This window comes from Paenibacillus sp. sgz302190 (genome assembly GCF_059820445.1).
The window spans coordinates 67,647-125,317 of sequence record NZ_JBZYAO010000010.1; the positions used below are offsets into that span (position 1 = coordinate 67,647).

Here is a 57,671-nt window from a genome sequence, read left to right on the forward strand (position 1 = left end):
CGGTTCAAGACGGCAAAGGCAAACTGCCGCAGGACGCTTCCATCGTCATCTGGACGACGACGCCATGGACGCTTCCGGCCAATCTGGGCATCAGCTTGCACCCTGAATTTGATTACACGGTCGTGCAGGCGGCCGGCAAAAAGTATGTGCTGGCGCAAGGGCTGCTGGAAACGGCCGCCAAGGAGATTGGCTGGACGGACTACGAAGTGCTGTCTACCGTCAAGGGCAGCGAACTGGAGTATGTAACGTGCAAGCATCCTTTTTATGACAGGGAATCTCTCGTCATGGTCGGCGAGCACGTCACGCTTGAAGCCGGTACCGGCTGCGTGCATACCGCTCCGGGACATGGCGAGGACGACTTCGTCATCGGCCAGCGCTACCGGATCGGCGTGCTTTGCCCGGTGGACGATCAGGGCCATTTTACGGCGGAAGCACCCGGTTTTGAAGGGCTTTTTTATGAAAAAGGCAGCAAGGTCATCGTCGAGATGCTGCAGGAGTCGGGTCTGCTGCTGAAAGCGGGCGAAATCAAGCACCAATACGCGCACGACTGGCGGACGAAGAAACCGGTCATCTACCGTGCGACGGAGCAGTGGTTCGCTTCGATCGATAAATTCCGGCAGGAGATGCTGGATGAGATCAAAAAGGTCAAATGGACGCCCAACTGGGGTGAAGTCAGGCTGCACAACATGATCGCCGAGCGCGGCGATTGGTGTATTTCGCGGCAGCGCACATGGGGTGTGCCGATTCCGATTTTTTACTGCCGCAGCTGCAACGAGCCGCTGGTCAACGAGCAGACCATTGAGCATGTGGCCGGGCTGTTCGCCAAGGAAGGCTCGAATTCGTGGTTTATCAAGGACGAGCATGAGCTGCTGCCGGAAGGAACGGTATGCGCCAAATGCGGCCATGACCGCTTCCGCAAGGAAACGGACATTATGGACGTATGGTTTGATTCCGGGTCCAGCCATGCCGGCGTTCTGGAGACCCGTCCGGAGCTGCAATGGCCGGCCGACCTGTATTTGGAAGGCTCCGACCAATACCGCGGCTGGTTCAACTCGTCGCTGATCACCGGCGTTGCCGTGCGCGGACAGGCTCCGTACAAAGGCATTTTGAGCCACGGCTTTACGCTTGACGGTGAAGGCCGCAAAATGTCCAAATCGATCGGCAACACGATTGATCCGAGCCAGGTGTGCAACAAGCTCGGAGCGGATATTCTCCGGCTGTGGGTGTCTTCCGTCGATTACCAATCCGATCACCGGATTTCGGATAACATTTTGAACCAGACGACGGAAGTATACCGCAAAATCCGCAACACTTTGCGCTTCTTGCTCGGGAACTTGAGCCATTTTAACCCGGCTGCCGACCGTGTGGCTCCGGAGCAAATGTCCGAGCTGGACCGGTTTGCTCTGATTCGTTTAAACCGTATGATCGACAAAGTGGTAAAAGCCTATGAGGCTTACGAATTCCACGTTGTCTATCAGGTGATTCATCATTTCTGCGCCGTCGAGATGAGCTCGTTCTATCTGGACGTCATCAAGGATCGCATGTACGCAGGCGCGCCGAACGATGCCGCGCGTAAAGCTTCCCAAACGGTGCTGTATGACGCGCTTACGGCAATTACAACATTAATTTCGCCGATTTTGCCGCATACCGCGGATGAGGTCTGGAAGTACATTCCTGAAGCGGGATTGAGCAGCGTGCAGATCGCCGAGCTGCCTGAAGTGCAGGCGGATTTGTATGATGCGGAGCTGGAAGAGAAGTGGAACAGCTTCCTCGATGTGCGCGACGAAGTGCTGAAAGCTTTGGAAGAAGCGCGCAAAGAGAAAGTGATCGGCAATTCATTGGGGGCGGCCGTTCATCTGTATCCGAACGAGGCCGTTCACAGCCTGCTGAGCAGGCTGGAGCAGCTCGATCAATTGTTTATCGTTTCCGCCGTGACTGTCCACGAGCCGTCGGCTCCGAAGCCGCAGGACGGGTATGCGGCGAAGGATGTCACGATTCAGGTAACTGTGGCGGAAGGCGAGAAGTGCGAGCGCTGCTGGATAGTTACTCCTGAAGTTGGGCAAAATAAAGAGCATCCGACTCTTTGCGTCCGATGCAGTGAGGTTGTTGCCGCTCATTATCACGAGTAGCGGGACAAAGAAGCAAACGAGCTGACGCCGGCGGCGAAGCTCGTTTGTCCTGTTCAATTTTGGTCATCCACGTTCTCTGCATCAGGTCCGAGTTCGAGCAGAGGATCGCCTTCGCCGCTGCTCATGTAGTCCCGGTACGCTTTGCTTCTGACGATCGTCACATGTTCGCCGTATAAGTCGGTCGCTACGAAGCTTTCAAACGATTCGACAAAACCTTCGTGTTCGTCGGCTTCGATGTACATGTCCTTATAGTCGTCGACATTCGGGTCTTCGGCAAAAGCGGGAGTGTTGGAAGTTCCCCAACTTTCCACGATTTGCCACGCGTCCTCGCCGTCGAACTGGTTTTGCCCGTCAAGTTCGTCCAGACTCGTTCTGCCGAACGGTGGGGAAAGCAGCTTTTCCTCGACAGGTCTGCGTTCGGACTCGTGAGGATCCGGCACATGCCGGATGCAGTATACGGTAGTCGGAATGGCTTGAAGCCGTTCGAATGGAATAGGAGCTTGGCAAAAAACGCATAGGCCGTAATCGCCTTTGTCCATATGCTCCAGCGCTTCGTCAACTTGCATAAGCTGAAATCCGGCATGTTCGTTCAGTGAAATGTCTTTCCCGCGCTCGTAAATTTCCGAAGCGATGTCGCCGGGATGGTTGTCGTACATGGACAGTTCGCCGGTATTTTCGATAAAAGAGCTGGACAAACCGAAATTGCCGTTCCGGTCGAAATGCCGTTCGAGATCAAGTTTTTCCTCCAACAGCTGCAGATGCAATTCGCGAATTTGCTGCTCGGTTAAATGGTTCATAAGTACAGCTCCTTTCCTACAGGTGTTCCATAACGTTATAGTTCCGAACGGAAGCTTTTTTTAGTGAGGTAATTCCTTGTATATCAGGGACCTAGGAGGAAATAAAGTGAAATATTATATTTACGCGCTTATCGTTTTTTTGCTCGATCAGGCTACCAAATGGGTTATCGTACAAAAGATTCCGCTCGGCGAAGAACGCTCGGTGATCGGAGAATTTTTCGTCATCACTTCTCATCGCAACCGCGGAGCGGCCTTCGGCATTTTGCAAAATCAAAGATGGTTTTTCATTATCGTGACACTAGTTGTCGTCATAGGGATTCTATGGTATATCAGACGCACGATTCGCGAGGGCAAGGGCCTGCTTTCATTTGCGCTAAGCCTGCTGCTGGGCGGGGCGTTAGGCAATTTTCTCGACCGCGCGCTGTTCGGGGAAGTCGTCGATTTTCTGCAATTTACGTTTGACTTTTCGTTGTTCGGCAAGGCGATCTATTATATTTATCCGATCTTCAACCTTGCGGATTCGGCCATCGTGATCGGGGTCATCCTGATATTCCTGGATTCCATACTGACGGCAAGAAGAGAGAAAAAAGGAGCCGGACATGAGCACAAACCAGACCTCACCTGATCCGGCGGAGTGGAGCGTCTCGGCCGAGTACACGGGTGAACGCATCGATAAATTCATTACCGAATCGTTGGAAGAAGAAGTTTCGCGGACGCAAGTACAGCAATGGCTGAAGGACGGGCACGCGGCGGTCAACGGCCGGCCGGTCAAGCCGAACTACAAGCTGTCGGAGAACGATCATATCGTGCTCACGATTCCGGAGCCGACGGATGCGGAATTGACCGGCGAACCGATCCCGCTGGAAGTCGTCTATGAGGATTCCGATGTGATCGTCATCAACAAGCCGCGGGGCCTTGTCGTTCATCCTGCGCCGGGACATTATTCCGGCACGCTGGTCAACGCCTTGCTGTATCACTGCAAGGATTTGTCGGGCATCAACGGCGAGCTGCGCCCGGGCATCGTACACCGCATCGACAAAGATACGTCGGGCCTCATCATGGCCGCCAAAAACGACAAAGCCCATGCAAGCCTCGCCGAGCAGTTGAAAGCTCACACCGTCAACCGCAAATATATCGCCTTGGTTCACGGCACCATTCAGCATGAGCACGGCACGATCGACGCTCCAATCGGGCGCGATTCCCACGACCGCAAGATGTACACCGTGACGGACAAAAACAGCAAGCACGCGGTCACGCATTTTCTCGTTCTGGAGCGTTTTGGGGACTTCACGCTCGTCGAGCTGAAGCTGGAGACAGGGAGAACGCACCAGATTCGCGTTCATATGAAATTCATCGGCCACCCGCTCGTCGGAGATCCGATGTACGGCAAAAGCAAGGGAATGCTGATGGAAGGCCAAGCGCTGCATGCCGCGGTACTCGGTTTCGTGCATCCGCGAACAGGGGTAACGATGCAGTTCGAAGCGCCGCTTCCTGCGGATATGGAGCATCTGATCCATACCTTAAAGTAAGGAAGCCGCAGCGTTTCCATAGGCAGAGGGGAGAAACGGATGGAACATTTAATCAATCCGCAAGTGAAGGAAATTCAAATATCGGGCATCCGCAAAATTTCCAATCTTGTAAGCACGATTCCCGGCGCGCTGACGCTGACGATCGGCCAGCCGGATTTTCCGACTCCGCGGCATATTATCGAAGCAGGACAGCAAGCATTGGAGCAAAACAAGACGGTCTATACGCCCAATCCCGGCTTGCCGGAACTGCGCGAAGCGGCGTCCCGCTTCGTCCGGAATAAATACGGCCTGGACTACCGGGCGGCCGATGAAGTTATAGTGACCGTCGGGGCGAGCCAAGCCGTCGATATCGCCCTGCGCACCATTCTTACGCCAGGTGCGGAAGTCATTATCCCGGCGCCGATCTACCCGGGCTACGAGCCGTTAATCCGGCTGGCAGGGGGCGTTCCGGTCTATGTGGATACGCGCGCGAACGGTTTGAAATGTACAGCGGATTTGCTGGAGCCGCATCTTACAGAGCGCACGCGCTGCGTGATCCTCTGTTATCCGTCCAATCCGACGGGACATGTGCTTTCGGAACAGGAACTCACGGAGCTGGCTCATTTGCTGGAAGATAAGGACTTATTTATTTTATCTGATGAAATTTATAGCGAGCTGATTTACGGGGACAGCCACCGGTCCATCGCTGCGATGGGCAAGCTGCGCGAGAAGACGATTGTCATTAACGGTCTTTCCAAGTCTCATGCGATGACAGGCTGGCGGATCGGGTTTGTTTTTGCTCCGGCATATTTGACCGGGCATATGGTCAAGGTTCATCAGTATAACGTGACATGCGCCAGTTCGGTAAGCCAATATGCGGCGCTCGAAGCATTGACGAACGGTGTGGACGACGCGCTGCCGATGCGGCAAGCTTACGAAGCCCGCAGAGACTATGTGTACGATCGGCTGATCGCGATGGGCTTCGAGCTGGAAAAGCCGAAGGGGGCTTTTTACCTGTTCCCCTCCATCGCCAGATTCGGGCTGAAATCGGAAGAGTTTGCGCTGCGGCTGCTTCAGGAAGAGAAAGTCGCCGTCGTGCCGGGCGATGCGTTCACCTCATACGGGGAAAGCTACATGCGCATTTCCTACGCGTATTCGCAGGAAGTGCTGGAGCAATCGCTGGACCGTCTGGAGCGTTTTGTCGGCAAGCTGAAATGAGATAAACCTCTATCGAGGTCGTTCGAAGATGAGCGACCGCGTTTAGAGGTAGGTTTATTCGCCAATAAGAATGCCGTTCTACACGCTTTAGCGCTGTAAGAACTTAAACATTCTTATGTGGTAAGAAAAAAAGCCTTCGCACCGACACGGGTTCTACACCGGTGGTTGCGGAGGCTTTTTTCGCTTTATGACTGGCTCGATTTGTACAGCAAATACGAAGTGATCGTCTCGATGGCGATGCCGATAGCACGTTCGTCGGGCTCTATTTTGGCGTGGTGCAGTCCATGCGGCGTTTCGACGCCAAGCCAGAACATGAAGCCCGGGATTTGCTCCAAAAAGTAGCCGAAATCTTCGCCGGTCATCGCTTCCGTGCATTCCACGAGATTGGCTTTGCCGCTGCCGCGCAGCCACTCCATAAATTCCAGCGTCAACGGCGGATCGTTGTACACCTGGCGGTAGTTGGAGCCGTAGTTGATGGACACCCGGCAGTCGAACGAGCCTTCGATCCCGGCCGCTACGGCTTCGATCCGTTTTTTGACGTTGGCCATGGAGGCGGCGGACAGGGTGCGGATCGTCCCTTCCAGGCGGGCTTTCTCGGCGATGATGTTTTGCTTCGTGCCGGCTTCCATTTTGCCGATCGTAATGACGGCCGAATCGAGCGGATTCACGTTGCGGGACACGATCGTTTGCAATTGGCCGACCATTTGCGAAGCCGCTACGATCATATCGTTCGCCTGATGCGGGTAAGCGGCGTGACCGCCTTTGCCGAGCAGGTCGATGAAAAGTTCAGACGTATTGGCGAACAAAATTTCCGGCTTCGTGGCAATCGTGCCTACGGGATACTCCGGCGCTATATGCAGCGCTACGATCTGATCGGGCTTCCAGTCCTGCAGCTCCTCGGCGGCAAGCATCGGCAAAGCGCCTCCGGGACCTTCTTCGGCAGGCTGGAAGAGCACGACAAGGTTGTCTTTCATCGGATGATGCGCAAAATGAGAAACGACGCCCATACCGATGGACATGTGCAGGTCGTGGCCGCAAGCGTGCATATAACCCGGATGCCGGGAAGGGAACGGAAGAGAAGTCTCTTCCGTTATAGGCAGCCCGTCCATATCCGCGCGATACCCGAACCGCTTCGAAGGAGCAGTCCCCGCGATATGAACCAGAATGCCGGTACGCCAAGTGCGGATCGTCATTCTGTCCTGAGGCAGGCCGGCCAAATAGTCCAAAAGCAGCCGCTGCGTTTCAAATTCCTGAAAGCCGGGCTCCGGAATTTGATGGAGCTGCCTGCGCAGTTCGATAAATGGGCTATGCATGGCGAATCCCCCCAGAGTGCTTTACAGCGTGCGAAGATCTTGCAAAATTTCCGTTTTGGACTTCGTTTTGTCGTCCACTTTTTTGATCACTCTGGCTGGCGCGCCCGCTACGACGGTATATTCCTCGACATCCTGCGTGACGACGGCTCCGGCGGCAACGACAGAGCCTTTGCCGATGCGGACGCCTTCCAGAATGACCGCGTTGGCTCCGACGAGCACATCGTCTTCAATGACGCACGGCTGTGCGGAAGGCGGCTCGATTACGCCTGCTACGACTGCGCCTGCACCGATGTGACACATTTTGCCGATCTGCGCTCTTCCGCCAAGCACTGCGTTCATGTCGATCATCGTGCCGTCGCCAACGGAAGCGCCGATGTTAATGAGGGCGCCCATCATGATGACCGCATTGTCGCCGATGTGCACTTTGTCGCGGATAACCGCGCCTGGCTCGATGCGGGCATTGATCGGTTTCAGGTCAAGCATCGGAATCGCGGAGTTGCGGCGGTCGGCCTCAACGACATAATCTTCGATCAGCGCTTTGTTTTGCTCCAAAACGGGCTGAATGACGCTCCACTCACCGAAAACGACGCCGCTTCCGCCTGATACGAAGGACTGGGAGCCTTCACCGAAGTCGATGGAATCCAGGTTTCCTTTTACATATACTTTAACAGGAGTCTTTTTTTTGCTTTCTTTAATAAATTGAATAATTTCCAGGGTGTTCATTTCACTCATGTTTGACATCTCCTTATTGATTTGGGTTGACTCTCCTATATTATCAGAAAGGGAGCGTTTCAGCCAATGCGTTTGTATGGACAAGCCAAAAAAATGCGGCTCCCGGGATCGGGAACCGCCGGCGGCCGTCAGGCTGCGCTTTGTTTTTTATTTTGTCCGGCAGTGCCGATCTTGTCGTTTGTAAGGAAGAACATGAACACGATCACAAATACGGCCGGGACGATCGCCCAGGTGAAAGCGTGCGTAATGGAAGAAGAGAGTATGCCGGTAATTTTATCGAGAACCGGTGTCGGGATTTGCGCTCTCGTCTGCGGATCGAGCAGGGCGCGCGGATCGCTCGCGGCCCCGGCCGGCATTGGCCCGGTCCCGCCCAGCGCGTCGGCCATTTTGTGCGTGAAGTTATTGCGCTGGATGATGCCGTATACGGTAATGCCGAGCGCCATGCCAAGCTCCCTAACAAAGGAGAGCGTAGAGTTGGCCGAGCCTCTTTGCAGCGGGCTCATGTTATGGATGGCGGCCATGCCCAGCACGGAGAAGGAGGCGCCTGTGCCGAAGCCGGCGATCACCATGTAGACGGTAATGAGCCATCGCGGAGTGGATGCCGTCAACGTCGTCAACAAGATGATGGCGATCAGGAAAATAGCGCCGAAGACGAGCATAACGTTGCGGTAGCCGAATTTACCGGCCAGGACGGCGCCGATCTGGCTTGAGGCCACGACGCCGAGCATCATGGGCAGCAGGATCAGGCCCGAGTTCGTCGCGCTTCCGCCCGCTACGCCCTGTATATAGATCGGGATGTAAACCGTCGATACGATAAAAGCGATGCCGTAGCAAAGCCCGACCAGCGTGCTGCCGCCGAACAGGCGGTCGCGGAACATGGAGAAGGAGAGAATAGGCTCCTGGGCTTTCGTCTCCGCCCACAGAAATGTGACCAGCAGAACGGCGAAGCCGGCAAATAAACCGAGAATGGGCGGCGAGTCCCAAGCGTATTTGTTGCCTCCTAGCTCAAGACCGAACATGAGGCAGACGACCGCCCCGACGAGTGTTGCTGCGCCAAGCCAATCGATTCGCTGTTTCGAGTGGATCGGCGATTCTTTGTAATGGACGGCAATGAAGATGAAGGACAGTATGCCGAGCGGCAGGTTGATGTAGAACACCCAGCGCCAGTCGATGTAATCGGTGATGTAGGAGCCGAGCAGCGGCCCGAATATGCTGGACAGCCCGAAAGTTGCGCCGAACAGACCGGTAATTTTGCCCCGCTGCTCCGGCGGAATCACGTCAAAAATAATCGTGAACGCAATCGGAATCAGCGCGCCGCCGCCAATACCTTGAATGGCGCGGTAAATGCTGAGCTGAACGATGCTTTGAGCGGTCCCGCACAGGATGGAACCGAGCAGAAATACGATCATGCCGAATATGAAAAACCGCTTCCTGCCATACATATCGGACAGCTTGCCGAAAATCGGCATACCGGCCATCTCGGCTACCATGTAAGCCGACGTTACCCAAATAAACTTGTCGAAGCCCCCGAGCTTGGCGACGATCGTTCCCATAGCCGTTGCGACGATCGTATTGTCCATCGAAGACATCAGAATCGAAAGCAGCAGGCCCGCGATGATGAAACCTACTTTGTTTTGCGTTGCTGTCATTGAACTTGTCACTCCTTTGATATGCGTTGCGTGCGCGTTACTTTCATTTCTCCACGTCCCTCATTGTACATGCGAAGACCAGTCCGGCTCCTCGGTCTCGAGACGTAACTTGCGAAGGACCGCCGGATGAATTGCTCACGTTCTATTATAAAAGAGCAACCCTGACAACAGAGCGTCAGGGTTGAGATTGTCCTTACGGTGCGTATACCAACGCAGCCGATGTTGCTTGCGGCCAGTGCAGTCAAGTGCAGCTAATGCGGGGCGGTGCAAGACAAAGACGGCAATACCGCCAATGCGGCCAGTGCCGGCAATATCGCCAATGCTGCGAATGCCGCTAACGCCACCAGTGCGCCAATGCTGCCAACACTATCAACGCTGCAAGTGTTGCCATTGCAACCTGTACAGCCAATGCGATCAGTGCAGCTAGAGCTGTCAACGCCGCCAATGCTGTAAATGCGCAGAAAACCCGCGAAAAGTCGTCAGTCTGCCCGGAAACCCACACGCCAAAGCCGGTCGCACAAATCTGCCTAGTTGAGCAAAGAAAACCTGCAAAAATACAGTTTTTGCCCGGTTGATACGCCGGCAACGAAAAATTCCTGCAAATGTGCAGGCTTTTCGTCACGAACTGGGGTTCTGGACCGTTTTCATCGAAAATTCCTGCACAATCGCAGGCTTTCCGCCAAGACGAACCGTTTTTAAGGAAAAAACCTGCACTTTTGCAGGCATTTCCCTGCCAAGCCGCCTAGTGCCTCTGCTTCATCGCCGCAGCCCGTGCAGGAGAGGAGTAGGGTGGGGGCGAGGGCTGACCCTGGGCTGACCCGCCCCGTGCACGCGCAACGCACTGGGAGAATCGCACGTGTTGCCGCGCGAACATGCCAGCCCGCAATCCGCCACCCGGACTATCCGGCGTTCGGATTGGCTGCAGCGTGGACGAATTGGCTGTTGTGCAGTTCGGCGTAGAAGCCGTTTTGCGCCAGGAGCTGTTCGTGCGTGCCCTGTTCGATGACGGACCCCTGATTCATGACGAGTATCAGGTCGGCGTCGCGTATCGTGGACAGGCGGTGGGCGATCACAAAGCTGGTGCGTCCCTGCATCAAGTTGTTCATCGCCCGCTGGATCGAAACCTCGGTCCGCGTATCGACGCTGCTCGTCGCTTCGTCCAAAATGAGAATCGGCGGGTCGGCCAGTATGGCACGCGCGATCGTCAGCAACTGCTTCTGGCCGTGCGATATGTTCGAAGCCTCTTCGTTCAAAACCGTATCATATCCTTCTGGCAGCGTGCGGATAAAGTGATCGGCGTAAGCCGCCCTGGCTGCGCTCACGATCTGCTCTTCGGTCGCTCCTTCGCGGCCGTAGGCGATGTTGTCGCGGATCGTCCCGTTGAACAGCCATGTGTCCTGCAGCACCATGCCGAACAGCCCGCGCAGGTGACTGCGCGTCATTTGCCGTGAATCGACGCCGTCTATGGCGATGCGACCGCCCTGCAGCTCGTAAAAGCGCATGAGCAGGTTGACGATCGTCGTTTTGCCTGCGCCCGTCGGTCCGACGATGGCAACCGTCTGCCCGGGCTGCACGTCGATGTTCATGTCGGTAATCAGCGGCGCATCTTCCTTATAGGCAAACTTGACGTTTTCGAATTGCACCCGTCCTGAGACATGTGCAACGGTTTTGGCGTCGGCGGCATCCTGCTGTTCCTCAGGTTCATCCAACAGTTCGAATACGCGCTCCGCCGCCGCGATGGTGGACTGGATGACGTTAGCGATGTTGGCTACCTGGGTAATCGGCATGCCGAACTGCCCGGAATATTGGATAAAAGCCTGGATATCGCCGATTTTGATCGAACCGTGGGTCACCATAATTCCGCCGATCACACTGACCAGCACAAAACCGATATTGCCGATAAAGCTCATCAGCGGAAAGATCAGACCGGATATAAATTGCGCTTTCCAGCCGGACTGATACAGCTTTTCGTTAATTTCGTTGAATCGCTCGATCGATTTGCTTTCGTGGCCGAAAGCTTTGACGATCGTATGTCCGGTGAACATTTCCTCGACATGGCCGTTCAGTGCGCCAAGGTTTTTTTGCTGGCCGGCAAAATGCTTTTGCGACCTGGAGGCGATGAATTTCGTACAATAAATGCTGAGCGGAAGCGTGGCGATCGTTGCGAGCGCCAGAAGCGGACTTATCGTCAGCATCATGACGATAATGCCCAGCAGCGTTACAATCGACGTAATCAACTGCGTCAAGCTTTGCTGGAGCGTGGAGCTGATCGTGTCGACATCGTTCGTGGCGCGGCTCATCACATCGCCGTGGCTCTTTGAATCGAAGAAGGAGAGCGGCACGCGGGCGAGCTTGTCGTTAACTTGTTCGCGCAAATCGTAGACGATTTTTTGCGTGACGGTAACCATAACACGCTGCTGAAAATAGCCGAACAGAGCGCTGAGCACATACAGAACGGCAAGCAGGATCACGATTTGGGCGATGGCGTTAAAATCGATGCCGGTGCCTGCGATGCCTTTCAGCTTTTCCATGGAACCTTCGAAAAGCTTGGTCGTTGCGTTGCCCATCAGCTTCGGGCTGATAATGCTGAACAGGGTGCTGAGAACCGCCATCAGAAGCACAAGTGCCAGCTGCAGGCGGTAAGGCTTCATGTAGCCGAGCAGCCGCTGCAGCGTAGCTTTGAAGTTTTTGGCCTTTTGTACGGGTCTGCCCATACCGCCCATGCCGCCGCGCCCGAAATGCGCCGGCCCGACTCCTGCGGACGATTCGTTGGCTTTGCGTTTTTCACTCATGCGATATCCTCCTCCGAAAGCTGAGAGGCGACGATTTCCTGGTATACCTTGCAGGTGCGCAGCAGCTCGTCATGGCTTCCGATGCCCACCATTTGTCCGTCCTCAAGCACAATGATCCGGTCTGCGTCCATAATCGTGCTTACCCGTTGGGCGACAATCAGCATCGTGGCGTGCGTGATTTCTTCTTTTAGCGCCCTGCGCAGATTGGCATCGGTTTTGTAATCGAGCGCGGAGAAGCTGTCGTCGAACACGTAGATGCCCGGTTTTCTGGCCAACGCGCGGGCGATCGACAGGCGCTGTTTTTGGCCGCCGGACAGGTTCGTTCCCCCTTGGGAAATGAGCGATTGATAGCCGTCCTGCATCTGCTCAATAAACTCGTCGGCCTGCGCAGTCCGGGCGGCTTGCTTCACTTCCTCGTCCGATGCGGTCTCACAGCCGAAACGGATATTATCGGCAACGGTGCCGGAAAAAAGGACGGCTTTTTGCGGCACGTAGCCGATGCTTTCGCGCAAGCTTTCGAGCTGCAAAGATTGAATAGGGACCCCGTCAATCGCAATACGGCCGCTCTCGGCATCGTAGAACCGCAGCAGTAAATGCAGGAGGGTCGACTTGCCGGAGCCCGTTCCGCCGATAATCGCGGTCACTTGCCCCGGCTCGGCGCGGAAGCTCAAACCCCGGATAGCCGGCTGCTCGGCGCCGGGATAGCTGAAGGTCACATCCTGAAACTCGATGAGCCCCCGATTGCGGTTTTGCGCGAACGGAAGGGCGTCCGCTGCGCTGCTGATGGCCGATTCGGTCCGGAGCACTTCGTTAATGCGGATGGCCGACGCCGATGCCCGGGGAATCATGACGAAAATCATCGTCATCATAAACATCGAGAACATAATCTGCATGGCGTATTGGATGAACGCGATCAAATCGCCGATCTGCATGTCGTTCTGGTCGATCCGGATGCCCCCGAACCAGAGGATGACGACGACGGCCAAATTAAATACGAGCATCATCAGCGGCATCATCGTAGACATGAGAATGTTCACTTTGACGGCGGTTTGCGTAAAATCGAGATTCGCTTTTTCAAATTTCTTTTTTTCGTTGTCCGTCCGGTTGAACGCGCGAATGACGCGGATGCCTGTCAAATGCTCGCGGAGCACGAGATTGATCTGGTCGATTTTGACTTGCATCGCTTTGAAAAGCGGTATGCCTTTACGCATAATGGCGATGATTGCGAACGTTAGAATCGGAATGACGGCGATAATGACCAGAGCGAGCTTGGCGTCTTTGTATATCGACATGATCACGCCGCCTACGAGCATCGCAGGAGCTCCGATAAACATGCGCAGCATCACGATGACCTGCTGGACCTGCGCGATATCGTTGGTCGTGCGAGTAATCAAAGAGGAAGTGCCGAGCTTGTCGAACTCGCCAAGCGAAAAGCTTTCGACATGGGCGAACACGCTGCGCCGCAAATCCCGGCCGAAGCCTGTCGCGGTTCTGGCGAGCATGTAACTGGCGATAAAAACGCATATCGTGGCTCCCAGAGCGACGAACAGCATGTAGGCCCCGAATTTCAGGATGAACGGAATATCCCCCTTCACGACGCCGGTGTCGACGATGTCGGCGAGCAGGGTGGGCAAATACAGCTGGGCAAGCGACTGAAGCAGCATGAAAGCGATGACGCCGGCAACTTGAAACTTATACGGCTTCAAATAGCGAAACAGTTGGAACATAATGTGCTCATCGTTCCCTTCATAAATAATGAATAAAATTCGAAAAGAATATAACGTGTGCGATATGTCGTATACGAAATATATGGTATGTGCTATAATCATTTTTGTCAATAAGAGGTTTCTTTACTCGGAAGGGGATCGATTTTGCATGTATAGAATAGAAGAAGACGCTACATATATCCGTACGACAGTGGCCAGACTGTTCAAATATATAAAATGTGTGGAACGTTCCGTCGACCAGGACGGAGAGCAGGAAAGCATAACGCTGGTGCAGGGTGCCGTTCTTAATCATGTAAACCACCATCCGGGCCTGTCGCTGAAGCAGTTGAGCCAGAAGCTCGGGCTTGCGCACAGCACGATCTCGGGCATTGTGGACAGGCTGGAGAAAAAGAACATGGTCGAAAGGCGCACGGACGAAAACGACAAACGGTTTATACGGATATATATGACTAAAAATGTCGAATCGTATTTGTTGCACAAGCGCCCCATGCTGCTGGATGCCGCTTTGGCCGCACGCATGGAACAGGTCGGCGAAGAAGACCGCGAGCAAATCCGCGCCGGATTGAAAGCGCTGGAGAAACTGCTTTTGCAAGATCATAAAGGCTGCTAAGCAAATACAGGATATGCCGGACGGAGTCCGCCTGGCCCTTTAGGTATTTAATGGTTGACTTCTCATGTCGAAAATGGCATAATTCTATCAAATGAATAAGTACCTTTAAAAACAGTCCAGAGAGGCTGGCAAGGTAATCGTAACGAGAAGACGGCACGCGGGCGAACAGGTGGTTCGTCCATGTGATAAGCTTGAGGGATGCATATGCCCTCATGCCCCGGTCTGTCTCTGCGTGCGCACAAGTAACTCCTTGCCGAACGATGGCGAGGAGTTTTTTAGTTTCTCTGCAAGCTGAAGCTTACGAAGCGAGTTTTGCCGGTGCAAAACTTTTTGGGAGGCGGATTGGATGGACGAGACAGCTGAACACAGCATTATGGACGAAATGGGAATTCGCAGAGCGTTGACGCGGATTGCGCACGAAATACTGGAAAAGAATAAAGGCGTAGAGACGTGCACGCTGATCGGAATTCGGACCAGAGGGATTTATTTGGCCAAACGCGTGGCGGAGCGGATTTTGGACATCGAGGGCGTGCCGGTTCCCGTCGGGGAAATCGACATCACTTCGTACCGCGACGACCGGATTAAGGTGAAGTCGGTGGACAACGTCCAGGAAGGCGGCAAGCTGCACATCCAGGATAAAAGAGTGATTCTGTTCGACGACGTGCTGTTCACGGGCCGCACCGTGAGGGCGGCGATGGATGCGCTGATCGACCTCGGCCGGCCGCAGATGATACAACTGGCCGTACTGATCGACAGAGGGCACCGCGAACTGCCGATCCGGCCCGATTATGTAGGCAAAAACGTTCCCACTTCGAAAAGCGAAAAGATTGAAGTGCAGTTGACGGAAATTGACAATAAGGATCAAGTGATCATTTTACAGCATAGGGGGAAACAGGAATGAGCATCGCGGGCGTACAAACGACGAAACATTTCTTGGGTCTGAAAGGGCTTGACGCACAGGAGATCACCGGCATTTTGGATCGCGCCGCCTACTGGGAGCAGCATCCGTCGAAGGTGACGAAAGAGCTGCAGGGCCGATTCGTGGCGAACCTCTTTTTTGAAAACAGCACGCGAACCCGTTTCTCTTTCGAACTGGCGCAAAAAAGGCTTGGCGCGGAGGTGCTGAATTTCTCGGCTGCGGAATCCAGCGTGCAAAAAGGCGAGTCCATTTACGATACCGTCCGGACTTTGGAGTCGATGGGCATCGACGCAGGAGTCATCCGCCTGAAGCCGACCGGCATTCTGCAGGAGTTGGCGGAAAAAATCAAAGTGCCGCTCATCAACGCGGGGGACGGCAATAACGAGCATCCAACGCAGGCGCTGCTTGATTTGTACACGATGCGCAAACATTTCGGCGACATCAAGGGGCTGACGGTTGCGATCGTCGGCGATATTTTGCACAGCAGGGTCGCCCGTTCGAACCTGTGGGGACTGCGGGCGCTCGGCGCGAACGTGAAGTTCTGCGCGCCGGACAATATGCAGGCGCGGGAGCTTGGCGAGTACGCGCCGTACGTATCCTTCGAAGAAGCGCTTAAGGCCGACGTCGTGATGATGCTCCGCGTGCAGCTGGAGCGCCACGACAAAGGCATAATCCGCTCGGCGGAGGAGTACCGCGAGCAGTACGGATTGACTGCGGAGCGGGCCGGCCGCATGCAGCCGCATGCGATCATTATGCATCCGGCTCCGGTGAACCGGAACGTAGAGATCGACGACGAACTGGTCGAACATGAGAAATCGAAAATTTTTACGCAAATCGCAAACGGCGTGCCGATCCGCATGGCGGTCATCGAGCGGGCTTTATCATAGAACAGGGGGAAGGCTTACCAATGGGAATTTGGATACTGAACGGATGGACGGTAAACGCCGATAACGAACGGGTCAAACAGCACATATTCATCGAGAACGATACGATCGTCCAGGTTCTGGACGCCCAAAGCGCAGCGGCTCCGGTCACGGAAGGACATACGGTCATCGACGCGGCGGGCAAGCTGGTCGCCCCGGGATTCATCGATATGCACGTCCATCTGCGCGAGCCGGGTTTTGAGCATAAAGAAACGATTGCGACAGGAACGCGCTCGGCAGCCAGAGGCGGCTTCACGACGATTGCCTGCATGCCGAACACGCGGCCGGTCATCGATACGCCGGATACGGTGAATTACATACTGGACAAGGCGCAAACCGAAGGCGTCGTCCGCGTTCTGCCGTACGGCTGCATTACGAAAAACGAGCTCGGCCGCGAGCTCACGGACTTCGCCGCTTTGAAGGAAGCCGGCGTCATCGGCTACACGGATGACGGCGTCGGCGTGCAAAGCGCGCAGATGATGAAAGATGCGATGGCGCTGGCCGCATCGCTCGTCATGCCGATCATCGCGCACTGCGAGGATAACACGCTCGTCGAGGGCGCGCCGGTAACGGAAGGCGCGTTCGCCCGGAAGCACGGACTCAAGGGGATTCCGAACGAATCCGAGGCGATTCATGTAGGGCGCGACGTGCTGCTGGCCGAAGCGACCGGGGTTCACTACCACGTATGCCATGTCAGCACCGAGCAGTCGGTTCGTCTGATCCGCCACGCGAAGCAGTTCGGAATCAAAGTGACTGCCGAGGTATGCCCGCATCACCTCGTGCTTTCCGATGAAGATATTCCAGGGCTTGACGCCAACTGGAAAATGAACCCGCCGTTGCGTACGCCGCGCGATGTACAGGCTGTGATCGAAGGGCTGGAAGACGGCACGATCGACATCATCGTAACCGATCATGCTCCGCACAGCGAGGAAGAGAAAGAGAAGGGCATGCAGCTTGCGCCGTTCGGCATTCTCGGCTTCGAGACCGCGTTCCCGCTGCTGTACACCAAGTTCGTCCTGACCGGCCGCTGGACGCTCGGCTTCCTGATCGACCGGATGACGGCGAGACCTGCCGATGTGTTCGGCCTTCCGTACGGCAAGCTCCAACCGGGCGCCGCGGCGGATATTACGATCGTCGATCTCGAAGAGGGACGCGAAGTACGCAAAGAAGAGATCGTATCGAAAAGCAAAAATACACCGTTTATCGGCTGGAAACTGCAAGGCTGGCCGGTTGTTACGATTGCGGCGGGAAAAGTTGTTTGGTCCTAAGCACTGTACGGCGAGTGGAAACTCGTGTATATTTATACAGAAGAATCTTTATTTATGCAGATCATTGACGGTTCGCATGGATCGTTCGAACATAACGAAGGAGTTGAAGAAACATGCAGGCAAGATTGTTGCTGGAAGACGGCACCCTTTTTACAGGCAGATCGTTCGGCAGCGAGGGTGACTCGGTCGGAGAAGTTGTATTCAATACAGGGATTACCGGTTATCAGGAGGTGCTTTCCGATCCGTCGTACTGCGGCCAGATCGTGACGATGACGTATCCGCTTATCGGAAACTACGGCGTTATCCGGGACGATTTCGAGTCCGTGCGCCCGTTCATTCACGGGTTTGTGGTTCGCGAGCATGAAGAAATCCCGAGCAACTGGAGAGCGCAATACACGCTCGGCAGCCTGCTCAAAGAATACGGCATCATCGGAATCAGCGGCATCGACACCCGCATGCTGACCCGCAAAATCCGCCATCATGGCGTTATGAAAGCTTTGCTCACCACATCCGATAAATCGGTTGCCGAGCTGTCGGAAATGCTCAAAGCGACGCCTCTGATGACAGACCAGGTATCACGCGTGTCCACCAAAAGCGTTTACGGCGCACCAGGCCACAAAGAGCGCGTCGTGCTCGTCGATTTCGGCGCCAAAAGCGGCATTATCCGCGATTTGAGCAAACGCGACTGCGACGTCGTCGTCGTGCCTCAAGACGCTACGGCCGAGCAAATTCGCCGGCTGGCGCCGGACGGCATTTTGCTGTCCAACGGCCCTGGGGACCCGAAAGACGTGCCTCACGCGGTGCAAATGATTAAAGAACTGCTCGGCGAATTCCCGATCTTCGGCATTTGCCTCGGCCACCAGCTGTTCGCGCTCGCTTGCGGAGCCGATACGGAGAAGCTGAAATTCGGCCACCGCGGCGGCAACCATCCGGTTAAAGATCTGATTTCCGGACGCTGCTACATCACATCGCAAAACCATGGCTACACGGTCAAGGAAGATTCCGTCGCCGGAACGGAACTTGACGTGACGCACATTAACAATAACGACCGTACGATCGAAGGTTTGAGACATAAAAAGCATGCGGCTTTCTCGGTTCAGTATCATCCGGAAGCGGCGCCGGGTCCTTTTGACTCGAGCTATTTGTTCGACGATTTTATCGCGATGATCCGGGAGCACAAGCTGGCTAACCCGCAGCTGCCGCGCCAGGCGCAAATGCTCGCGGAATGGAAGGCGCAAGCAGCAAAGACAGCGGACAAGGGGGAACTGCAGTATGCCAAAAAATAATACGCTCAAAAAAATTCTCGTGATCGGCTCCGGTCCGATTGTTATCGGCCAAGCCGCCGAGTTCGACTATGCGGGAACGCAGGCGTGCCAGGCTTTGAAAGAAGAGGGCATGGAAGTTATTTTGATCAACAGCAACCCGGCCACGATCATGACCGACACGAATATGGCCGACAAAGTATATATTGAGCCGATTACGCTTGATTTCGTAACGCAAATCATCCGTCAGGAGCGTCCGGACGGGCTGCTTCCGACGCTGGGCGGCCAGACGGGGCTGAACATGGCTGTGGAGCTGGCCCGCGCAGGCGTTCTGGAAAGCGAGAATGTGAAGCTGCTCGGCACTCAGCTGACCGCGATTGAAAAAGCGGAAGACCGCGACCTTTTCCGCGATTTGATGAGAGAGCTGGAGCAGCCGGTGCCTGACAGCGTCATCGTGACGACTGTAGCCCAAGCGCTTGATTTTGCCGGTGAAATCGGCTTTCCGATTATCGTACGTCCTGCTTACACACTGGGGGGAACAGGCGGCGGCATCTGCAACAGCATTGAAGAATTGAGCGAAACGGTCGCATCCGGGCTTCGCTACAGTCCGATCGGCCAATGTCTCGTAGAAAAAAGCATCGCCGGCATGAAAGAAGTCGAGTACGAAGTGATGCGCGACGCGAACGACAACTGCATCGTCGTGTGCAACATGGAAAACTTCGATCCGGTTGGCGTCCATACGGGCGACAGTATCGTCGTGGCTCCGAGCCAGACGCTGTCCGACCGCGAATACCAGATGCTGCGTTCCGCATCGCTGAAAATTATCCGCGCGCTGAACATCGAAGGCGGCTGCAACGTGCAGTTTGCACTCGATCCGCACAGCTTCCAATATTATGTCATCGAAGTGAATCCGCGGGTAAGCCGCTCCTCGGCACTCGCTTCCAAAGCGACGGGCTATCCGATCGCCAAAATGGCGGCCAAAATCGCCATCGGCTACACGCTGGACGAAATTGTCAACCCGGTAACCGGGCAAACGTACGCTTGCTTCGAGCCGACACTGGATTACATCGTATCGAAAATTCCGCGCTGGCCGTTCGATAAATTTACGGCGGCAAACCGCAAGCTCGGCACGCAGATGAAAGCGACAGGGGAAGTAATGGCCATCGGCCGTACTTTCGAAGAGTCGATTCATAAAGCGATCCGCTCGCTGGAAATCGGCGTGCACCGTTTGTTCCTGAAAGAAACGGATTTGCTGGATAAGGAAACGCTGGAGCTTCGCCTGCAAAAGCCGGACGATGAGCGCCTGTTCCTTTTGGCCGAGGCTTACCGCAGAGGCTACACAGTCGAGCAGCTGCAAGACTTGACGAAAATCGACTGGTGGTTCCTGAACAAACTGGCCGGCATGATCAAATATGAGGCGGAAATCGCCAAATCCGATCTTTCCGCGGCATTGTTGCTGGAGGCGAAGCGCAAAGGGTTTACGGACCGGGCTATCGCCGAAATTCGCACGCTTGCCGGCTGCACATCGTTTACGAAAGAAGCGGAAGTGCGCGCTCACCGCTTGCAGCAAAACATCAAGCCTGTATACAAAATGGTAGACACTTGCGCGGCCGAGTTCGAAGCTTCGACGCCTTATTACTACTCGACCTATGAGCAAGAGGACGAAGTAACGGAAACGAGCAAGGAGAAAGTCGTCGTGCTCGGCTCCGGTCCGATCCGTATCGGCCAAGGCATCGAGTTCGACTACTCCACCGTGCATGCGGTGTGGGCGATCCAAGCCGCCGGCTATGAAGCGGTCATTATCAACAACAACCCGGAAACCGTGTCCACGGACTTTAATACGTCAGACCGCTTGTACTTCGAGCCGCTGTTCTTCGAAGACGTGATGAACGTCATCGAGCGTGAAAATCCGATCGGCGTCATCGTGCAATTCGGCGGCCAAACCGCGATCAATCTGGCGGCCCCGCTGGACAAAGCCGGCGTGCGCATTCTCGGTTCCGACCTCGAAAGCATCGATACGGCTGAAGACCGCAAAAAATTCGAAGCGCTGCTGGGAAAACTGCAAATCGCGCAGCCGCAGGGCGGTACGGTAACGTCCGTCGATCAGGCGGTAGGCGTTGCCGCAGGGCTTGGCTATCCGGTGCTCGTTCGCCCTTCTTACGTCCTCGGCGGACGCGCGATGGAAATCGTCTATTCCGACGAAGAATTGCTCAGCTACATGGAGTATGCGGTGAAAATCAATCCGGAGCATCCGGTTCTGATCGACCGTTACATGCTCGGCAAAGAAGTCGAAGTCGATGCGATTTGTGACAAGGAAACGGTTCTGATCCCGGGCATTATGGAGCATATCGAACGTGCAGGGGTACACTCCGGCGACTCGATCGCCGTCTACCCGCCGCAGACGGTTTCCGCTGAAATTAAACAGAAGATCATCGATATTACGACAAAAATTGCGCTCGAACTGAAAGTTGTAGGACTGGTCAACATCCAGTTCGTCATCTTCAACGATGAAGTGTATGTGATCGAGGTGAATCCGCGCTCGTCCAGAACGGTTCCGTTCCTGAGCAAAGTGACGAACATTCCGATGGCGAATGTGGCAACCCGGGTCATCATGGGGCAAAAGCTTGCCGATATGGGCTACGAAAGCGGCTTATGGCCGGAAGACCACTACGTATCCGTGAAAGTGCCGGTGTTCTCCTTCGCGAAGCTGCGCCGCGTGGACACGACGCTCGGACCGGAGATGAAATCGACCGGCGAAGTGATGGGCCGCGATACGAACTTTGCAAAGGCGCTGTACAAAGGCTTGATCGGCGCAGGCATGAAAATTCCTGCTGCAGGTTCGGTCGTCGTAACGGTGTCGGACAAAGATAAAGACGAGGCGATTGAAATCATGAAAGGTTTCTACCGTCTCGGCTACAAAATTATCGCCACAGGCGGAACGGCCAAAGCGCTGGAAGAAGCCGGCCTCCCGGTAACGACAGTGAACAAGCTGAGCGAAGGCTCGCCGAACATTCTCGACCTGATCCGCGGCGGCGAGGCGCAGTTCGTTGTGAACACGCTGACGAAGGGCAAAACGCCTGAGCGTGACGGCTTCCGCATTCGCCGCGAAGCGGTGGAGAACGGCGTTGTCTGCATGACGTCGCTTGACACGGTCCGCGCGCTCTGCAACATGCTTGAAGCGGTCAACTTCTCCTCCCGTGCCATGCCTGTGCATGCTTAAGGGGCGGTGAGTGCGAATGAGTACCTACACTCGTGCGGACGTTGCCGGAAAGATTATGGTCGCTCTGGATTACCCGACAGCCGAAGGGGCCAAGGAGCTGCTGCGGCAGCTCGAAGGCATCCCTTGCTATATGAAAGTGGGCATGCAGCTGTTTTTCGCTGCGGGCCCAGGCTTTGTAGCCGGTCTGAAGGATAAAGGCTATAAAGTGTTTTTGGATTTGAAAATGCACGACATCCCGAACACGGTGAAGGGCGGGGCGGAGAGCATTACGCGCCTCGGCGCGGATGTGTTCAACGTCCATGCCGCCGGCGGCAAGCGGATGATGGAAGCGGCTCTCGAGGGCGTGGACAAAGCCCTCGCTCCGGGAGCGGGACGCCCGATTGTCATCGGCGTCACCCAGCTGACCAGCACCGGCCAGCAGGTGCTGAACGAAGAAATCGGCCTGACAGGCACTGTCGAGCAGGCCGTGCTTCGCTATGCCCGCCTGGCGCAGTCGGCGGGGCTGCAGGGCGTCGTTGCGTCACCGCTTGAAGTGACGCAAATCAAAGCGGCGTGCGGTGACGCATTCGTCACCGTAACGCCGGGCATTCGCCCTGCGGGCGCCGATATCGGCGACCAGACGCGCGTCATGACGCCGGCTGAGGCGTTCGCGCAGGGCACCGATTTTGTCGTGATCGGCCGTCCGATTACGGCGGCGGCCGATCCCAGAGCGGCGATGGAGTCGATCATCGCCTCCGTCGCGCTTTGACGGGCCTGCCCCTACATTCGAAAGGAACGGTGAGAGAACATGAGTCAGCTTGAAACGATAGCGAAGCGAGTTGCTTCCTCATTATTGGAGATAGGAGCGGTAACGCTTCGCCCGCAGCAGCCTTTTACGTGGACATCGGGCCTCAAGTCGCCGATTTATTGCGATAACCGGCTGACCATGTCTCATCCGGCTATACGCGAGCTGATTGCAGACAGTTTTGTGCTGCTGATCAAGGAAAAGTTTCCGCAAGCCGAAGTGGTCGCCGGCACGGCGACTGCCGGCATTCCTCACGCGGCATGGGTCGCACAGAAGCTGGGCCTGCCCATGATATACGTCCGTGACAAAGCCAAAGGCCACGGCAAGGAGAACCTGATCGAGGGGACTGTTAAGCCCGGTCAGCAAGTCATCGTGATCGAAGACCTGATCTCAACCGGCGGAAGCTCGCTGAAAGCGGCTTTGGCCGTTAACGATGCGGGGGCGAAAGCATTGGGCGTTCTCGCGATCTTTTCCTATCAATTGGATAAGGCGGCGGACGCTTTCCGGGAAGCCGGAATGCCGCTTCATACGCTTTCCAATTATACGAAGCTGCTTGAAGTAGCTTTGGAGCAAGGAGCAATCAAAGAAGAAGACATGGAACTCCTCCGCTCCTGGCGGGCAAATCCGGCTCAATTCGGACTGTAATCTTGCGCAGAAATTGACGATTTAGGATAAATGGCCTATACTGAAGGGGCGCAAAGTTCTGCCTGACATCTGCGAAACGGCAAACGGCGCGAAAGCGTCTGACGCAAAGCTACAGGGGCTAATCGGCTTGCAGCCGTACGCCAGCCAGCTACCGAACGGTGAGAGGAGGAAGATTATGAGCGTAAATGCCCCGCTATCCGCGGTCGGAAGCGGCAATGCTTTGCAGCAAGCAGTCGGACTGCAGCTGCTGAAAAAAATCAATAATACGCAAACGGCGCAAGCAAGCGTGATGCTGGAAGATTTCGCGAAATCCCAGCAGCAAGTTGCGGCGGCCGCCGCTTCAGTCACCCCCCACTTGGGGCGCAGCATCGACATTCGTGTATAATTGCACAAAGCCGGGAAGCTCTACCTTTTCGAAAAGGAGAGCTTCTTTTTTTGTGGCTTGGCGCGCACCGGATTAATACTTGCTCGTTAAGGCCTAATTGGTCTGGCAACGTAGAATGAGCCTCGCATTTACGAGTTTGTCGCGCAATATTCTTGCAAAAACCCCCATGACGTCGTGGACATCACCCCACAGAATGAAAATAATTCAGGTCTATTGTGTCTATTTTCGTATAAAGTGGAGCATTTTGCGCTTTGACGAGCTTGCCGTGGTAAATTCCTGCAGAACGCGGAGCATTTTGCGCATTGACGATCTTGTCGTGGTATTATCCTGTAGAAAGTAGTGCTTTTAGCACTTTGACGAGCTTGCCGCGAAAAATTCCTGCAAAAGTGCAGTTTTTTTCGTATTAACGAGCTTGCCGTGGTAAATTCCTGCAAAAGTACAGTTTTTTTCGCCCATATACGGGGTTAGCGCCAGTTTGGTCGGAAATTCCTGCACAATCGCAGGCTTTTCCTCCAAACGAGCCGTATCCATCGAAAAAGCCTGTACTTTTGCAGGTTTTGCTGGAGCTATGCCTCTTTTCAAACGGCTGGGCCGTTCTAATTGGGTGGGGATAGAGTGCCTTCCCGCAGTTAAAGCCGACAATGTACATCTTACCAACAAGCGAGGGCGGGGGATGCGATTACGATGCGGCTCCAGTCAGGCGAGGCCGTTTCTCAACGCCCGCAAATCTCAGGCGCGCGTTGTGTCGCCGACGCATGTCGAAGCTCAAAAAAGCATAAAGAAAAAAGAAACTTATGGCAACCTGGTTGTTGATAAGTTTCTTTTTTTGGGGTATGATGCGAGTATTGAAATGATAACAATTCTCAACTCGGGCGGAGAACGCGGGAAGCGTCCTTACAGGCTGTTTGTGCCGGCCCGAGCGATGACGCGGATCGATCGCACTGCGTGCGGTGTTGCGCGGCATGACGCCGGTCGACCACGACCACCCAGCGACAACCCGCAGCAGAAAAGGCTGCTGGTGGCTGGCAGCCGTCGAGCGTTTCAGCGGCGGAGCTTAGGTTGGTTGAGGCGCCGACAACATGCCGATGAAAGCTTGCAACGCTTGGGACATCCATTTTTTGGGGTGGATGAGCAGTTGCAGGTCCACGCTTAAATTCGGATGAGCGATCGGGATGACGGCAAGCTGCTTGCGTGCCAGTTCGGATTCCACGGCGATCCGGGGCAGCAGGGCGATGCCTAGCCCGTTCATGGCGCACTGCTTGATCGCTTCCAGGTTGCCCAGCTCAAATCCGATGCGAAAAGGGATGCTCTGGTCTTTCAGCAGCTTTTCGAACAAGTTGCGGTATATGCAGCTTTCTTCCGTGACGATAAATTCGTTATGCCCAAGATCGGCCAGCGAAACCTGCTCCGCCAGCGCCAGCGAGTGGCCGGGAGGGGCGACCAGCACGAGCGGTTCTTCCCGAACTTTGATGCAGCGAAGCTGGGTGTCGGCGGGATATTGGTCGAGGATGAGCCCGACATCGTAATCGCCCTCTTTTACTTTCGCAATCAGCGACGTTTCATCGTCCGGCAAAAGTTGGATGCTTAAACCGGGGAATTGCTGTTTGAATTTGTGCAAATAAGGCGGCAAATAATAGGCGGCCAAGGAATCGATCGTGCCGATCGTCAGCGCGCCGTTAACTTGCCTGGCAATCATTTCCTTAGACTGGTCGTAGAGATCGAGCATTTGCACGGCGAGCTTCAGCAAGCTTTCACCCGGAGGCGTAAGCCTCAGCTGCCGTCCGTATCTTTCAAAAAGCGGCACTCCGTAATCCCGCTCCAGCTTTTGAATCTGCATCGTCACGCTGGATTGCGCGTAGCCGAGTTCTTCGGCTGCCCGGGTGAAGCTTTTTTTCCTTGCCACTTCGCGGAACGTCCGAAAATAAGTTAAGTCCATGCCAGCCACCTCATATTATCAATATTTTTGATGAGCGTTATCATTTATTATAGCTAACAGTGATGAACGGTTCCATGCTAAAGTGAAGTAACGATAAAATTAACTATTCGGAGGTTGTTCGCCATGCTGACTGAACGAGAGCTTCAAGGCATATATGTACCTGTTGTTACGCCTTTTGACGATGAGCGGGAGGTGGATGTGGCTTCTTTTTACAATTTGGTATACCAGTTGTTCGAGGATGACATCGACGGATTGATCGTTAACGGAACGACGGGAGAGTCGCCGGGGATATCGGAGGAAGAGCTCGCACTCCTGTTTGCTGCGGCGCAAACCGCACGGCAAGCATCGGGTACGAACGCGCCGCTTGTCGTCGGGACAGGCACCAACGATACGGCTTCGACCGTGAAAAAGACGGAAAAAGCCGGCCAACTGGGTGCAGACGCAGCCCTTGTCGTCGTTCCGTACTATAACCGGCCGAGCCAGCAGGGCATCGTTGAGCATTTTCGCCGCGTCGCGGAGGTTGGCGTGCCTGTCATCGTATACGAGATTCCGTATCGCACCGGAGTTGCGCTGGAGCTCGATACGGTACGGACCATTTTTGAGATCGACGGCGTTATCGGCATGAAAGACAGCACCCCCGGGATTCATCTTGTGTCCGAGCTTTCGCGGCTTGGTTCCAAACCGGTGCTGTGCGGAGATGATATGAATCTGTTTGCCGCTCTGTGCTGCGGGGCCAAGGGGGCTATGAGTGCTTCGGCGAACGTGGAAACGGACCGTTTTGTCGACATGTACAACCATTTCAGGGAAGGCCGGCTTGCCGATAGCAAACGGCTGTTTGAGGAACTGCTTCCGCTTATCCGGCTGTTGTTTGCCGAGCCGAATCCTGCGCCGCTGAAATGGCTGCTGGCCCAGAAGGAGCTTATCGCATCGGACGCAGTGCGGCTGCCTATGGTTCCGATTAGCGGCGCGCTGCAGCAGAAACTGGCCTCATACGTATAAGGATGGAGGGAGGAGGAGCCGGCGTGATGCGCAAGCAAGTATTTTCGGGCTCGCCTTGGGAACCGCGGGTCGGCTACTGCCGGGCAATCCGCGTAGGCGGCAGGATTGAGGTGGCGGGAACGACGGCGATGAGAGATGGCGAAGTCGTTGGAGTCGGCAGCGCCTATGAGCAGACGAAGTGCATTTTGCAAATTATTGAGCGTTCCCTTCAGGAGCTTGGCGCTCAAATGTCCGATGTCGTACGTACAAGAATGTTTGTGACGGATATTTCTTTGTGGGAGGAAATCGGCAGGGCGCACGGCGAAAGTTTCCGCGATATTCAACCGGCGGCAACGATGGTGGAGGTCAAGGCGCTCATTGACCCTCGTCTCCTGGTCGAAATTGAAGCGGAGGCTGTTGTAAGCGAATAATTAAAAAAACGCGTATGATCATCGTCAAAGTTTAGAGAGGTTGACGGATCATACGCGTTTTGTTTTTGTCAGCCGACTCGTTTGCCGAGGATGATGAGATCCCGTTCCACGCCGTCCAGTTCGGCAACGCCCGGCAAATGGGCCCAAGTCTCGAAGCCGCAGCTGCGGAACAGCTTCAGGCTCGGTTCGTTATGTCCGAAGATGAAGCCGAGCAATGTTTTGAGCTGCAGTCCCGGACAAGCGTCTATCGCACGCTGGAGCAAGCTGCGCCCGATGCCGCGGCCGCGGCAAGCTTCGTCGATATAAATGCTGATTTCGGCAGTAGCGTTGTAGGCAGGGCGGCCGTAAAAGGATTGAAAGCTGAGCCAACCGCAAAGGCTCTCGCCGTTTTCCAACACCCACAGCGGCCGGAAGCCGGGGGCATGCTCGTGAAACCACGGCTCGCGGCTTTGCACGGACACCGGCGACGTATCGGCGGTTACCATCCGCCCGGCTACCGTAGAATTGTAAATGCGAACGATTTCCGGAAGGTCCTTCAGAGATGCATCGCGGATCGTATAGTCTTGTATGCTCACGGGAATCTCCTTTTGCCGGGATGCGGTTTATTTGCCGGACTCGGCAAGTTTCAGCCAGAAGCGCGAAATCGTTTCCAGCCCTTTATCCCAATTCGCGAGATGGAAATGCTCGTCAGGGGCATGCAGATTTTCCCCAGGCAACCCGAAGCCGAGCATGACGACCGGCGCATCCAAAAGCCGGCCGAACACTTCAACGATCGGGATCGACCCGCCGCTGCGCGTATATACGGGCCATGCTCCGTACGCTGCTTCGTAAGCTTCGGCGGCGGCGACCATGGTCGGATGGTCAATCGGCGTTATAAACGGATTGCCGCGCAATTGACGGCTCATGACGACCTTGACGCCGGGAGGCGTATGCCCTGCGATGTGTGTTTCCATCGCATCCATAATTTCGTCCGGCGTCTGTGCGGCGACGAGACGGCAGGCGATTTTGGCCGACGCCCGGTTCGGGATGATGGGCTTGATGCCCTCGCCTTGAAAACCGCCGCTCACCGACGTGATTTCAAGGGTCGGTCTGGACGTGGTCTGCTCGTAAAACGAGTAGCCTTGTTCCCCGAATAACGTGTCCACGTTCAATTCGCTGCGAATTTTGCCGGCATCGGGCTCGACTTTTTTGAACGACTCCCGTTCCTGCTCGGATAGTTCGATGACTTTGTCGTAGAAGCCTTCCACGGCTACTTTGCCGTCGGCGTCATGGAACGAGCCGAGCAGCTTCGAGAGCGCGTGTATCGGATTTTGCACGGCGCCGCCGTAAAGTCCGGAGTGAAGGTCGCTGCTAGCGCCTTCCACCGTAATTTCCACGCCGGCCAGTCCGCGGAGGCCGTACATAAGCGCCGGTTGGCCGGGGGCGTGCATCTGCGTATCCGACAAAGTGATAACGTCGGCGGACAGCTTGTCTTTGTACTTCTCGACAAATGCCGGCAAATGCTTGCTGGCAATTTCCTCCTCGCCCTCGATGCAAAACTTCACATTCACCGGAAGCTTTCCCTCTGTGCGCAAAAAGCCTTCGATGGCTTTTACATGAAGTATCAACTGGCCTTTGTCGTCAGTGCTGCCGCGGGCATACAGTTTGCCGTCCTTGATGACGGGTTCGAACGGGGACGAAGTCCACAGCTCCAACGGTTCGGGAGGCTGGACATCGTAGTGTCCGTAAATGAGCACGGTAGGCGCTCCCGGCGCATGAAGCCAGTCGGCATATACGGCAGGGTGGCCGCCGGTCGGCATGATCTCGACGTTGTCCAGGCCCGCTTGCCGCAGCGCCTCCGCAGTCCACTCGGCGCAGCGCAGCATATCGGGCTGGCGCTCCGCAACCGCGCTAATGCTCGGAATGCGCAGGAATTGCATTAACTCCTCTATATGCCGATCCCTCTGCTGTTCAAAATAAGTGATTAAAGATTCGATCATGAGGCAGCGCTCCTTAAAGTTTTTCGCCAGAAAAACTGGCATCGGAAGCATAAGCTTAAAGTTTTTCGCCAGAAAAACTGGCATCGGAAGCATTCCGTTCCCGCTATTAAACTTCCCCGCGGCAAGGCGGTTTTCCTGCCGGCATGAGGGGGCGTTTTTGGAGAAGCTTTAGACTGTCATCGGCAGCATTTCCATTTTTGGACTAAGGGATACCTCTTATGAAATAATCCTTGCCAATAATATATATATGCGATATATTGCATATAACTAAACAAATAACGAAGGAGGATGACAATGCCAATACCTAAAAATTTTGTCTCGCCGATGCGAATGTCTGCGAAGGAAAGAGTTTTGTCCCAAATCCAAAGGTGGATTATCGATGGAACGCTGCAGCCGGGCGAAAAGCTCCTCGATGCCGAATTGGCGGAGTCGCTTGGCGTGAGCCGCACACCGATTCGGGAGGCTTTTCAATTATTGGAGGTACAGGGGCTCGTCTCGACCCATCCCGGCAAAGAAACAAAAGTGACGGTCATCGAGAAGGATGACATTTTCAAGATGTATTCGACGATGGCCGCGCTTCAAGCTTTGGCGTCGGAAGTGACCGCGAAAATTATCGTACCGGAGCAGATCGAGCAGCTGCGCGCGATTAATCTGGATTTTGCCAGCGCCATCAAAAGCGGTCAGGCTTACCAAGCGATGGAGGCAGATGAGCAGTTTCATAACCTTATCGTAGAGCTTTCGGATAATCCTTATGTTGCTTCTTACAGTGCCTCGCTCCAAATTCATATCCGGCGCTTCAAATACGTGTTTTTAAAGCAGCCGATCACCGCGACACAGGCTTCAGTCGATGAGCATGATTCGATTATTGATGCTTTCGAGAAGAAGGATAGTGATCGGGCGCATGCGATGATGAAGCAGAATTTTATCCGTCCGATGCAGGAACTGCACGGAATACTCTAAGCAGAGGGGCGAAGGGATCATGGCAGAAAGCAAAGATTTGCGTATTCGCAGCAAGGTTATAAGCGAGGGTGTCAATCGGGTGCCGAACAGGGCGATGCTGCGGGCTGTCGGTTTTACCGATGAGGATTTCAAGAAGCCGATGATCGGTATAGCCAGCACGTGGAGTGAGGTGACCCCGTGCAATATGCACATCAACGAGTTGGCTGTGCATGCCAAGCAAGGGGTACGGGAGAATGGCGGGGCACCGCTTATTTTTAATACGATTACGGTATCGGACGGCATTTCAATGGGTCACGAAGGCATGCTGTTCTCATTGCCAAGTCGTGAAGCCATAGCGGATTCGATAGAGATCGTTACGGGGGCGGAGCGCTTCGATGGCCTGGTTGCGGTAGGCGGCTGCGACAAGAACACCCCTGCCTGCCTCATGGCGATCGGCCGGATGAACATTCCTTCCGTCTACGTGTACGGCGGCACGATTCAACCAGGCGAGCTCGATGGCAAGAAAGTCGATATCGTCACTGCTTTCGAGGCCGTCGGCAAATATCATGATGGAAAAATGACAGATGAAGAGCTTCACAAGGTTGAATGCAGCGCCTGTCCGGGTCCGGGCTCTTGCGGCGGAATGTACACGGCTAATACAATGGCCGCCGCTGCAGAAGCTATGGGGATGAGCCTGCCGGGATCTTCCTCGACGCCGGCGATTTCACCAAACAAAGCAGCGGAATGCGCTGAGGCGGGAAGACAGGTCATATCGCTGCTTGAGCAGGATATTTATCCAAAAGACATCATGACGAAGAAAGCGTTCGAGAATGCAATTACGGTTGTCATGGCCTTGGGCGGCTCAACGAATGCGTTTCTGCATCTTCTTGCGATTGCACATTCGGTTGGTGTCGATTTAACATTGGATGATTTTGAGCGGATACGCCTGCGTGTTCCCCATCTGGCCGACCTGAAGCCGAGCGGCAAACATGCCATGCAGGATTTGAACGATATCGGAGGCATTCCAGGTGTAATGAAGCTTCTGCTCGCAGAGGGACTGCTTCATGGAGACTGTCTGACGGTAACCGGAAAATCGTTGGCTGAGAATTTAGCGGAGGCGGATTCTTTGCGGGAAGGTCAAGAGATCATTCGCCCGTTGGATAAACCGCTGAAGCCGAACGGACCACTGGTTGTGCTCAGAGGCAACCTCGCACCCGAAGGAGCTGTGGCCAAAATGTCGGGTATGAAAAAGTTGCGTTTTGTCGGACCGGCGAAAGTATATGACAGCGAGGAGGCCGCAACCGAAGCCATTCTGAAAAATGAGATTCAAAAAGGGGATGTGTTGGTCATCCGCTATTGCGGTCCGAAGGGTGGACCGGGTATGCCGGAGATGCTGTCTGTTACGGCACTAATTGTTGGCAAAGGGCTCGGAGGAGAGGTCGCGCTTATGACGGACGGCAGATTCTCGGGCGGCTCGCACGGGTTCGTGGTCGGCCACGTATCTCCTGAAGCACAAGTAGGCGGACCCATCGCGCTGCTGAAGAACGGGGATATCGTAACCATCGATAGTGAAATGCAACAGATTACGTTTGAGGTGACAGAGGAAGAGCTGGCTGCGCGGGCGCAAGCATGGGTACAGCCTCCACTCAAAGTATCATCGGGCGTGCTCGCCAAATATGCCCGATTAGTTGCATCAGCCTCCAAAGGCGCGGTTACAGACATTTTTGAATAAATGAGAGTTTAGAGAGAGCTCCGGGGTAAACTGCCCCACTTTGCCTCGAAATTTCACCTAAAGAAAGGACCTCATTCTCCACTTGGCAGTGGAATTTGAGGTCCTTTTGCTCGATTTTTGGGCTGTTCCCATATTTTGCGAACGTTTTTGGGGCAGCCTCCAGGCTGCCCGAGAAACCCACCTGCCAGAACCGCTCACACTACTGACTGGTTTTGAACGATGAAAGCCTGCAAAAATACAGTTTTTTTGCTTGTCGAGAGTCGGGGATGAAATATTCCTGCAATTGTGCAGGCTTTTCGCCGGCGTAGGGGCTCAAAGCTCATTTTCGTCGAAAATTCCTGCACTTTCGCAGGTTTTTCGCCAAAAAGGCCATTTTCATGGAAAAAGCCTGCACTTTTGCAGGTTTTCCCCTAGCCTGGGGCTGCAAGCCGCCTCATATCCCATATAAGCCATATATTGTGGAGGTTTTTTTATATTGTAGAGGTTTTTTATCACGTATCTCTCAATAGTAAAGAGGTGCATGAGATACCATATTATGGTATAATCCGTTTGTTGAGCGTATGCGCGCAAAAAGGGGGGAACAACCATAGAGAAAAAACTGCTCAAAACAGCTTTGTACAGCTTTTTATTGGGCTTGTCGCTGGCCATCGCTTATTTTTCGAATACGGAGTCGGTTACGTACATGAGCGGCTACACGGTAGCGACTCTATCATTTGGCGAATACGCGCTGAAAGTGTTGAGATTCGCTACAAGAGTCATGCTGGCGTCATTAATCGTCGTCGGGGTCAAAGAGCTGAGCCGCGGCGCCGCTTCAAACGGCCTTTCGTTTTTGAAAGGAGTAGTCGTTTCCTTTTTGTTCACTTTTATTTCTATTATTATTTTAATTTTTTTTCTGGGGACTATTTTTCGAGATTAGCAGATAAGAGAGCTGCGCTCCCGCAAAATACGGCCTTTCCAAAGCATTCTGTATTCTTTCAGTAAATTTTCAGTTTCAGTGAAACTTTTTAAAACGATGCGCCGTCTATTTTATCATACAGTCTGTAAATGAAAGGGAGGTTTGAGCATTGGCAAGCTGGTTTCGCAGCAAATCCGCACATAGTCCGCTTCCAGAACAATCGCCTTCCAATCCCGAAAGATCGGGGGAACCGCTGCTTACCGTTCATCGCGTGGAGCGTTCTTTTCAAGTCGGGAACCAGAAGCTGCATGTGCTCAAAGGCATTGAAATGCAGCTTCTGCCCACACAGCTGGTGATGCTGAAGGGACGGTCCGGGTCGGGCAAAACGACGCTGCTGAATTTGATCGGCGGGCTGGATCAGCCGAATGAGGGCGAAATCCTTTTTCAGGGACAGCCTTTTCACAGCCTGCGCGACGATGAGCGAACGATGATCCGCCGCAAGGAAATCGGCTTCATTTTTCAGTCGTTTGCCCTGATGCCATTATTGTCCGCTTGGGAAAATGTGGAGCTGGCGCTGCGCATGGCGGGCGTGCCCCGTTCACAATGGAAGCAGCGCGTGACGCACTGTCTGGAACTGGTCGGACTCGGCAAACGGATGCATCACCGCCCGTTCGAGCTGTCCGGCGGCGAACAGCAGCGCGTCGCTATTGCCAAAGCGATTGCGCACCGGCCCTCGCTCATTTTGGCGGATGAGCCGACCGCAGAACTGGATTCCCAAATGGGCGCGCAGATCATGTCCGTTTTCCGCAGCATTATCGCGACGGAGCAGGTAACGATTTGTATGACGACTCATGACCCTACGATCTTGGAGGTTGCCGATCATGTTTACGAAATGGTTGACGGGAAATTCGTCTCGTAACCGGAAGATGAAGCCCATAGCCGCAATGCTTTTATGTTCAACATTAATTCTGACTTCCGGCTGTTCGCTCCTGCCCAAAGAGCAGGAAGAGGAGGCGCTGCCGACGATCAACCCTCCCAAGCTTTCCAAAAAGCCCGAGTACGAAGTGAAGACGACTACGCTCGAAACGAAAGTCCGGGGAAGCGGCCGCATGATGGCATTGAAGGAGGAGAAATTATTTTTCTCGGAAGATATGAACGCCAAACGGATCAGCGCCGTCCTCGTGAAAAGCGGGGATACCGTTGAAGCGGGGCAGCCGATCGCCGAACTGGACGTGTCGGAGCTGGACAGCAGCTTGAAGCGCAAACGGCTCGAAACGAGGCGCGATGAGCTGACGATGATCGAAACGCTGCGCAAGGCCGATGAAATGACGCCGGAGGCGATCGAGCAGGCGAAGATCGATTTTGAACTGAAACGCGAGGATCTCAGCAAGCTGGAGACGCAGGTCAGCAAAGCGAAACTGCTCGCTCCGTTCAGCGGCACGATCGTCAGCGTAACTTCGAAGAAAGGCGACACGGTCAAATCGGACGAATCCGTCGCGACCATCGCCGACTTAAGCCAACTGACGGTAGCAGCCAGTATTAGCGCGGATGACGCGAAGAAAGTTGCCATCGGTATGGAGGCTTTGGTCGATATCAATTCCGCAGGCCAGCACAAAGGCAAGGTGAAGCAGCTTCCGAATCCGCAAGCAAACAATAATAACAACGGCGGCGGCTTTTCCGGCGGCGAAGGCAATCAGAAGGATACGATCGACAACTATCTGGTCGTAGAGCTGGATGAATTTCCGCAAGGGCTGAACCGCGGAACGCCTCTGAGCGTGACCATTGTTACGCAAAGAAAAGAAAATGTGGTCACGATTCCGCCGGCTGCGCTTCGTTCCTATTCCGGACGCAACTATGTGCAGGTCGTTGACAACCAGGGCAACAAGAAGGAAGTGGACGTAGAGATCGGCCAGCAAACTTCGACGGATGTGGAGATTGTAAAAGGCCTTACGCCGGGACAGAAAGTAGTAGGTCGATGATGTCGATGCCGATGCTGCGACTTTTGTTCCGTAAAATGTGGAATACCCGCTGGCTGACGCTCAGCACCTGGCTCGGCCTCGTGATGGCGGTCGCTTTCACGACGAGCATTCCGATGTATGCGGACGGCTCGCTGAAACGCGTCGTCGCCAAGTCGCTGCAGGAGAAAAGCAGCGGTCTTCCCGCCGGCTCGCTATTAATGCGTTATCAGGCGGTCGGCTCCGACCGTGCAGGGATCGATGAGCTGAAAGACGTCAATGCATACATACAGGATCAAATTCCGAAAGATATCGGCTTCCCGGTCGACGCTTTTGCAAGAAGCTATTCGATTAAAGGCTCGGCCTTGACCCCCGCCGATCCGTCGAAGGTAGACCCGAGCAAGCGCCGGCAAATGTCGATCGCTACACTGGGCGGACTGAACGACCATGTCGAATGGGCGGTCGGACAGATGGCTGCGGACAAGGCGGAAGGCGGGGTTGTGGAAGCCGTCGTGCTCGATGAAGCGATGTACCGCAACGATCTGCACGTCGGAGATATTTTCAATTACTCCGCATCCGGGGCCGGCGGAAGCACGCTGCTCAAGGTGAAGATCGTCGGTTCCTTCAAGCCGAAAAACGAGAACGACCCTTATTGGTTTCAAGGGCTGGAAGGGATGGTCAATTCCTTAATCGTCAGCGAGGACTATTTCGCAAAAACGCTGCTTGCGGAAAAGAAAATTCCGCTGCAGCTGGCCAACTGGTACTATGCGTTCGATTTGAGCAACATTCAAACGAGCCAACTGGCCCCGCTCGGCAACCGGCTCGAACGGCTCGATATCAATTTGTACCAAAAGCTGAAAAATACGAAGGTGGACGTGTCTTTTCAGCCGATTTTGGCCGAATTTAAAGCGCAGAGCGTGCAGATGCAAATTTTACTGTTTACGCTGGCGGCCCCGATGATCGCGATGGTTTTCTATTATATCGTTATGAACGCCAGACAATCGCTCGACCGGCAGCGCAGCGTCATTGCGGTGCTTCGCAGCCGGGGAGGATCGACAAGGCAAATTATCGGCATCTACTTGCTGGAAGGGTTGGCGCTTGGTGTGATCGCCCTGATCGTCGGACCGCTGATCGGCTGGTTTATGGCCAAAAGCATCGGATCGTCCAGCGGCTTCCTGACGTTCGTCGACCGCAAATCGATTCCGGTCGGATTCACCGCTGAAGCGATGCTGTACGGCGGCCTTGCCGTCGTCATCGCGATTATGGCCAGCGTCATTCCGGCGATCATGTTTGCCCGCGCTTCCATCGTGAATTACAAACAGCAGCTTGCAAGGTCCGACCGGGCGCCGTTATGGCAGCGGTGGTTCCTCGATATTGTGCTTCTGGGTGTTGTCGGCTACGGATTTTATTTGTTCGATCAGCGGCAGCTGCTTACAGCGCAGACGGGGCTGACGACGGATCAGCTGCAGGTGCATCCGCTGCTGTTTTTCGTGCCGGCGCTCTCGATCTTTTCGCTCGGCTTGTTCTTCCTGCGGATTTTCCCGTGGCTGCTGCGTCTGTTCGGCTGGCTTGGCAGAAGGTTTCTGCCCGTGCCGCTTTATTTGACGCTCGCGCAGTTGTCCCGATCCGCCAAAGCTTACTATCCGCTCATGCTGCTTCTCGTTCTCACGCTCGGCCTCGGCGTCTACAACTCCTCGGCCGCCAGAACGATCGATCTGAACTCGACGGAGCGGACGCAGTACCAATACGGCACGGACGTCGTGCTGCAAACCGTGTGGGAAGGCTTCTCCGACGATGTCCCGAAGGACCCGAACGCCGATAAAAACGGCGGCAAAGGCTCGGGCGGCGGTTCCGGTTCAGGCCAGGGCCAAGGCAATAAGGGCGGGCAAGGAGGCCAGGGCGGCGGTTCAGGCGGAGGGCAGCCGGGCAATCCCGGCGAGCAGACGCCTTCCAAAATTCGCTACGTCGAACCGCCCTTTCAAATTTTCCGCGATCTGGAAGGGGTAGAGTCGGCCGCACGGGTGCTGCAAACGAAAGCAAATGTCGTCGTATCCGGCAAATCCACCGGGCAGGGAATGGTCATGGGCATCGACAATACCGATTTTGCCAAGGTCGCCTGGTTCCGCTCCGATTTGTTCCCGGCGCATCCGAACACATACTTGAACCTGCTGGGCACCTATGAGCAAGCGGTCATTATCCCTTCCAACTACGCGAGCAAATACGCGCTGAAGGAAGGCGATCTGATTACGATCTCGATTCAGCAGCAGCCGGTCGAATTCGTCGTTGTCGGCATCGTGCCTTACTGGCCGAGCCAATATCCGGATCAGACGCCGTTCTTTATTGTGAATCTCGACTATTTATATGATCAGGCGCCGATCGTTCCTTATGAAGTGTGGTTGAAGATGAAGCCGGATGCGAAAGTGACGCCGATTGTGAACGCGCTGCAGGCTAAAAAAATCGAGATCGCCTCCGTCAAAGACGTCCGCAACGAGCTGATCACGCAAAAAAAACATCCCGCCCGCGGCGGTGTGTTCGGCATTCTGAGTCTGGGCTTTCTCGTTTCCGTGACGGTTTCGCTGATCGGTTACATTTTATACTGGTTTTTCAACCTCTCAAGCAGGGTCGTGCAGTTCGGCGTTTTGCGGGCTATGGGCCTATCGCGCAAGCAGCTGACAGGCATGCTGCTGCTGGAGCAGGGCTTTACGGCCGGGCTGTCGATTGCCCTGGGCATCGGAATCGGCAAGCTGACGAGCTACTTCTTCCTGCCGTTTTTGCAAACAACGGAAAATATCAAAACGCAGGTGCCTCCGTTTCGGGTCGTTTTCGATTCCAAGGACACCTACCAGCTTTACTTTGTCGTAGCCTTTATGATGCTTACCGGCGGAGCGCTGCTTTTCATGAACATTCGCAGATTGCGCGTCCATCAAGCCGTGAAGCTCGGAGAGGAGAAATAGCAGATGATCACATGCGAAGGCTTGGTCAAAATTTACAAAACCGACGATATCGAAGTGGTCGCTCTGCAGGGGCTTAATATCCAAATCGATACCGGCGAGTTGATGGCGATTATCGGCAACAGCGGAAGCGGGAAATCCACGCTGCTGAACATCTTGGGCGGGCTGGACCGCCCTTCCGCAGGCCAGGTGAAAGTCGGCGATTGGGATTTGCTGAAAATAACCGACAAACAGCTCGTCGAATACAAGCGCAACACGGTCGGCTTCATTTGGCAAAACAATGCCCGAAACCTGATTTCGTACCTGACGGCACTGGAAAATGTCGAAATGCCGATGATGCTCAGCGGCAAGTACGATCGCGCTTATGCGAAGCAGCTGCTGGAATGGGTCGGCCTCGGGCACCGGATGGACAACAAGCTGCAGCAGCTTTCAGGCGGCGAGCAGCAGCGCGTAGCGATCGCGATATCGCTGGCCAACAAGCCGAAGCTGCTGCTTGCGGATGAACCGACAGGCTCGGTCGATACGAAGACGGCGGATATGATTCTGTCGATTTTTCAAAAGATGAATGAAGAGCTGGGAGTTACAATTGTCATCGTCACTCACGACATGTCCGTAGCCGGCAAAGTCGGAAGAGTCGTCGCGATCCGGGACGGGATGACCAGCACGGAGTTCATTGCCCGCAATCCGCTTATTGCCTCGTGGGAAGGTGCGGCTCCCGGCCATTCCGCGCTTAACCGGCAAGCGCACGAGGAGTATGTCGTGCTCGACCGGGTCGGTCGGCTGCAGGTGCCCAAACAGTACCTGGAGGCGCTGCAAATCGCCGGCAAGGCGACTATGGAGTTTGACGGTGAGAAAATTATGATCAAAGCTCCGAGAAGCTTGACGGAAGAGGCAGGCGCAGAGCAATCTGCTAAGCAAAGCAATTCCGAAGGCGCCGGGAACGACGCCGAACACAAACAATTGTTGGAGGTAAATACAAATGAAAAGCATTAATCGCAAGATGCTGTCCCTTACGTTAACTCTTGCTATGGTTGCTCCGCTCGCGGTAGCGTGCAGCAAAGGAAATACAGGCGATACGAAAACAGAGCGGGTGCTGAAAATCGCAACCAGCTACGGATACGACGAAGAATATTTCCGCCAGCAGTTTACGGAAATTTTCGAGTTTGCGAACCCGAATATCAAAATCGAAATTATCCCGACGATGGACGAGAAATACCGCATGAGAGGCCCGGAGGCAGGCGAGAAAATGCCGGACCCGCTGGAAAAGCTGAAGGAGGTCATGCAGGGAGACAATCCGCCTGATCTGGTCATGCTCGGGTACGAGCAGCTTCCCGAAGTGATCGAAAGCAACCTGCTGACGCAGCTCGATCCGCTGATCACGAAGGACAAATTCGATACGGCGGGCATTGTTCCCGCTGTTATCGAGGGCATTAAAAGCGCGGGCGGCGGCAAGCTGTACGCCTTGTCTCCGAATTTCAGCTCCTCCGCTCTCATTTATAACAAGAAAATTTTCGGGGACGCGGGCGTCGATTTTCCGAAGGACGACATGACTTGGGATGAAGTGTTCGATACGGCGAAGCGGGTACACAAAGTAGACGGAGATAAACGGATTGATGGCTTCTCATTCTATACCCAATCGCAGATGGACCTGTTTTACGGCCTCGATGTTTACACAGCTCCGCTGCAGCTGAAAATGTTTGACGACAAGGGCGAAAAAATGACCGTAGATACGGATCAATGGGAAAAAGTATGGACGAAGATGGCGCAGCTGCAAAAGGACAACGTATTCCCGGAAATTTTTGATCCGCAAAAACCGATGAACCGCCAGTTCGACCAGGAAAATCCGTTCTCTTACGACGACTTCATGTCGGGACGGCTTGCCATGGGCATTATTAACTACGGTCAAGTTCAGCAGTTGGTCAATGCGAAGAAAAATGCGGCAAGTTACAAAAACTTCACTCCGGTCGATTGGGATGTGGTGACGGTTCCTTCGCACCCTGAGGCGAAAGGCGTAGGGGGTTCCATCTATATGAACGGCATTATGGGGATCAACGCCAAAGCGCAAAATCCGGAAGATGCCTGGAAATTCATCCAGTTTATTAACGGCGACGATTGGGCGAAGCTGAAATCGCACAGCTCGTATCAGCTTGTATCCCGGAGCAAATATTTGAAACCGAAGGACGGAGAAGACTTTCATATGGAAGCATTCTATAAAGTGACTCCGGCTCCTATGGAAAATACGTCGAAAATTTACCAGGAAAAACCGAACATTTACATGGTGCGGGATATCGGCCGCCAGCAATTCATGAACGTGCTGCAAGGCAAGACGACCGCGCGCGAGGCGCTCAAAGAATGGCAGACGCAAGGGGATGCGATGCTGCAAAAAATGAAAGACAACCCGAACGCTCCAATCACGCCGGGTGCGTCGGGGGCCCAAGCCGTACCTATCGGTTAACATCGGCGCAAAAAATCGATGCTTGAGCTAAAGCTAACGAAGAATGTTTTGCGGGCGCAAAACGCAGGGAGGATAACAGGACGATGAGCAGCAGATTACGCTACACCCGATTCGCAGCAATAGCACTTTCCGCAACACTTGTTCTTGGACCGGTGAATCCGGCGTGGGCCGACAGCGAGCCCGCGCCGGCCGTTTCAGCGATCGGAACGGTAGCGATTACCGGAAGCAGCTACTTCGAATTAAAACAAATTCATGTACTTCCGGATCAAAGCGGTAAATTGGCTACCTTTACGGTGACGATTCATAATGACGGCAGCAGCGAGCTGCAGTTTATCGATTATTGGGTACGCTTGAAAAGCAAATCCGGCAACCAGTTCTCGGCCCGGCTGCTTCCCGCCGACAAGGACAAAAACCGCGTCGCTGCCGGATCTACGGTCGACCTTACGTTTTATGCGAATGTGAACGCCACTACCAAGCTGCAGGATTTGATCGTGCAGTTCATCAAATGGGATTTCAGCCAGCCGAATTTTGAAAGAGTGCTGGGCGAAGTTGCCGTTCCGGATCATTATACCGACGTGACTCCCGCCGACGGGTCTGCGGTCATTTCCGTGGGCGGCAACGATGTGAAGGGCTCGATCAAGAAATTCGTCAGCAATAAAAACGAGAAATATTACGTTCCGACGGTATATCTCAATTTGGAAAATGTAGGGAGTCACTCGGTTACGCTTCCCGCCTACTTATTTTCGATCCGTACCGCGGACGGGCTTCTTTACCCGCTTGAGGCCAAGGGCGTCAAAGATCTTAAAATCAACCCCAAGGAGATTAAAGAAGTGCAGCTGTCCGGGTCCATCCCGATCGCCGTATCCACGGACGGCTGGCAGCTTGCCATCGCGGAAACGAATGCCGATTTGAAGCTGAACGTTTCCGTAGCGGCATTCCAGCTTCCGGCTGTGTCGAAGCAGGACGGCGGCTCGGTCGGCAAAGAGTATTCGTTCACGAGCAAATCCGGCGTTTATGCGGCGCAATTGAACGGACTGTACCGGCTCCCCTGGGAAGACCAGGATATTTTGACGGCGGATTTGACGCTGAGCAATAAGGGCGACGAATCATTGCCGATCCCGAATTTATCCGGCTACTTCAAGCTGGACGATGCGGTCAAAGTAGAGGCCAAGCTTGTCCAGACAGCCAAAGTAATCGGGCTCGGCGCAGGCGCGAAGGTCAATCTCCAGATTGCCGGCAAAGTGCCTTATACGTACGAGTTTTCGAAAATCAAGCTGGTGCTGCAGGAGAAAGACAGCGGTACGACAACGACTTCATCGACCACTACGACGAACACGGACAGCGGCAGCAGCGGCGATTTGACGGATGTGCTGGAATTTTCGACGCAGGCGGAACTTCAGGCGATTCCGCACATTGGCTTGGGAGAATCTTATGCGGTTAGCGCCGCGGGCCGCAAAACCAACTATAAAATCCGCAGCATTCAAACTTACAGCGGCAATACGGGCTTTCTGTATACGGCTCAATTGGAGGCTTCGAACTCCGAGAAGCGATACACGAACGTTTCCAGGCTTGTCGCTCATTTTAAAGCGCAGGACGGCACCGTTTTCCCGGCGAAAGTTTCGGAGATCAAAAATAAAATAAGCCCGAACGGAAAAGCGCTGATCAATGTATCCGCACAAATTCCCAAAGGCTTCCAGATCGCCAACATGAACCTGGTCATCGGGGATTCGATCACGGAAGGCCAATTGACGGAAGGGGACAAAAAGCCTGACTCCTACGTCAATCCGGTATCATTCTGGCTTCCGGACGAGCTGAAGGATGCGAAAACGACGCTTAAGGGCATGAGCTTATATCCGTATACGATTACTTTGGACCATATCGGCACGCAAGTCAACGAGAGCACGTTTAAAATGACTTTCAATTACGAAATAACTAAGGATTTATTGATGGAGACGAATATGGAGGGACATAAGCTTGTCCTCGTATTCGAGGATGGCAGCGACAGAAAAGGCTTTGAAAAATCGTTCGAAGCGAAGGAAATCGACCCGGTTGACGGGGACACGCCCGATACGGCCAATACGAAATTAAAGCTCGGCAAGCACATGAACTTTGAAATCAGCATGACCGACAAGGATCTCATCTATAAATCTACTTTCTTGAAAAAGTACAAACTGAGTCTGTTTGACGAGATTGACGGGCAGCGGAGGCTTCTCGGCAGTCAGGATATCGACTGGTTTGTCGTATCGGAATAATACAAACATGCTGTTTGACAGATGAAAGCGAAGCTTACGAGCTTCGCTTTTTTGCCGAAACGGATTCGAAAGACGTAAGAAGCAGTCACATAAAGTCATAGAGACCGCGTTCGTCATATGACCGAATTTATGACCATACATATGACTTAATTCACCTTTTTTTCAACAAAAAACGAATATATAATGAAGCCATGTGAATTGGAAAATATTCGCGTTTTCATGCAGATAAAGAGGGATGCGGGTGGAGAGGAGGCAAATGCCGGGAAAAAATCACAAAAAATTTCAATCTTGTTTTATTTTTTGTTAAGATTTACCGTTTATGATGAAGTCATGTGTATTTAAGCTGCTGCGTCATAAGCAAGTAACGGAGGAGTAGTGAGGGATGATCAAATTAACAGATTTTTCGATGAAAAATGTAGCGGCGGTATTTATTATTATGCTGCTATTGCTTGTGGGAGGCACTTACGCTACCACAACGCTCAAGGTCGAAAGCATGCCGGACATCACATTCCCGGTCGTCTTTGTAAGTACTACATACACGGCGCCTCCTAAAGATGTGCTCGAAGAAATTACCAAACCGATCGAAAAAGCGGTCGCAGGCATCGATGGATTGAAAACACTAACCTCCAGCTCCCAGGACAATTATTCGCAAGTCGTGCTGGAGCTCGAACAGAGCAAAGATCCGGAAAAAGTCAAGCAGGATGTCGAAAGCTTGATCTCCAACGTAAAGCTGCCGCAAAGCGCGGAAAAGCCGAAGGTGCAGACGGCCGGATTTGCTTCCGAACCGGTCTATTATATGGCCGTCTACGGCGAAAACGGGATGAATCAAACCGAGCTGGATAAAGCCTACAAAGATACGATCCTGCCCGGTTTTAACAGCCTGAAAGGCATCGACCACGTCGATTCCGTCGGCAACCAGGACGCCGTCCTGACAATCAAGCTGGATGCGGCGGCGATCAACAACTACGGGATGTCACCGTCGGATGTATCCGCCTTGGTGAAAGCGTCGCTCGTGTCGAGTCCTGCGGGCACGGTCGATTTTAACGGAAACACGCAGATGGTTCGCGTCAAAGGCGAGCTGGATACGATCTACAACCTGGACAATCTGAAAATTTCGACGAAATCGGGCGACACGCTTTTGCTGAAGCAGCTTGCCAAAGTCGAGGCGATCAGCGAGTCCAAATTTATCGCCCGCCTGGACGATAAACCGGCGATCGGCGTTCTGTTGTACAAAACGAAAGCGGCAAATGCCGTTGAGTTTGCAGACAGCGCGGATAAGCTGATGAAAGGCTGGGAGAAGTCGATCCCCGGCGTCAAATTCCACGTTGTTTTGAACGGCGCCACATCCATTAAGGAATCCGTTCACGGCATGGTGCAGGAAGGCGGCATGGGTGCCGTTCTGGCATCGCTTATGATTTTGCTCTTCTTGCGTAATATTCGCATGACGCTGATCGTACTTGTCTCCATTCCGCTGTCCATTCTCGTCACTTTGCTGTTGATGGCCCCGCTCGGCATCTCCCTTAACATTATGACGCTGGGGGGCATGGCGATTGCCGTTGGCCGGGTCGTGGACGACAGCATCGTCGTTATTGAAAACATATACAGCCAGCTGCAAAAGGCGCACGAGCGCAACGAGTCGGTCATCAGGCTGGCCACCCAGCAAGTGTCCGCTGCGATTACTTCCTCCACCATCACGACCGTCGGCGTATTCGGCCCGATCGCTTTCGTCAGCGGCGTTGTGGGCGAAGTGTTCCGCCCGTTTGCGATCACGCTGGTCTGCGCATTAATGTCGTCGCTGCTCGTCGCGCTGACCGTGATCCCGATGCTCGCCAAGCTGATGGTGCTCAAAAGCAAAAAGATTCCGCATCACGACGAGAGCAAAGTCGGCGGCATAACGCTGCGCTACAAAAATGCGCTGGTTTGGTCGCTGAACAACCGCATCAAAACGCTGCTGATCGCCGGATTAATCTTCGTGCTTTCCATGGTCCTGATCACTCCGCATTTGGCGATGTCGTTCATGCCTGAGAGCGAAAGCGACCGGCAGGCGTACATTCAATTGAAACTGCCGCGCGAGACGTCGCTGGATATGATGAACGAGAAGTCCAAAGAAATCGAGACGATGCTCAAAGCGGCCAAGGATGACAAGGGCAATCCCGTTTTCAAATATAACGAAGCGCTCGTCGGCTACAACATGAGCAATGATAAATACGCATACCGCGCTACGATGTTTACGGAGTTCAACGCTACGATCAATGCCAAAGAAGGCGTGAAAAAATACAAGCAGGAAATAATGAAGCTTCTACCTGCGGGCTCCGAGGTCAATATGGAACTGATCTCGATGGGGGGCGGGGGCGGGAGCAGTTCCGATTTCTCCTACTCGCTCAAAGGCGAAGATCAGCTGTATCTCAAGCAAGCCGCAGAATCGATTAAACAGAAAATGAAAGAGTTTCCGGAGCTTACCGACGTTAAAGACAGCCTGAGCGATTCCAAAACCGAGGTGGAAATTACAGTGGACCAAAACAAGGCCCGCTTGTACGGTCTGTCCGCCGCGCAAATTTTGCAGGTTGTCAACGGCTGGATTGCCGAAGAGAAACTGGGAGATATGAAATTTAACAACGTCACGTACGAGACGAAAGTGATGTTGAATCCGATTTACAAAAATTCGGTCGACAAAATGGGAGAGTTCCTGCTGAAGACGGCTTCCGGCCAAACCATTGAATTGAATGAAGTGGCAAAAATCAAACAAATCGATGCGCCTATCGGCATCAGCCGCGAAGGCCAGGAACAAGTGCTCAATGTTTCCGCCAAAATTGACAGCACCGATAAAGGCGGAGTCAGCAATAAAGTGTCCGCTGAACTGGCCAAAATTGAGCTGCCATCCGGCGTAAGCCGTGAGGTGAAAGGCGTCTCGAACGATATCAACAAGAGCTTTATGGAAATGTTTGTAGCCATGGGAGCTTCGATCTTTATCGTGTATCTCGTCATGGTGCTTGCCTTCGGGAACGCGAGCGCGCCGTTCGCCATTTTGTTCTCGCTGCCTTTGGCCGCAATCGGGGGACTGCTGGGGCTGCTGCTTACGGGAGAATCCGTCAACATTACTTCGCTCATCGGTTTCCTGATGCTGATCGGTATCGTTGTTACGAACGCTATCGTGTTAGTAGACCGGGTCCAGCAGCTCAGGGAGCAAGATTACTCGATGCGCGATGCGCTTATTGAAGCCGGCATGACGCGGCTGCGCCCCATTATTATGACGGCGGGAGCGACGATTATCGCTTTGCTGCCGTTAGCGCTCGGTTTATCGAAAGGAACGATTATTTCGAAAGGTTTGGCAGTAGTTGTTATCGGCGGTCTGACAACCTCGACACTGCTGACGCTTGTCATCGTGCCCATCGTGTATGAGGTCATATACGGATTCAAAGGAAGAATGGGCCGTTTGTTCGGCAAAAAAGCGAAATCGGATTCCGCCAAAGCGGAGCAAGCAGCTTCGACTGCGCACTAAGCTAACAGGGGAAAAGGAGAATTAAACATGAAACGTCAGTTCCTATCTTTGAAGCGAAGCACCAAATTATTCGGGGTCGTCGCGCTTAGCGCGGCGATCGCCGCAGGCTGCTCAGCCGCTCCGGCTGCCGGCCCAGCCGATAAAACCGCTCAGGAGCAGCAAACAAAGACGGTAAAAACAGCGAAAATTACAAAGCAAAAAATCGGCGATCCGGTCGAACAAGTCGGGGATATCGTTTCCTCCGTCCAGTTGGATGTCGTGACGAAAGGATCGGGCGAAGTCATTGAAGTTTTGAAGAAACGCGGAGACAAAGTCGAAAAGGGCGACATCCTGTTCCGGCTTGACCCGACGGACACGCTGCTTCAAAAAGATTTGAACGCCATAACCCTCAAAGGAGCGCAGCAGGGTGTTTCCTCGGCACAAAAAACGAGTTCCAACGCCATCGCGGATATGAAAGACAATATCGCGACGAGCGAAACGGGCGTCAGCGACGCCGAGAAGGCTTATAACAAGACACGCAACGAATACGACCTGGGCCAAGCTACCAAATCGCAGTTGGACGCTGCCGAAAGCGCGCTTGACAAGGCTAAACGTGCCCTGGAAAGCTTGCGCAGACAATTGAAGACACTGCAGGATACGGACGCTTTGGAAACGGCCCAAAGGCAGCTGGACTCAGCGGAAATCAACAGCAGAACTTTGGAAAGAACGATCGAAAATATGGACGTCAAGGCTCCGGTATCCGGCGTATTGACGGATTTGACCGTGGTCGTAGGCCAGAGCGTAACGGTCGGATACCGGGGCGGAGAAGTGCAGCAAACAGACCCGGTTAAAATCAAATCCCAGCTGACCGAAGCGTCGGCAAATCTGGTAAGAGGCAAAACGGAGCTTATCTATTATGTACCGGGCGTAACCGAGAAAGCGAGCGCCAAAATCGCGTATTTGTCCGATGTCATTAACGGCCAAACCAAAGCTTACGATCTGGAGCTGGAAGTTCCTAACCCTGACGGCAAGTTGAAGCCCGGGGCCAAAGCCCAGGTGGAGCTGACCAAAGATGACGAGCAAGTGGTGACTGTCGTGCCGACGCTGAGCATCGTTCGGGAAGGCGGAGACAACTTCGTTTATATTTTGAACGGCGATACCGTGCAAAAGCGGAAAGTGGAGCTTGGTCGCTTGAATGAAACGAATCAGGAGATCTTGTCCGGTGTCAAAGAAAACGAAATTCTCGTGACCTCGGGCCAACATCAACTGAAGGATCAAGATAAAGTGCAGGTCGCTAACTAATACTCTCAGGAGGAAACCAACGTGAATAAGTCTATGAAAAAAACATTGGCAACACTCGTACTTTCGGCTGCGCTTCTTTCGACAGCATCTTATCCGGCATGGGCCGCAGAAGGCGCGGATGCCGCCGGTGCCGCAAGCGCGCCCTATACGGCTGCGATCGCGAGCTACCCGCTGGCCGCCTCCGTCGAAGTGGAGATCAAGAGCTTGCTGAATGAACATACGTCCGACACGACGAAGCTTGGCGCCGTCATCCGCTTGAAAAATACGGGTGCCAAAGTAACCCGCGTGCCGGACTTTGAGCTGCGTGTCCGCATGGCTGACGGCGTGGAATATACGCTGGAGCCGAGCGCGAAAAACCCGAAATCGATCCCGGGCAAAAGCGACCAGGAGCTTAGTTTTATGTCGGTTGTCGAACGGAGCGACGACGCGGCACTGACCAATATCAGCTGGGTGGACGTGGATATGGAAGTGTATCCGAAAAAAGAAACGACGCTGCTGAGCGTACCGCTCGACACTTCGATGGTTTGGAACGGAATCGACAGCAAAATTACGAATCAAACGGCGGTTCTGAAATGGGGAGAAACGTTCACTTTGCCGTCATTGCGTTCTCCTGTCGTCTTCTGGCCGATCGATATCCATAAAGAGGTAACGGCCAAAGGGGTTACCGCCGTCGTTCAAATCGAAGCGTCGAACCCGACTTCCGAGCGTCAAAACGTTCCGGTGTTCGCGCTGGACGGCAAAACCGAGAAAAGCGTTTATTCCGGCAACAGAGCGGAAACGTCCGTTTCTCTGGAAGCGGGAGAGAAAAAATATGTCCACGTCGTTATTCCGACGGATCTGGATACCGAATTTACAAGCCTGAATGTAGTAACGCCGGAGAAATACACGACCGCTGCGGGAGAGGAATCGTACCGCGTAGGCCGCATCAACATTTTGCTTCCAACCGGGGCTGCCGCGCAAAACTTGATCCCGGCTCCTAACTATACGCTGGGAACGCCCGTGAAGCTGGACTCTACGAACAAATATGTTCCTTCCAATGTCGATGTTTCGCTGGAAGAACTGCATGTGACAAGCAATGAAGACGACGGATTTAACACGGCTGTGGCTAAATTCAAACTGACCAACAACAGCGACCGCCCGATCCCGATTCCGGCAATTCAAGCGGAGTTGGTCAGCAAAGACGGCTTCTCCTATGCGGGCAGCAGACAAAAAAATACCGCACAGACTGTTGTTCCCAAAGCGTCCTATGTCGTCAGCTACGCATTCGCGCTGCCGGCTTCCGAAACAGGCGAGGGGCTTAGAATGAATCTGTACAGCGGGCAAACGAACGGGGATACCGTCTACAAATCGCTGCTTGCAACGGCTAAAGTGCCTGTTCAAAAAGAATCTTCAGACAATGAGCTGAAGGTGTATCCTTATGACTTGAAAATCAGAGACTGGTCGATAACAGCTCTTTTCCAAGGTTCTGCCAATATTTACAACTACAAGCTGAAGCTTGATCTGGGTATTGAACAAAATAAACAGGTTACCGTAGACGAAAGCAGCTCCAGCCTTCAGTTCGATCTTTACGATAATGTCGGCAATCCGGTAGGAAGCGCGGTAAAACCACTGGCAGGCTCGGGCCGATTGTATAACGGAATGAACACGATTGCCCTGAACGTCAACTCCGGACAGCTCGATTTCCCGCTGACGGTCAAAGTTTACGAAGTGTTCACTACAGAAACGAACCGCACCGCCAAACGTTTGCTCACTGTTTTCAAGCAATAATACGTACTCATACAATGGGGCTGTCCCTCAAGCGGCTTTTAGGCTGCCGGAGGGGCGGTCTCTTCTTTTTTGAGCTGGATGGAGCGGGGCCGACAATTAGGCGCTGGCGCATGGTTGACATCAATGGCACCAATGGCTTCGCTGCGCTTGGAAAACCTGCAAAAGTGCAGGCTTTTTCCGGGAAATCGACCCGTTTTAGAGAAAAGCCTGCGATCGTACAGGAATTTTCGACGAGTTTGATTCCGAGCCCATGTTCGCGGCGAAATTCCTGCACAATTGCAGGAATTTTTCACTGTCAGCGCACCAACGAGCAAAAAACTGCACTTTTGCAGGTTTTCCCCGTGTTTTCAGGTTGATGTACTGCTCTGGTGGAGGGCAATTTTTAGCATTCTCACTCTCTCAGATTTTTCGGGCTAAGCCATACCGTTCCATCATAGAGGGCTGGGAAATATTGGTCGCTGTTAAGTATCTCTAAGCGGGCAGGCTCGTGAGAGACTGTGTGCAAAGGAGGAAGGGTGTGGGTTGATGATGGAGTGGAGAGAGTGTTTGACTTGGTCAAATTTAACTTGAAGAGGCAGCGCTAAAGCAAACAAGTCGAGCAAAGGGATCAATTTAACCCGCTGCCCGACTTGTTTTGATCTGACAATTGAAGAAAGGGTTGCCCCTCGACAGTTTCTAGTCATCCGCGAAGCAAAAATGTTTGATAAACGGTCCAGGCTTCGTTCTCCGTTTGAAACAGGAGGTGAATGCGATCCACTTTGGAGCGCAAATCGACGGGGGTATGTCTCAAACTGGACAGGACATCGTGCAGCTCGTCGGCGCCCAGCATTTGCCCGATCGTCAAATGAGGGTTGTACAAATAAGGTCTGTCGGGTTCGGCGAGCAGCTCCGTACAAATGGCATTCCGCAAGTCGATCATCGGCTGCGTATCGGCAAGCGCTAAATAAATGACATGGTTGACGGGATAAAAAGAAGAGAACCGGTTGAAATGCAGCTCAAAGGGAGCTGCCGCTTTCGTCTTCTCCTCAAGATGCGCCGCGGCGGCGGCAAGCTTTTGCTCATCCCACACCTCTTTGTCGCGGAGGGTAAGATGGGGCTGAATCAAATTATAGTGAGGATCGTAGCGCTTCCTGTAGCTGTTCGCAGCGTCTTGCACTTCTTTGGACGGAAAAACGGCGATTCCACAGTTCATGAACACCCCTCCTAAGAACTAGCATATACCTATTATACCGCTTTCCTGCCGCTTCTAACACCTGTATCCATGAAATTACAAGACGCTCATAAGGATGGCCCGTTTTGGTTATGATAGGATTATTGATACTTAACAGACGGAGTGATTGTACATGCGTTGGGTGTATTGGGCAAAATTGTACGATTCCAAATTCCAGGCCGGCTGTTTGGCCAAGCGGATGGAAGAAGACTGGTGGATTTACGGATACGAATGCCCTCAGGAAGTCGAGGTATACAAATCGAAAAAAGGACGTTTCGGTGTCAGGTACAGCACTTTGTAAGGCAGATCTGTACGGTAAAAAAATCCTTGACTTTCCATTTGTATTTAGTGTATATTTAATTTTGTCGCTATTAGCGGCAATAACGACGCGGGGTGGAGCAGCCCGGTAGCTCGTCGGGCTCATAACCCGAAGGCCGCAGGTTCAAATCCTGCCCCCGCAACCAAATCTTTCATACGGGCCTATAGCTCAGTTGGTTAGAGCGGTCGGCTCATAACCGATTGGTCGGGGGTTCGAGTCCCTCTGGGCCCATAGCTGAAACCCTTTGCAGAGCAAGGGTTTTTTGTTTTTTTTCGAACGCCGGAGCGCGCTTATTGCCGCGCTCCGGCGTTCGTGTTCGGCCGCGCGAACTGCGTGGCGGCCGTCAAGTGATTTTGGCGCTGCGGATGTACCATCGCGCATCGGTGGAGGCTCTTTCGAGGCGAAACAGAATTCGCCTCGTTTTCGGCGCGGTCGCGCGTTCCGGCGTAGCCGAAACATCGACCGCGGTTTCAAGTTCAAGGAGCTGGGACGTATCCAGCTCCGGGAATTTCGACAGGCGGTGCATGCTGCGCACATGCACCGCCTGTTCTTGCCCTGTGGCGGCCTGCAGCAGCTGCAGGTCGCCTTGATTGGCGGCAGCGATCCAGACGTCGATCAGCTGCCAGGGCGAGAGCTTGCTGATGTACTCCGTCAGCAAGCCGGCGGCTCTGTGCACCATGACCTGGTGCGCAGGATCAATGGAGCGGGAGCCGTGTGTCACGCTCCCGAGAAAATGGATGCAGAAATGACCCTTGAAGTCATTTCCGGGAATACCGTCGCCGCCGTGCGGCATGCCGTGCATGGAGGCGGCCAGCGTGCGGCCGTTCAGCTTCACCAGAACGGCCCTCCGGTTCCAGCTCCAGGCGCCGCCGTAGATGCGTTTGAGCGTCGCGGAGTCGGTCTTCGTCAGCGGCTGCACGTCCGCATGGCTGCTTCCGGCGCGGCGCTGCCCCTGGAAGCTCAGACCCGATTCCACGTCGGTAATCGTGAAGCTGCTGTATTTGGGCAGCACCCGGCTGGCCTCCTCCCAGGGGAGCATTTCGCCATAGTGCTTGGCTCTTAGCGACTGCACCTGGTTTTTCAAGTCTTTTTGCACGCGGCCGCTTACGGCCAGCTTCATTTTACCCGCAAGCTCAATGACCTCTCCCTCAGGCGTAACACCGAACGTTTTCGTTTGCCCCTTTTGCACATAAGTTAGCACGGTATCGGGCGGCAGCGCTTCTTCATAGGCGGCCCCCGCTGTCCCTTTTTCCAATTCACGAATCATTTTTTTATCTTTAAAATCCGCAGTTGTTTCATACATCGCTTGCGGCGCAGCTTTAACGCTTAGATGAATTTGTCCGGCTTCTGCCGGTTCCGCGGCCTGGACGGCTCCATCCGGTTCGGCTGCAAGGAGCGAAACATGCAGGCACGACAACAGCTGAATCATCGCAAAAACGCTTGTTAGCCTGAAAAACCGGCGGCATAATGCCTTTCGGTGCATGGATAGGGGCCTCCTCTTGAGGAAAAGTGACTGCTCATACTCTACAATGAAGTTTTTGCTGGATACGCCGAAAATATGAACTCAAAAGCAAATCCATTTAGCGCCCGGACATATTCTCTCCTGAACAGATTGTGGTAAAATATACGAAAACATGGAGCGTTGAAGGCGTTCTTTGAACCCTATCGAAAGGAAGATGAGAATGACGGCAAAGCAGCCTTTTCAATTGAATATGGGAGAAAATCGGACGATTCGCGCGGATTTTTATCCTGCAACCGTGCAGCCGGCCAAGGCGACCCTTGTGATCTGCCACGGATACAAAGGCTTTAAGGATTGGGGGATGTTTCCGTTTGCGGCGGCCGAGCTGGCGGAGCAAGTGGACGTTGTATCGATGAATTATTCCCATAACGGAGTCGGAGCCGATCTGCTTGAGTTCACAGAGCTTGAAAAATTCGCAAAAGCCACGTATTCAAAAAATCTTGAAGATCTTGATGCGATGGTCCGTTTGATCGGTTCCGGCGTATTTTTGCAGACAATGAACGAAAACAGAGCGGAAACCGTCTTGTTTGACAGGCATGAAATCGAAACATTCTCCCGTGCGCGTGCGGCGCGTCCGATTATTTTGCTCGGGCACAGCCGGGGAGGCGGGGAATGTCTTATCTATGGATTGGATCATTCGAGTTTTGTTGCGGGTGTGATCAGTTGGAACGGCATTACGGACGTCAACTTGTTGACCGAGGAAAATATAGCGGAAATGCGGGCAAATGGCCGTACATATACGATGAATGGGCGAACGAAGCAGCTTATGCCGCTTGATCTGGAAATTTTGGAGGATATGGAGCGGGAAAAGGAACGGTACGATCTGGTTGGCCGAATTGGCGGCGCGGCGATTCCGATCTTTTTGATCCAGGGCACTGAAGACGGGGATAAACGAATCGGCGGCTCCGCCCGGCTTGTGGAGCGAAATCCCGACGTTCAATGGATAAAGGTGCCGGATGGCGATCATACCTTCGGGGCCGTCCATCCTTTTCAGGGGGAGACTGCGCCGCTTCGGCTGGCTATAGCCGAGACTAAAAAGGCAGTTCGCAGGATACTGGGCCAAAAAGAATAAGGAGTAGGGGGGCAGGGCGATGCTGACTGCGGGCCGGCTGGTATTTACTGTAAGTGTGACGATCATCGGATTAGCAGCTGCCTATGCGCTTCAAATTCCTCTAGCCCTTGGATTTATGTTGGGGCTTTTTACTTTGATTTTTTATAGCCTGCGGGCAGGCAATACCGTTCGATCTACCGCATCCCAAATGTTGAAAGGGATACAGCATACCAGAGAAGTGATATGGATTCTTGCTTTAGTCGGTTTGATTATCCCTGCCTGGACTGCCAGCGGTACGATTCCGTTTATGATCGACGGGGGGATTTCGCTCATCGATCCGGCTTTTTTCGTCACATTTGCGTTTGTGGTTTCCTTGATTATCTCTATGCTCCTGGGAACGTCTACAGGAACGCTAAGCTCCGTCGGAATCCCGCTCATGGGGTTGGGCGCCGTGCTGCAAATTCCGCTTCCTCTCATCGCCGGCGCACTCGTATCCGGGGCATTCGTAGGCGACAGGTCGTCGCCGTTTTCCAGCGCCCATCAGCTGACGGCGGCTTCCACTGGCGTGGCCGTGAAACAGCAATTCAAAGCATTGCTCCCGACCACAGTCGGTGCGATTGGATTGTCGGCCGTCTTTTTCGTGGCGCATGATTTGAACGGAGGCTGGCACAAAAGCGGCGTATCCGCCTTGCAGGAGCAGTTTCGCGGCGGATTTGCCTATAGCTTGTGGCTGCTGCTGCCTGTGCTTATTCTTTTAGGATCCATTTTGTTCCGTATCCGAACGAGGAATGCCTTTATTTGTTCGATCGCGGCTGCAGTTGCCGCCGGTACTATTTTTCAGCATATTCAGTGGAACGAATGGATTCGCGTTTTGTGGGACGGATACCATTCCGGTGCGTTTCCTTCCCTGCAAACAAAAGGGATGTCAGGCATGATCGAGCTGATGATTCTTATTGCGCTTGCCGGTGCGTACAACGGCATCCTCGAAGCGAATCAAGCTCTGCAGCCATACATGCAAAAGCTTCTCGGCACCACGTCCTCACTCTTCGTGGCCACGCTGCGGGCCTCTCTTTTCGGACTAGTGCTTAGCCTCATATCCTGCACGCAAACGTTGCCGATCATGATGACCGGACGCAGCCTGCTGCCGATTTGGGAGCGGCGATTTCCCCGCAGCCAGCTCGCCCGTGTCGTCGCGGATTCAAGCCTCGTTTTCGCCGCCATCATCCCTTGGAACATGCTGGCCATCGTATGCGGTACGATTCTTGGCGTGCCGGCGGAAAGCTATCTCCCGTATGCGCCGTTTTTGTGGACGCTGCCCTTGTGCACATGGACGTGGTCCCTCGCAAAGAGCAATTGGCGGGTGAAGAGGGGGATGGATATTTCAGCCTGACATGCAGCTAAAATGAATGAATAAAAAAAGTTTAGAAAAGTTGTTGACAATTAGATAAATTCTTGATATATTACTACTTGTCACTGAAACGACTTGTTAGCTCAGCTGGGAGAGCACCATCTTGACAGGGTGGGGGTCAGTGGTTCGAGCCCACTACAGGTCATATAGAAAAACCCTTGATTATCAAGGGTTTTTTGCATTTCTGAGACTTTGTCTACTTGTAAATGATTGCAAAAATCGGTTCCATGGTCAAGATTTGGTCAAGAATGCTCTTTTCGGCCAAAATAAAAGCTCACTCGATATTGGATGAGTGAGCTTCACTGCATTTTTCGTTTAAAATCCCGAATATATGAGTCCGTTTCAATGGATTTTACGGAGAGCATTTCAAGAATGCGATCTTGCCTTTCTTGTCCTTGCATCAGTTCTTTGACAATGCTTTTGACTTCTTGCATATCCGACCCCAGCGTATCGGCTTTGCTCTCGAACCGATCAGTTTTGTCCTCAAGCGTCTTCAGCCTGTTGTTATTTTCCCCAACCATTTTGATTAGTGTTCCCAGCATTTCTTCCATGCGGTTTAATTGGTTGTCCTTCATCCGTTTAGCCTCCTGTTAGTAATTTAAATATAACATAACATGGCAAAACTCTGCTTGTAAACTTATTGTTCAGCATCCCATCCATTATCGTACAGCCTTAAAAGCCGAAACCCTTAATTTCTAAGGGCTTTCGGCTTTGTCTGCTTTTAGATATGCTGGATTACACTCCGAAATAAATTTTTGCGGATTCGCTGTCGGCTTGATATTGGGAATAGATCCGGTCAAGCTCCCATTGGTCATAAGCATGATTCCAATCTTCGATAACTACTCTATCCAATTCGGTTTTATAAGCTTGATAGCTGGAATAGTTTAAAAGATCCAAGCGGGGGGTTCCGGTTCCCAAGCCGTTGTAATAAGGGGTTGCAATCGCAATATCGGCTCTGTAATGTCTATATTGCTCGTCAAGCTCCCATTGATCGTGGGCATTGTTTCCATCAATTGCATATTGCTTCTCCAATGCTGCTTTATATGTGTTGAATGTGCTGTAGTTGTGCAAATTAACCAGCGGGTGAGCAGAGGCGGCCGAAGCGACTGTGAACAGCGAAGCGGCGACAGCAACGGATAGTACGAATGATTTTACATTTTTCATAAATAATCCCTCCACAATATATGTTTGGTTTGTAATACAATAAAAGCATATAAAATAAGGGATTATATTACAATATGTTTACCAAAAAATAACATTACTAGCGGTAGATTCAACTGTTCCAAACAACAGCAGCACAAAATAAAACCTCCTGACCCGGAAGTCAGAAGGCATGTTTTGCAGCTCAGCTTATTTGTTTCTTATGTAAGCTCAATTCGTAGTTTCGATGTAGGCGTAGCTAGGAGTCAGCTGTATTTGAAATAAACCGGTCCGGAGGTTCATTTTGCTCGTTGTCATCACCAATAGAAATACCAATTATAAATAATACGGCTATCAGCAAACAAATGATTTGTATCATAAATGTCCCCCCTTTTATTCGAATATTAGCAGATTTTCAAAATGAATTCTGTTTGAAAATAAACAAAATTGCAATTTTTTTCATCTATTGAAAGAAAAAAACGTCCCCGTAACATAACAAAAGGGGCTGCTTGAAAGCGGCCCCGGGCGAATCAGGAAGTTTTGGATTTTTTGGTCGTGGCAGTATGTTTGACGGTGTACAGCTTGCTGTTGAAAATTTGGTTTTTGATGAATTTGCCGATTTTTTGTTTGGTTTTGGCCGTGTCAGCCGCTTTGATCGTGCCCTTCTTGGCTGCCGCGTCAATTTCGTTGTCGGCAATGTCGATGAGCTTTTGTTCGAACGTTTGTTCCGAAACGCCTTTCTCTTTAGCAATTTTGGCCAACGTAACGTGTTTGGCTAATTCGGCGTAGATCGTTTTTTCGTCTGTTTTTAAAACAGAAGCGGAGTTGGCAACCAGTTGAGCGGTTGACCATCGAGCATAATTTTGCGCAACGTTTTTGGTGTGAACGGTATGCTTGGCCGTCGTCTGGGCATACGCATTGCCGCTTAATAAGGTGGAGCTGCCGCCTAACAGCAATGCTGCCGCGGCTAAAACAGCGGCTGATTTTTTCCTGATACTGCTCATTTTTCGATCACTCCGGCTCTCAATATGTACTACAAAAGAAATGTAGCATTCAATTATGAATGCTACCTTAAAATGAGATGAATTTTCCAAGTTTTCACTTTGGGCCGGCGATTTATTTGGAAGTCTCGCGGTGATGTCCGCCGCCATGGTAGTGTCCGTCATGATAGTGGCCGCCGTGCCATCCGTATCCGAATGGGCGTTGCTCCGTCAAACGGATTCGACTTGGGGCGGTGCTATTTTCATATCTTGGAACATATGAAGAAGTGAAGCGAAATAACAGGACCGCAGAAGGCGGGGAGGTGATGCCAATGTTCAAGTACGATATTACGAATTATGGGGCGGTAGGAGACGGAAATTCGGATCAAACGGTAAAAATCATGGATGCCATCAGCGCGGCCGCAGCGGCAGGAGGAGGAACCGTTTATGTGCCGAACGGGGTATTTTTAGTGGCAAGCGCGATCACCATTCCGTCCAATATTTCGCTGGTAGGGGAAGGGGAGCTTTCGATTCTTAAAGCTTCTTCGAGTTTTGCCGGCTCTGCGGTGGTGATTACGAATGGGAGCTTGTCAACCGTTTCCAATTTGACTTTTCAGTTAAATACGTCCGGAGAAATCGGCATTTATATTGCCGGGGGGACTTCCGTGCTGACCATTTCGAATGTGTGCTTTTTAGACGGTACGCAGGGTGTCGCCATCAATAACGGTTCGACGACTTTTGTGAACGGCATTTCAATTCTTCAGTGCAAGTTCGGTAATGTCGGATACGGCATTTTGCTGAACAACAGTGCCCGGGGCAGAGGGCTGCTCGTCCAAGGGTGCTCGTTTTTTAACGGGGGATACGATTATATTGAAATTAATTTGGCCGATTTCTCGAATATTTCCATCGTGGGCAATTATTTTGATTTGTTGTCCAACGTAAGCGCGAGCGCCGGATTTGCAATCGGTGTAGCGGGCGGCGGAAGCATGACGATAACCGGCAACGTGTTTTACGGGATTCATAAAGAGGCTGTCCACATACAGAACTCATCCAACGGCATCACGGTTTCCGGCAACGTCTTCGAGGAATGCGGATACTCGTTTGCCGACGGTA

General features: G+C 53.3%; 48 protein-coding genes, 3 tRNA genes and 1 riboswitch (2 of these 52 cut by a window edge). Of the genes, 35 read left to right on the plus strand and 16 right to left on the minus strand.

Features of this window, described 5'->3' with window-relative positions; translation table 11 throughout:
- Positions 1-2,129 carry the 3' portion of an isoleucine--tRNA ligase gene (gene ileS, locus AC6RNO_RS13525; RefSeq protein ID WP_497105744.1) on the plus strand. The gene continues 640 nt to the left of window position 1, outside the view, so the window shows 2,129 of its 2,769 coding nt (coding positions 641-2,769); its start codon lies beyond the left edge, outside the window; it ends in the stop codon at positions 2,127-2,129.
- A 53-nt stretch (positions 2,130-2,182) separates the two neighbouring features.
- Here ileS and AC6RNO_RS13530 read toward each other — a convergent pair whose 3' ends face one another.
- Entirely contained in the window at positions 2,183-2,926 is a 744-nt protein-coding gene (locus tag AC6RNO_RS13530) for a TraR/DksA C4-type zinc finger protein (RefSeq protein ID WP_497105745.1), read from the minus strand.
- 106 nt (positions 2,927-3,032) lie between these two features.
- Between AC6RNO_RS13530 and lspA the strand changes: the two genes are divergently transcribed.
- The 3 genes from lspA to AC6RNO_RS13545 are packed head-to-tail and all read left to right on the plus strand — an operon-like array spanning position 3,033 to position 5,652.
- On the plus strand, positions 3,033-3,551 hold the full coding sequence (gene lspA / locus AC6RNO_RS13535) for a signal peptidase II (RefSeq protein WP_474684417.1): 519 nt from the start codon (positions 3,033-3,035) through the stop codon (positions 3,549-3,551).
- Positions 3,526-4,455, plus strand: a complete 930-nt coding sequence (locus tag AC6RNO_RS13540; protein ID WP_474684416.1) for an RluA family pseudouridine synthase — start codon at positions 3,526-3,528, stop codon at positions 4,453-4,455. Before lspA ends, AC6RNO_RS13540 begins: the two co-directional genes overlap by 26 nt.
- Before the next feature lie 39 nt (positions 4,456-4,494).
- On the plus strand, positions 4,495-5,652 hold the full coding sequence (locus AC6RNO_RS13545; RefSeq protein ID WP_497105746.1) for an aminotransferase A: 1,158 nt from the start codon (positions 4,495-4,497) through the stop codon (positions 5,650-5,652).
- A gap of 185 nt (positions 5,653-5,837) precedes the next feature.
- Here AC6RNO_RS13545 and AC6RNO_RS13550 read toward each other — a convergent pair whose 3' ends face one another.
- From AC6RNO_RS13550 to AC6RNO_RS13575, 6 genes are all read right to left on the minus strand, one after another.
- Positions 5,838-6,965 (minus strand): amidohydrolase, encoded by a 1,128-nt coding sequence (locus AC6RNO_RS13550; protein WP_497105747.1) that lies wholly within the window; start codon positions 6,963-6,965, stop codon positions 5,838-5,840.
- 21 nt (positions 6,966-6,986) lie between these two features.
- Positions 6,987-7,697: a 2,3,4,5-tetrahydropyridine-2,6-dicarboxylate N-acetyltransferase gene (gene dapD / locus AC6RNO_RS13555; protein ID WP_474684413.1), complete on the minus strand. Its 711-nt coding sequence runs from the start codon at positions 7,695-7,697 to the stop codon at positions 6,987-6,989.
- 128 nt (positions 7,698-7,825) lie between these two features.
- Complete coding sequence (locus AC6RNO_RS13560) at positions 7,826-9,346, minus strand: MDR family MFS transporter (RefSeq protein ID WP_488435445.1); 1,521 nt, start codon at positions 9,344-9,346, stop codon at positions 7,826-7,828.
- A gap of 334 nt (positions 9,347-9,680) precedes the next feature.
- Positions 9,681-9,932, minus strand: coding sequence for a hypothetical protein (locus AC6RNO_RS13565; RefSeq protein WP_497105748.1), 252 nt, complete (start codon positions 9,930-9,932; stop codon positions 9,681-9,683).
- A 313-nt stretch (positions 9,933-10,245) separates the two neighbouring features.
- Positions 10,246-12,138 carry an ABC transporter transmembrane domain-containing protein gene (locus AC6RNO_RS13570; protein WP_497105749.1) on the minus strand — a complete coding sequence of 631 codons (1,893 nt, stop codon included), beginning with the start codon at positions 12,136-12,138 and terminating at the stop codon, positions 10,246-10,248.
- Positions 12,135-13,865 carry an ABC transporter transmembrane domain-containing protein gene (locus AC6RNO_RS13575; protein WP_497105750.1) on the minus strand — a complete coding sequence of 577 codons (1,731 nt, stop codon included), beginning with the start codon at positions 13,863-13,865 and terminating at the stop codon, positions 12,135-12,137. Before AC6RNO_RS13575 ends, AC6RNO_RS13570 begins: the two co-directional genes overlap by 4 nt.
- Positions 13,866-14,013: 148 nt before the next feature.
- On the opposite strand from AC6RNO_RS13575, the gene AC6RNO_RS13580 reads away from it, so the two are divergent.
- The 9 genes from AC6RNO_RS13580 (at position 14,014) to AC6RNO_RS13620 (ending at position 23,881) form a co-directional block, all read left to right on the plus strand.
- Positions 14,014-14,475, plus strand: a complete 462-nt coding sequence (locus AC6RNO_RS13580; protein WP_474684407.1) for a MarR family winged helix-turn-helix transcriptional regulator — start codon at positions 14,014-14,016, stop codon at positions 14,473-14,475.
- Between the two features lie 346 nt (positions 14,476-14,821).
- Positions 14,822-15,376, plus strand: coding sequence for a bifunctional pyr operon transcriptional regulator/uracil phosphoribosyltransferase PyrR (pyrR, locus tag AC6RNO_RS13585; RefSeq protein WP_474684406.1), 555 nt, complete (start codon positions 14,822-14,824; stop codon positions 15,374-15,376).
- Positions 15,373-16,281 carry an aspartate carbamoyltransferase catalytic subunit gene (locus tag AC6RNO_RS13590; protein WP_474684405.1) on the plus strand — a complete coding sequence of 303 codons (909 nt, stop codon included), beginning with the start codon at positions 15,373-15,375 and terminating at the stop codon, positions 16,279-16,281. Before pyrR ends, AC6RNO_RS13590 begins: the two co-directional genes overlap by 4 nt.
- A gap of 20 nt (positions 16,282-16,301) precedes the next feature.
- Entirely contained in the window at positions 16,302-17,585 is a 1,284-nt protein-coding gene (pyrC, locus tag AC6RNO_RS13595; RefSeq protein WP_497105751.1) for a dihydroorotase, read from the plus strand.
- Between the two features lie 113 nt (positions 17,586-17,698).
- Positions 17,699-18,871 carry a glutamine-hydrolyzing carbamoyl-phosphate synthase small subunit gene (locus AC6RNO_RS13600; RefSeq protein ID WP_497105752.1) on the plus strand — a complete coding sequence of 391 codons (1,173 nt, stop codon included), beginning with the start codon at positions 17,699-17,701 and terminating at the stop codon, positions 18,869-18,871.
- Positions 18,858-22,067, plus strand: coding sequence for a carbamoyl-phosphate synthase large subunit (carB, locus tag AC6RNO_RS13605; RefSeq protein ID WP_497105753.1), 3,210 nt, complete (start codon positions 18,858-18,860; stop codon positions 22,065-22,067). Before AC6RNO_RS13600 ends, carB begins: the two co-directional genes overlap by 14 nt.
- A gap of 16 nt (positions 22,068-22,083) precedes the next feature.
- The gene (gene pyrF, locus AC6RNO_RS13610; protein WP_474684401.1) at positions 22,084-22,815 is read left to right on the plus strand and encodes an orotidine-5'-phosphate decarboxylase; all 732 of its coding nucleotides are present in this window, start codon (positions 22,084-22,086) and stop codon (positions 22,813-22,815) included.
- A gap of 39 nt (positions 22,816-22,854) precedes the next feature.
- Positions 22,855-23,496, plus strand: coding sequence for an orotate phosphoribosyltransferase (gene pyrE, locus AC6RNO_RS13615; protein ID WP_474684400.1), 642 nt, complete (start codon positions 22,855-22,857; stop codon positions 23,494-23,496).
- 68 nt (positions 23,497-23,564) lie between these two features.
- A riboswitch (cyclic di-GMP riboswitch) is annotated at positions 23,565-23,652 on the plus strand.
- A gap of 19 nt (positions 23,653-23,671) precedes the next feature.
- On the plus strand, positions 23,672-23,881 hold the full coding sequence (locus tag AC6RNO_RS13620) for a putative motility protein (protein ID WP_497105754.1): 210 nt from the start codon (positions 23,672-23,674) through the stop codon (positions 23,879-23,881).
- Between the two features lie 345 nt (positions 23,882-24,226).
- Here the strand turns inward: AC6RNO_RS13620 and AC6RNO_RS13625 are convergent, their stop codons facing one another.
- Together AC6RNO_RS13625 and AC6RNO_RS13630 are read right to left on the minus strand one after the other, a co-directional pair.
- On the minus strand, positions 24,227-24,523 hold the full coding sequence (locus tag AC6RNO_RS13625) for a hypothetical protein (RefSeq protein WP_474684398.1): 297 nt from the start codon (positions 24,521-24,523) through the stop codon (positions 24,227-24,229).
- A 412-nt stretch (positions 24,524-24,935) separates the two neighbouring features.
- Positions 24,936-25,817, minus strand: coding sequence for a LysR substrate-binding domain-containing protein (locus tag AC6RNO_RS13630; protein WP_497105755.1), 882 nt, complete (start codon positions 25,815-25,817; stop codon positions 24,936-24,938).
- A gap of 123 nt (positions 25,818-25,940) precedes the next feature.
- Here AC6RNO_RS13630 and dapA point away from each other — a divergent pair, with 123 nt between their 5' ends.
- Both dapA and AC6RNO_RS13640 read left to right on the plus strand, forming a co-directional pair.
- Positions 25,941-26,816 carry a 4-hydroxy-tetrahydrodipicolinate synthase gene (gene dapA / locus AC6RNO_RS13635; protein WP_497105756.1) on the plus strand — a complete coding sequence of 292 codons (876 nt, stop codon included), beginning with the start codon at positions 25,941-25,943 and terminating at the stop codon, positions 26,814-26,816.
- Between the two features lie 23 nt (positions 26,817-26,839).
- Positions 26,840-27,226, plus strand: coding sequence for a RidA family protein (locus tag AC6RNO_RS13640; RefSeq protein WP_474684395.1), 387 nt, complete (start codon positions 26,840-26,842; stop codon positions 27,224-27,226).
- A gap of 68 nt (positions 27,227-27,294) precedes the next feature.
- Here the strand turns inward: AC6RNO_RS13640 and AC6RNO_RS13645 are convergent, their stop codons facing one another.
- Together AC6RNO_RS13645 and AC6RNO_RS13650 are read right to left on the minus strand one after the other, a co-directional pair.
- Positions 27,295-27,801, minus strand: coding sequence for a GNAT family N-acetyltransferase (locus AC6RNO_RS13645; RefSeq protein WP_497105757.1), 507 nt, complete (start codon positions 27,799-27,801; stop codon positions 27,295-27,297).
- A gap of 27 nt (positions 27,802-27,828) precedes the next feature.
- A complete protein-coding gene (locus AC6RNO_RS13650; RefSeq protein ID WP_497105758.1) occupies positions 27,829-29,205 on the minus strand; it encodes a dipeptidase in 1,377 nt (458 codons plus the stop codon).
- A 294-nt stretch (positions 29,206-29,499) separates the two neighbouring features.
- On the opposite strand from AC6RNO_RS13650, the gene AC6RNO_RS13655 reads away from it, so the two are divergent.
- From AC6RNO_RS13655 to AC6RNO_RS13715, 13 genes are all read left to right on the plus strand, one after another.
- Positions 29,500-30,165 (plus strand): GntR family transcriptional regulator, encoded by a 666-nt coding sequence (locus AC6RNO_RS13655; RefSeq protein WP_488435433.1) that lies wholly within the window; start codon positions 29,500-29,502, stop codon positions 30,163-30,165.
- A 19-nt stretch (positions 30,166-30,184) separates the two neighbouring features.
- Positions 30,185-31,876, plus strand: coding sequence for a dihydroxy-acid dehydratase (gene ilvD, locus AC6RNO_RS13660; RefSeq protein WP_497105759.1), 1,692 nt, complete (start codon positions 30,185-30,187; stop codon positions 31,874-31,876).
- Positions 31,877-32,489: 613 nt separating this feature from the next.
- The gene (locus AC6RNO_RS13665; RefSeq protein ID WP_474684870.1) at positions 32,490-32,792 is read left to right on the plus strand and encodes a hypothetical protein; all 303 of its coding nucleotides are present in this window, start codon (positions 32,490-32,492) and stop codon (positions 32,790-32,792) included.
- A gap of 232 nt (positions 32,793-33,024) precedes the next feature.
- The gene (locus AC6RNO_RS13670; protein ID WP_474684981.1) at positions 33,025-33,690 is read left to right on the plus strand and encodes an ABC transporter ATP-binding protein; all 666 of its coding nucleotides are present in this window, start codon (positions 33,025-33,027) and stop codon (positions 33,688-33,690) included.
- Positions 33,653-34,750: a permuted SH3 domain-containing protein gene (locus AC6RNO_RS13675; protein WP_497105760.1), complete on the plus strand. Its 1,098-nt coding sequence runs from the start codon at positions 33,653-33,655 to the stop codon at positions 34,748-34,750. Before AC6RNO_RS13670 ends, AC6RNO_RS13675 begins: the two co-directional genes overlap by 38 nt.
- 5 nt (positions 34,751-34,755) lie before the next feature.
- Positions 34,756-37,680, plus strand: coding sequence for an FtsX-like permease family protein (locus AC6RNO_RS13680; protein ID WP_497105805.1), 2,925 nt, complete (start codon positions 34,756-34,758; stop codon positions 37,678-37,680).
- A 3-nt stretch (positions 37,681-37,683) separates the two neighbouring features.
- Positions 37,684-38,670, plus strand: coding sequence for an ABC transporter ATP-binding protein (locus AC6RNO_RS13685; RefSeq protein WP_488435431.1), 987 nt, complete (start codon positions 37,684-37,686; stop codon positions 38,668-38,670).
- Positions 38,657-40,132 (plus strand): extracellular solute-binding protein, encoded by a 1,476-nt coding sequence (locus AC6RNO_RS13690; RefSeq protein WP_497105761.1) that lies wholly within the window; start codon positions 38,657-38,659, stop codon positions 40,130-40,132. The genes AC6RNO_RS13685 and AC6RNO_RS13690 overlap by 14 nt, the downstream gene beginning before the upstream one ends.
- 83 nt (positions 40,133-40,215) lie before the next feature.
- On the plus strand, positions 40,216-42,384 hold the full coding sequence (locus tag AC6RNO_RS13695; RefSeq protein WP_497105762.1) for a hypothetical protein: 2,169 nt from the start codon (positions 40,216-40,218) through the stop codon (positions 42,382-42,384).
- Positions 42,385-42,766: 382 nt separating this feature from the next.
- Positions 42,767-45,883 (plus strand): efflux RND transporter permease subunit, encoded by a 3,117-nt coding sequence (locus tag AC6RNO_RS13700; protein WP_497105763.1) that lies wholly within the window; start codon positions 42,767-42,769, stop codon positions 45,881-45,883.
- 27 nt (positions 45,884-45,910) lie between these two features.
- Complete coding sequence (locus AC6RNO_RS13705) at positions 45,911-47,164, plus strand: efflux RND transporter periplasmic adaptor subunit (RefSeq protein WP_488435428.1); 1,254 nt, start codon at positions 45,911-45,913, stop codon at positions 47,162-47,164.
- 21 nt (positions 47,165-47,185) lie between these two features.
- Positions 47,186-48,931, plus strand: a complete 1,746-nt coding sequence (locus AC6RNO_RS13710) for a hypothetical protein (protein ID WP_497105764.1) — start codon at positions 47,186-47,188, stop codon at positions 48,929-48,931.
- Positions 48,932-49,041: 110 nt separating this feature from the next.
- Complete coding sequence (locus tag AC6RNO_RS13715) at positions 49,042-49,287, plus strand: hypothetical protein (RefSeq protein WP_497105765.1); 246 nt, start codon at positions 49,042-49,044, stop codon at positions 49,285-49,287.
- 323 nt (positions 49,288-49,610) lie between these two features.
- On the opposite strand, the gene AC6RNO_RS13720 is transcribed toward AC6RNO_RS13715, so the two are convergent.
- A complete protein-coding gene (locus AC6RNO_RS13720) occupies positions 49,611-50,123 on the minus strand; it encodes a 2'-5' RNA ligase family protein (protein WP_497105766.1) in 513 nt (170 codons plus the stop codon).
- Positions 50,124-50,274: 151 nt separating this feature from the next.
- On the opposite strand from AC6RNO_RS13720, the gene AC6RNO_RS13725 reads away from it, so the two are divergent.
- The 3 genes from AC6RNO_RS13725 to AC6RNO_RS13735 all read left to right on the plus strand — a co-directional run bounded on the left by AC6RNO_RS13725 (position 50,275) and on the right by AC6RNO_RS13735 (position 50,691).
- Positions 50,275-50,442, plus strand: coding sequence for a hypothetical protein (locus tag AC6RNO_RS13725; RefSeq protein ID WP_474684881.1), 168 nt, complete (start codon positions 50,275-50,277; stop codon positions 50,440-50,442).
- A gap of 86 nt (positions 50,443-50,528) precedes the next feature.
- Positions 50,529-50,605, plus strand: a tRNA-Met gene (locus tag AC6RNO_RS13730).
- Between the two features lie 12 nt (positions 50,606-50,617).
- Positions 50,618-50,691, plus strand: a tRNA-Ile gene (locus AC6RNO_RS13735).
- Between the two features lie 112 nt (positions 50,692-50,803).
- Here the strand turns inward: AC6RNO_RS13735 and AC6RNO_RS13740 are convergent.
- Positions 50,804-51,943 (minus strand): hypothetical protein, encoded by a 1,140-nt coding sequence (locus AC6RNO_RS13740; protein WP_497105767.1) that lies wholly within the window; start codon positions 51,941-51,943, stop codon positions 50,804-50,806.
- Between the two features lie 199 nt (positions 51,944-52,142).
- Here AC6RNO_RS13740 and AC6RNO_RS13745 point away from each other — a divergent pair, with 199 nt between their 5' ends.
- The 3 genes from AC6RNO_RS13745 (at position 52,143) to AC6RNO_RS13755 (ending at position 54,583) form a co-directional block, all read left to right on the plus strand.
- Positions 52,143-53,051: an alpha/beta hydrolase family protein gene (locus AC6RNO_RS13745; protein ID WP_497105768.1), complete on the plus strand. Its 909-nt coding sequence runs from the start codon at positions 52,143-52,145 to the stop codon at positions 53,049-53,051.
- Between the two features lie 19 nt (positions 53,052-53,070).
- Positions 53,071-54,420 carry a Na+/H+ antiporter NhaC family protein gene (locus tag AC6RNO_RS13750; protein WP_497105769.1) on the plus strand — a complete coding sequence of 450 codons (1,350 nt, stop codon included), beginning with the start codon at positions 53,071-53,073 and terminating at the stop codon, positions 54,418-54,420.
- A 90-nt stretch (positions 54,421-54,510) separates the two neighbouring features.
- Positions 54,511-54,583 (plus strand) — tRNA-Val (locus AC6RNO_RS13755).
- Positions 54,584-54,737: 154 nt separating this feature from the next.
- Here the strand turns inward: AC6RNO_RS13755 and AC6RNO_RS13760 are convergent.
- From AC6RNO_RS13760 to AC6RNO_RS13770, 3 genes are all read right to left on the minus strand, one after another.
- Complete coding sequence (locus AC6RNO_RS13760) at positions 54,738-55,013, minus strand: hypothetical protein (RefSeq protein WP_497105770.1); 276 nt, start codon at positions 55,011-55,013, stop codon at positions 54,738-54,740.
- Between the two features lie 160 nt (positions 55,014-55,173).
- Positions 55,174-55,602 carry a hypothetical protein gene (locus AC6RNO_RS13765; RefSeq protein ID WP_474684886.1) on the minus strand — a complete coding sequence of 143 codons (429 nt, stop codon included), beginning with the start codon at positions 55,600-55,602 and terminating at the stop codon, positions 55,174-55,176.
- A gap of 506 nt (positions 55,603-56,108) precedes the next feature.
- A complete protein-coding gene (locus tag AC6RNO_RS13770; RefSeq protein WP_497105771.1) occupies positions 56,109-56,582 on the minus strand; it encodes a hypothetical protein in 474 nt (157 codons plus the stop codon).
- 308 nt (positions 56,583-56,890) lie between these two features.
- Here AC6RNO_RS13770 and AC6RNO_RS13775 point away from each other — a divergent pair, with 308 nt between their 5' ends.
- Positions 56,891-57,671 carry the 5' portion of a right-handed parallel beta-helix repeat-containing protein gene (locus AC6RNO_RS13775; RefSeq protein ID WP_497105772.1) on the plus strand. The gene runs 572 nt beyond the window's last position, so only the first 781 of its 1,353 coding nucleotides appear in the window; its start codon is at positions 56,891-56,893; its stop codon lies off the right edge, out of view.

What these genes read in the sequence shown, in the direction of transcription:
- AC6RNO_RS13705 (WP_488435428.1), top strand. Translation starts at nt 45,911, where the DNA reads ATGAAACGTCAGTTCCTATCTTTGAAGCGAAGCACCAAATTATTCGGG.
- pyrF (WP_474684401.1), top strand. Translation starts at nt 22,084, where the DNA reads ATGAGTACCTACACTCGTGCGGACGTTGCCGGAAAGATTATGGTCGCT.
- AC6RNO_RS13575 (WP_497105750.1), bottom strand. Translation starts at nt 13,865, where the DNA reads ATGTTCCAACTGTTTCGCTATTTGAAGCCGTATAAGTTTCAAGTTGCC.
- AC6RNO_RS13560 (WP_488435445.1), bottom strand. Translation starts at nt 9,346, where the DNA reads ATGACAGCAACGCAAAACAAAGTAGGTTTCATCATCGCGGGCCTGCTG.
- AC6RNO_RS13620 (WP_497105754.1), top strand. Translation starts at nt 23,672, where the DNA reads ATGAGCGTAAATGCCCCGCTATCCGCGGTCGGAAGCGGCAATGCTTTG.
- AC6RNO_RS13700 (WP_497105763.1), top strand. Translation starts at nt 42,767, where the DNA reads ATGATCAAATTAACAGATTTTTCGATGAAAAATGTAGCGGCGGTATTT.
- AC6RNO_RS13545 (WP_497105746.1), top strand. Translation starts at nt 4,495, where the DNA reads ATGGAACATTTAATCAATCCGCAAGTGAAGGAAATTCAAATATCGGGC.
- AC6RNO_RS13675 (WP_497105760.1), top strand. Translation starts at nt 33,653, where the DNA reads ATGTTTACGAAATGGTTGACGGGAAATTCGTCTCGTAACCGGAAGATG.
- AC6RNO_RS13695 (WP_497105762.1), top strand. Translation starts at nt 40,216, where the DNA reads ATGAGCAGCAGATTACGCTACACCCGATTCGCAGCAATAGCACTTTCC.
- AC6RNO_RS13550 (WP_497105747.1), bottom strand. Translation starts at nt 6,965, where the DNA reads ATGCATAGCCCATTTATCGAACTGCGCAGGCAGCTCCATCAAATTCCG.
- dapA (WP_497105756.1), top strand. Translation starts at nt 25,941, where the DNA reads ATGCTGACTGAACGAGAGCTTCAAGGCATATATGTACCTGTTGTTACG.
- AC6RNO_RS13655 (WP_488435433.1), top strand. Translation starts at nt 29,500, where the DNA reads ATGCCAATACCTAAAAATTTTGTCTCGCCGATGCGAATGTCTGCGAAG.
- pyrR (WP_474684406.1), top strand. Translation starts at nt 14,822, where the DNA reads ATGGACGAGACAGCTGAACACAGCATTATGGACGAAATGGGAATTCGC.
- carB (WP_497105753.1), top strand. Translation starts at nt 18,858, where the DNA reads ATGCCAAAAAATAATACGCTCAAAAAAATTCTCGTGATCGGCTCCGGT.
- AC6RNO_RS13760 (WP_497105770.1), bottom strand. Translation starts at nt 55,013, where the DNA reads ATGAAGGACAACCAATTAAACCGCATGGAAGAAATGCTGGGAACACTA.
- ilvD (WP_497105759.1), top strand. Translation starts at nt 30,185, where the DNA reads ATGGCAGAAAGCAAAGATTTGCGTATTCGCAGCAAGGTTATAAGCGAG.
- AC6RNO_RS13725 (WP_474684881.1), top strand. Translation starts at nt 50,275, where the DNA reads ATGCGTTGGGTGTATTGGGCAAAATTGTACGATTCCAAATTCCAGGCC.
- AC6RNO_RS13740 (WP_497105767.1), bottom strand. Translation starts at nt 51,943, where the DNA reads ATGCACCGAAAGGCATTATGCCGCCGGTTTTTCAGGCTAACAAGCGTT.
- AC6RNO_RS13715 (WP_497105765.1), top strand. Translation starts at nt 49,042, where the DNA reads ATGGTTGACATCAATGGCACCAATGGCTTCGCTGCGCTTGGAAAACCT.
- AC6RNO_RS13690 (WP_497105761.1), top strand. Translation starts at nt 38,657, where the DNA reads ATGAAAAGCATTAATCGCAAGATGCTGTCCCTTACGTTAACTCTTGCT.
- AC6RNO_RS13765 (WP_474684886.1), bottom strand. Translation starts at nt 55,602, where the DNA reads ATGAAAAATGTAAAATCATTCGTACTATCCGTTGCTGTCGCCGCTTCG.
- AC6RNO_RS13530 (WP_497105745.1), bottom strand. Translation starts at nt 2,926, where the DNA reads ATGAACCATTTAACCGAGCAGCAAATTCGCGAATTGCATCTGCAGCTG.
- AC6RNO_RS13650 (WP_497105758.1), bottom strand. Translation starts at nt 29,205, where the DNA reads ATGATCGAATCTTTAATCACTTATTTTGAACAGCAGAGGGATCGGCAT.
- pyrC (WP_497105751.1), top strand. Translation starts at nt 16,302, where the DNA reads ATGGGAATTTGGATACTGAACGGATGGACGGTAAACGCCGATAACGAA.
- AC6RNO_RS13630 (WP_497105755.1), bottom strand. Translation starts at nt 25,817, where the DNA reads ATGGACTTAACTTATTTTCGGACGTTCCGCGAAGTGGCAAGGAAAAAA.
- AC6RNO_RS13680 (WP_497105805.1), top strand. Translation starts at nt 34,756, where the DNA reads ATGCCGATGCTGCGACTTTTGTTCCGTAAAATGTGGAATACCCGCTGG.
- AC6RNO_RS13770 (WP_497105771.1), bottom strand. Translation starts at nt 56,582, where the DNA reads ATGAGCAGTATCAGGAAAAAATCAGCCGCTGTTTTAGCCGCGGCAGCA.
- dapD (WP_474684413.1), bottom strand. Translation starts at nt 7,697, where the DNA reads ATGAGTGAAATGAACACCCTGGAAATTATTCAATTTATTAAAGAAAGC.
- AC6RNO_RS13600 (WP_497105752.1), top strand. Translation starts at nt 17,699, where the DNA reads ATGCAGGCAAGATTGTTGCTGGAAGACGGCACCCTTTTTACAGGCAGA.
- AC6RNO_RS13745 (WP_497105768.1), top strand. Translation starts at nt 52,143, where the DNA reads ATGACGGCAAAGCAGCCTTTTCAATTGAATATGGGAGAAAATCGGACG.
- AC6RNO_RS13685 (WP_488435431.1), top strand. Translation starts at nt 37,684, where the DNA reads ATGATCACATGCGAAGGCTTGGTCAAAATTTACAAAACCGACGATATC.
- AC6RNO_RS13750 (WP_497105769.1), top strand. Translation starts at nt 53,071, where the DNA reads ATGCTGACTGCGGGCCGGCTGGTATTTACTGTAAGTGTGACGATCATC.
- AC6RNO_RS13720 (WP_497105766.1), bottom strand. Translation starts at nt 50,123, where the DNA reads ATGAACTGTGGAATCGCCGTTTTTCCGTCCAAAGAAGTGCAAGACGCT.
- AC6RNO_RS13540 (WP_474684416.1), top strand. Translation starts at nt 3,526, where the DNA reads ATGAGCACAAACCAGACCTCACCTGATCCGGCGGAGTGGAGCGTCTCG.
- pyrE (WP_474684400.1), top strand. Translation starts at nt 22,855, where the DNA reads ATGAGTCAGCTTGAAACGATAGCGAAGCGAGTTGCTTCCTCATTATTG.
- AC6RNO_RS13590 (WP_474684405.1), top strand. Translation starts at nt 15,373, where the DNA reads ATGAGCATCGCGGGCGTACAAACGACGAAACATTTCTTGGGTCTGAAA.
- AC6RNO_RS13570 (WP_497105749.1), bottom strand. Translation starts at nt 12,138, where the DNA reads ATGAGTGAAAAACGCAAAGCCAACGAATCGTCCGCAGGAGTCGGGCCG.
- AC6RNO_RS13580 (WP_474684407.1), top strand. Translation starts at nt 14,014, where the DNA reads ATGTATAGAATAGAAGAAGACGCTACATATATCCGTACGACAGTGGCC.